General features: G+C 73.2%; 58 protein-coding genes (1 of these 58 running past the window's edge). 31 read left to right on the top strand and 27 right to left on the bottom strand.

The genetic code is table 11. The features are described from left to right. The coding region (locus KME80_RS27170) for a hypothetical protein (protein ID WP_219509119.1) at positions 1-862 on the top strand (862 nt) is incomplete at its 5' end. Here the strand turns inward: KME80_RS27170 and KME80_RS27175 are convergent. The 3 genes from KME80_RS27175 to KME80_RS27185 all read right to left on the bottom strand — a co-directional run bounded on the left by KME80_RS27175 (position 852) and on the right by KME80_RS27185 (position 4,142). Further along, positions 852-1,442, bottom strand: coding sequence for a hypothetical protein (locus KME80_RS27175; protein ID WP_219509120.1), 591 nt, complete (start codon positions 1,440-1,442; stop codon positions 852-854). The two genes, KME80_RS27170 and KME80_RS27175, sit on opposite strands and share 11 nt — an antisense overlap. An 81-nt stretch (positions 1,443-1,523) precedes the next feature. After that, complete coding sequence (locus KME80_RS27180; RefSeq protein ID WP_219509121.1) at positions 1,524-3,716, bottom strand: MMPL family transporter; 2,193 nt, start codon at positions 3,714-3,716, stop codon at positions 1,524-1,526. 30 nt (positions 3,717-3,746) lie between these two features. Beyond that, entirely contained in the window at positions 3,747-4,142 is a 396-nt protein-coding gene (locus KME80_RS27185; protein WP_219509122.1) for a hypothetical protein, read from the bottom strand. Positions 4,143-4,365: 223 nt separating this feature from the next. Between KME80_RS27185 and KME80_RS27190 the strand changes: the two genes are divergently transcribed. Next, the gene (locus KME80_RS27190; RefSeq protein ID WP_219509123.1) at positions 4,366-4,581 is read left to right on the top strand and encodes a hypothetical protein; all 216 of its coding nucleotides are present in this window, start codon (positions 4,366-4,368) and stop codon (positions 4,579-4,581) included. A 23-nt stretch (positions 4,582-4,604) separates the two neighbouring features. Here KME80_RS27190 and KME80_RS27195 read toward each other — a convergent pair whose 3' ends face one another. Beyond that, the gene (locus KME80_RS27195) at positions 4,605-5,615 is read right to left on the bottom strand and encodes a 3-oxoacyl-ACP synthase III family protein (protein WP_219509124.1); all 1,011 of its coding nucleotides are present in this window, start codon (positions 5,613-5,615) and stop codon (positions 4,605-4,607) included. Positions 5,616-5,813: 198 nt separating this feature from the next. On the opposite strand from KME80_RS27195, the gene KME80_RS27200 reads away from it, so the two are divergent. The 3 genes from KME80_RS27200 to KME80_RS27210 are packed head-to-tail and all read left to right on the top strand — an operon-like array spanning position 5,814 to position 8,621. Next, positions 5,814-6,062 carry an acyl carrier protein gene (locus tag KME80_RS27200; protein WP_219509125.1) on the top strand — a complete coding sequence of 83 codons (249 nt, stop codon included), beginning with the start codon at positions 5,814-5,816 and terminating at the stop codon, positions 6,060-6,062. Then, a complete protein-coding gene (locus tag KME80_RS27205) occupies positions 6,062-7,291 on the top strand; it encodes a beta-ketoacyl-[acyl-carrier-protein] synthase family protein (protein ID WP_219509126.1) in 1,230 nt (409 codons plus the stop codon). The genes KME80_RS27200 and KME80_RS27205 overlap by 1 nt, the downstream gene beginning before the upstream one ends. Before the next feature lie 4 nt (positions 7,292-7,295). Further along, the gene (locus KME80_RS27210; RefSeq protein ID WP_219509127.1) at positions 7,296-8,621 is read left to right on the top strand and encodes a cytochrome P450; all 1,326 of its coding nucleotides are present in this window, start codon (positions 7,296-7,298) and stop codon (positions 8,619-8,621) included. Here the strand turns inward: KME80_RS27210 and KME80_RS27215 are convergent. Beyond that, entirely contained in the window at positions 8,618-9,169 is a 552-nt protein-coding gene (locus KME80_RS27215) for a hypothetical protein (RefSeq protein ID WP_219509130.1), read from the bottom strand. The two genes, KME80_RS27210 and KME80_RS27215, sit on opposite strands and share 4 nt — an antisense overlap. Positions 9,170-9,294: 125 nt before the next feature. Further along, positions 9,295-9,582 carry a DUF4287 domain-containing protein gene (locus KME80_RS27220; RefSeq protein WP_219509132.1) on the bottom strand — a complete coding sequence of 96 codons (288 nt, stop codon included), beginning with the start codon at positions 9,580-9,582 and terminating at the stop codon, positions 9,295-9,297. A 105-nt stretch (positions 9,583-9,687) separates the two neighbouring features. Here KME80_RS27220 and KME80_RS27225 point away from each other — a divergent pair, with 105 nt between their 5' ends. Beyond that, on the top strand, positions 9,688-10,335 hold the full coding sequence (locus KME80_RS27225) for a winged helix-turn-helix transcriptional regulator (RefSeq protein WP_246645860.1): 648 nt from the start codon (positions 9,688-9,690) through the stop codon (positions 10,333-10,335). 85 nt (positions 10,336-10,420) lie between these two features. On the opposite strand, the gene KME80_RS27230 is transcribed toward KME80_RS27225, so the two are convergent. Then, entirely contained in the window at positions 10,421-10,792 is a 372-nt protein-coding gene (locus KME80_RS27230) for a hypothetical protein (RefSeq protein WP_219509134.1), read from the bottom strand. A gap of 359 nt (positions 10,793-11,151) precedes the next feature. Here KME80_RS27230 and KME80_RS27235 point away from each other — a divergent pair, with 359 nt between their 5' ends. Both KME80_RS27235 and KME80_RS27240 read left to right on the top strand, forming a co-directional pair. Then, positions 11,152-11,625: a carboxymuconolactone decarboxylase family protein gene (locus KME80_RS27235; RefSeq protein WP_219509135.1), complete on the top strand. Its 474-nt coding sequence runs from the start codon at positions 11,152-11,154 to the stop codon at positions 11,623-11,625. A 37-nt stretch (positions 11,626-11,662) separates the two neighbouring features. After that, on the top strand, positions 11,663-12,172 hold the full coding sequence (locus KME80_RS27240) for a carboxymuconolactone decarboxylase family protein (protein ID WP_219509136.1): 510 nt from the start codon (positions 11,663-11,665) through the stop codon (positions 12,170-12,172). 26 nt (positions 12,173-12,198) lie between these two features. Here KME80_RS27240 and KME80_RS27245 read toward each other — a convergent pair whose 3' ends face one another. After that, positions 12,199-12,525: a dihydrofolate reductase family protein gene (locus KME80_RS27245; protein WP_219509137.1), complete on the bottom strand. Its 327-nt coding sequence runs from the start codon at positions 12,523-12,525 to the stop codon at positions 12,199-12,201. A gap of 127 nt (positions 12,526-12,652) precedes the next feature. Here KME80_RS27245 and KME80_RS52850 point away from each other — a divergent pair, with 127 nt between their 5' ends. Beyond that, positions 12,653-13,492, top strand: coding sequence for a helix-turn-helix domain-containing protein (locus KME80_RS52850; protein WP_219509138.1), 840 nt, complete (start codon positions 12,653-12,655; stop codon positions 13,490-13,492). Positions 13,493-13,558: 66 nt separating this feature from the next. Then, positions 13,559-14,140, top strand: a complete 582-nt coding sequence (locus KME80_RS52855; protein WP_219509139.1) for a dihydrofolate reductase family protein — start codon at positions 13,559-13,561, stop codon at positions 14,138-14,140. A 151-nt stretch (positions 14,141-14,291) separates the two neighbouring features. Here the strand turns inward: KME80_RS52855 and KME80_RS27260 are convergent, their stop codons facing one another. After that, on the bottom strand, positions 14,292-14,711 hold the full coding sequence (locus KME80_RS27260; RefSeq protein ID WP_219509140.1) for a winged helix-turn-helix transcriptional regulator: 420 nt from the start codon (positions 14,709-14,711) through the stop codon (positions 14,292-14,294). A 117-nt stretch (positions 14,712-14,828) separates the two neighbouring features. On the opposite strand from KME80_RS27260, the gene KME80_RS27265 reads away from it, so the two are divergent. From KME80_RS27265 to KME80_RS27275, 3 genes are all read left to right on the top strand, one after another. Continuing rightward, positions 14,829-16,226, top strand: a complete 1,398-nt coding sequence (locus tag KME80_RS27265) for an FAD-dependent monooxygenase (RefSeq protein ID WP_219509141.1) — start codon at positions 14,829-14,831, stop codon at positions 16,224-16,226. 11 nt (positions 16,227-16,237) lie between these two features. Further along, positions 16,238-16,408, top strand: a complete 171-nt coding sequence (locus tag KME80_RS27270) for a hypothetical protein (protein ID WP_219509142.1) — start codon at positions 16,238-16,240, stop codon at positions 16,406-16,408. Between the two features lie 243 nt (positions 16,409-16,651). Then, entirely contained in the window at positions 16,652-17,491 is an 840-nt protein-coding gene (locus tag KME80_RS27275; RefSeq protein ID WP_219509143.1) for an NAD(P)-binding domain-containing protein, read from the top strand. Here KME80_RS27275 and KME80_RS27280 read toward each other — a convergent pair. The 3 genes from KME80_RS27280 to KME80_RS27290 are packed head-to-tail and all read right to left on the bottom strand — an operon-like array spanning position 17,441 to position 19,581. Then, a complete protein-coding gene (locus tag KME80_RS27280; RefSeq protein ID WP_219509144.1) occupies positions 17,441-18,043 on the bottom strand; it encodes a cadmium resistance transporter in 603 nt (200 codons plus the stop codon). The genes KME80_RS27275 and KME80_RS27280 overlap by 51 nt on opposite strands. 49 nt (positions 18,044-18,092) lie before the next feature. Beyond that, positions 18,093-18,641, bottom strand: a complete 549-nt coding sequence (locus KME80_RS27285) for a VOC family protein (RefSeq protein ID WP_219509147.1) — start codon at positions 18,639-18,641, stop codon at positions 18,093-18,095. 25 nt (positions 18,642-18,666) lie between these two features. Continuing rightward, entirely contained in the window at positions 18,667-19,581 is a 915-nt protein-coding gene (locus tag KME80_RS27290; protein ID WP_219509148.1) for an NmrA/HSCARG family protein, read from the bottom strand. A 96-nt stretch (positions 19,582-19,677) separates the two neighbouring features. On the opposite strand from KME80_RS27290, the gene KME80_RS27295 reads away from it, so the two are divergent. Continuing rightward, complete coding sequence (locus KME80_RS27295; protein ID WP_219509153.1) at positions 19,678-20,235, top strand: TetR/AcrR family transcriptional regulator; 558 nt, start codon at positions 19,678-19,680, stop codon at positions 20,233-20,235. An 81-nt stretch (positions 20,236-20,316) separates the two neighbouring features. Here KME80_RS27295 and KME80_RS27300 read toward each other — a convergent pair whose 3' ends face one another. Next, positions 20,317-21,222 carry an oxidoreductase gene (locus KME80_RS27300; protein WP_219509156.1) on the bottom strand — a complete coding sequence of 302 codons (906 nt, stop codon included), beginning with the start codon at positions 21,220-21,222 and terminating at the stop codon, positions 20,317-20,319. A 160-nt stretch (positions 21,223-21,382) separates the two neighbouring features. Here KME80_RS27300 and KME80_RS27305 point away from each other — a divergent pair, with 160 nt between their 5' ends. Together KME80_RS27305 and KME80_RS27310 are read left to right on the top strand one after the other, a co-directional pair. Beyond that, a complete protein-coding gene (locus tag KME80_RS27305) occupies positions 21,383-22,258 on the top strand; it encodes a helix-turn-helix transcriptional regulator (protein ID WP_219509157.1) in 876 nt (291 codons plus the stop codon). Positions 22,259-22,358: 100 nt separating this feature from the next. Then, positions 22,359-23,369, top strand: a complete 1,011-nt coding sequence (locus KME80_RS27310) for an RNA polymerase subunit sigma-70 (RefSeq protein ID WP_219509159.1) — start codon at positions 22,359-22,361, stop codon at positions 23,367-23,369. 49 nt (positions 23,370-23,418) lie between these two features. Here the strand turns inward: KME80_RS27310 and KME80_RS27315 are convergent, their stop codons facing one another. After that, on the bottom strand, positions 23,419-23,985 hold the full coding sequence (locus KME80_RS27315; protein WP_219509161.1) for a dihydrofolate reductase family protein: 567 nt from the start codon (positions 23,983-23,985) through the stop codon (positions 23,419-23,421). Positions 23,986-24,144: 159 nt separating this feature from the next. Continuing rightward, positions 24,145-24,504, bottom strand: coding sequence for a hypothetical protein (locus tag KME80_RS27320; RefSeq protein ID WP_219509163.1), 360 nt, complete (start codon positions 24,502-24,504; stop codon positions 24,145-24,147). Positions 24,505-24,518: 14 nt separating this feature from the next. Between KME80_RS27320 and KME80_RS27325 the strand changes: the two genes are divergently transcribed. Beyond that, a complete protein-coding gene (locus KME80_RS27325) occupies positions 24,519-24,836 on the top strand; it encodes a TetR/AcrR family transcriptional regulator C-terminal domain-containing protein (protein WP_219509168.1) in 318 nt (105 codons plus the stop codon). Positions 24,837-24,905: 69 nt separating this feature from the next. Then, complete coding sequence (locus tag KME80_RS27330; protein WP_219509169.1) at positions 24,906-25,103, top strand: hypothetical protein; 198 nt, start codon at positions 24,906-24,908, stop codon at positions 25,101-25,103. 9 nt (positions 25,104-25,112) lie between these two features. Here KME80_RS27330 and KME80_RS27335 read toward each other — a convergent pair whose 3' ends face one another. Next, positions 25,113-25,889, bottom strand: a complete 777-nt coding sequence (locus tag KME80_RS27335; RefSeq protein WP_219509170.1) for an endonuclease/exonuclease/phosphatase family protein — start codon at positions 25,887-25,889, stop codon at positions 25,113-25,115. Beyond that, positions 25,886-26,782 carry a LysR family transcriptional regulator gene (locus tag KME80_RS27340; protein WP_219509171.1) on the bottom strand — a complete coding sequence of 299 codons (897 nt, stop codon included), beginning with the start codon at positions 26,780-26,782 and terminating at the stop codon, positions 25,886-25,888. Before KME80_RS27340 ends, KME80_RS27335 begins: the two co-directional genes overlap by 4 nt. Positions 26,783-26,898: 116 nt before the next feature. Here KME80_RS27340 and KME80_RS27345 point away from each other — a divergent pair, with 116 nt between their 5' ends. The 3 genes from KME80_RS27345 to KME80_RS27355 are packed head-to-tail and all read left to right on the top strand — an operon-like array spanning position 26,899 to position 29,105. Then, positions 26,899-27,120 (top strand): hypothetical protein, encoded by a 222-nt coding sequence (locus KME80_RS27345; protein WP_219509173.1) that lies wholly within the window; start codon positions 26,899-26,901, stop codon positions 27,118-27,120. Positions 27,121-27,176: 56 nt separating this feature from the next. Next, positions 27,177-28,691: an FAD-dependent monooxygenase gene (locus KME80_RS27350; RefSeq protein ID WP_308125946.1), complete on the top strand. Its 1,515-nt coding sequence runs from the start codon at positions 27,177-27,179 to the stop codon at positions 28,689-28,691. A gap of 15 nt (positions 28,692-28,706) precedes the next feature. Further along, entirely contained in the window at positions 28,707-29,105 is a 399-nt protein-coding gene (locus KME80_RS27355) for a VOC family protein (RefSeq protein WP_219509176.1), read from the top strand. 34 nt (positions 29,106-29,139) lie between these two features. On the opposite strand, the gene KME80_RS27360 is transcribed toward KME80_RS27355, so the two are convergent. Then, complete coding sequence (locus tag KME80_RS27360; RefSeq protein WP_219509179.1) at positions 29,140-29,892, bottom strand: SDR family oxidoreductase; 753 nt, start codon at positions 29,890-29,892, stop codon at positions 29,140-29,142. A 121-nt stretch (positions 29,893-30,013) separates the two neighbouring features. Between KME80_RS27360 and KME80_RS27365 the strand changes: the two genes are divergently transcribed. Continuing rightward, positions 30,014-30,922, top strand: coding sequence for a LysR family transcriptional regulator (locus KME80_RS27365; protein WP_246645861.1), 909 nt, complete (start codon positions 30,014-30,016; stop codon positions 30,920-30,922). Positions 30,923-30,968: 46 nt separating this feature from the next. Here the strand turns inward: KME80_RS27365 and KME80_RS52860 are convergent, their stop codons facing one another. The 3 genes from KME80_RS52860 to KME80_RS27380 form a co-directional block, all read right to left on the bottom strand. Beyond that, complete coding sequence (locus KME80_RS52860; protein WP_219509181.1) at positions 30,969-31,478, bottom strand: GNAT family N-acetyltransferase; 510 nt, start codon at positions 31,476-31,478, stop codon at positions 30,969-30,971. Between the two features lie 117 nt (positions 31,479-31,595). After that, the gene (locus KME80_RS27375; RefSeq protein ID WP_219509186.1) at positions 31,596-32,807 is read right to left on the bottom strand and encodes an MFS transporter; all 1,212 of its coding nucleotides are present in this window, start codon (positions 32,805-32,807) and stop codon (positions 31,596-31,598) included. A 67-nt stretch (positions 32,808-32,874) separates the two neighbouring features. Next, entirely contained in the window at positions 32,875-33,657 is a 783-nt protein-coding gene (locus KME80_RS27380; protein WP_219509188.1) for a DUF899 domain-containing protein, read from the bottom strand. 97 nt (positions 33,658-33,754) lie between these two features. Here KME80_RS27380 and KME80_RS27385 point away from each other — a divergent pair, with 97 nt between their 5' ends. After that, positions 33,755-34,267, top strand: coding sequence for a winged helix-turn-helix transcriptional regulator (locus KME80_RS27385; RefSeq protein WP_308125947.1), 513 nt, complete (start codon positions 33,755-33,757; stop codon positions 34,265-34,267). Positions 34,268-34,361: 94 nt separating this feature from the next. Beyond that, positions 34,362-35,591, top strand: coding sequence for a methyltransferase, FxLD system (gene fxlM / locus KME80_RS27390; protein ID WP_219509192.1), 1,230 nt, complete (start codon positions 34,362-34,364; stop codon positions 35,589-35,591). Between the two features lie 240 nt (positions 35,592-35,831). Here the strand turns inward: fxlM and KME80_RS27395 are convergent, their stop codons facing one another. Next, positions 35,832-36,485, bottom strand: a complete 654-nt coding sequence (locus tag KME80_RS27395) for a TetR/AcrR family transcriptional regulator (RefSeq protein WP_219509194.1) — start codon at positions 36,483-36,485, stop codon at positions 35,832-35,834. An 87-nt stretch (positions 36,486-36,572) separates the two neighbouring features. Here KME80_RS27395 and KME80_RS27400 point away from each other — a divergent pair, with 87 nt between their 5' ends. From KME80_RS27400 to KME80_RS27430, 7 genes are all read left to right on the top strand, one after another. Then, positions 36,573-37,409 carry an NmrA/HSCARG family protein gene (locus KME80_RS27400; RefSeq protein WP_219509196.1) on the top strand — a complete coding sequence of 279 codons (837 nt, stop codon included), beginning with the start codon at positions 36,573-36,575 and terminating at the stop codon, positions 37,407-37,409. A gap of 610 nt (positions 37,410-38,019) precedes the next feature. Then, positions 38,020-38,340, top strand: coding sequence for an ArsR/SmtB family transcription factor (locus KME80_RS27405; RefSeq protein ID WP_219509198.1), 321 nt, complete (start codon positions 38,020-38,022; stop codon positions 38,338-38,340). Next, on the top strand, positions 38,337-39,521 hold the full coding sequence (locus tag KME80_RS27410; RefSeq protein WP_219509200.1) for an MFS transporter: 1,185 nt from the start codon (positions 38,337-38,339) through the stop codon (positions 39,519-39,521). The genes KME80_RS27405 and KME80_RS27410 overlap by 4 nt, the downstream gene beginning before the upstream one ends. Positions 39,522-39,607: 86 nt before the next feature. Beyond that, positions 39,608-40,183, top strand: a complete 576-nt coding sequence (locus KME80_RS27415) for a TetR/AcrR family transcriptional regulator (RefSeq protein WP_219509201.1) — start codon at positions 39,608-39,610, stop codon at positions 40,181-40,183. A 25-nt stretch (positions 40,184-40,208) separates the two neighbouring features. Continuing rightward, positions 40,209-40,997: an SDR family oxidoreductase gene (locus KME80_RS27420; RefSeq protein WP_219509202.1), complete on the top strand. Its 789-nt coding sequence runs from the start codon at positions 40,209-40,211 to the stop codon at positions 40,995-40,997. A gap of 77 nt (positions 40,998-41,074) precedes the next feature. Then, positions 41,075-41,803, top strand: a complete 729-nt coding sequence (locus KME80_RS27425; RefSeq protein WP_219509205.1) for a class I SAM-dependent methyltransferase — start codon at positions 41,075-41,077, stop codon at positions 41,801-41,803. After that, positions 41,803-42,750, top strand: a complete 948-nt coding sequence (locus KME80_RS27430; RefSeq protein WP_219509207.1) for an NAD(P)/FAD-dependent oxidoreductase — start codon at positions 41,803-41,805, stop codon at positions 42,748-42,750. The genes KME80_RS27425 and KME80_RS27430 overlap by 1 nt, the downstream gene beginning before the upstream one ends. Positions 42,751-42,783: 33 nt before the next feature. Here KME80_RS27430 and KME80_RS27435 read toward each other — a convergent pair whose 3' ends face one another. The 5 genes in view from KME80_RS27435 to KME80_RS27455 are tightly spaced (at most 2 nt apart) and all read right to left on the bottom strand, a layout consistent with a single transcriptional unit that may run on beyond the window. Further along, on the bottom strand, positions 42,784-46,731 hold the full coding sequence (locus KME80_RS27435; RefSeq protein ID WP_219509209.1) for an ATP-binding cassette domain-containing protein: 3,948 nt from the start codon (positions 46,729-46,731) through the stop codon (positions 42,784-42,786). After that, the gene (locus KME80_RS27440; protein WP_219509211.1) at positions 46,728-47,519 is read right to left on the bottom strand and encodes an ABC transporter permease subunit; all 792 of its coding nucleotides are present in this window, start codon (positions 47,517-47,519) and stop codon (positions 46,728-46,730) included. Before KME80_RS27440 ends, KME80_RS27435 begins: the two co-directional genes overlap by 4 nt. After that, the gene (locus KME80_RS27445) at positions 47,516-48,451 is read right to left on the bottom strand and encodes an ABC transporter permease (protein WP_308125948.1); all 936 of its coding nucleotides are present in this window, start codon (positions 48,449-48,451) and stop codon (positions 47,516-47,518) included. Before KME80_RS27445 ends, KME80_RS27440 begins: the two co-directional genes overlap by 4 nt. A 1-nt stretch (position 48,452) precedes the next feature. Next, positions 48,453-49,994, bottom strand: a complete 1,542-nt coding sequence (locus tag KME80_RS27450) for an ABC transporter substrate-binding protein (RefSeq protein WP_219509213.1) — start codon at positions 49,992-49,994, stop codon at positions 48,453-48,455. A 2-nt stretch (positions 49,995-49,996) separates the two neighbouring features. Then, on the bottom strand, positions 49,997-55,154 hold the 3' portion of the coding sequence (locus KME80_RS27455; RefSeq protein WP_219509215.1) for a type I polyketide synthase. The gene runs 1,277 nt beyond the window's last position; only the last 5,158 of its 6,435 coding nucleotides appear in the window; its start codon lies beyond the right edge, outside the window; the stop codon is at positions 49,997-49,999.

Consider the following 55,154-nt stretch of genomic DNA (forward strand, 5'->3'; position numbering starts at 1 on the left):
GACGGTCAACGCCGTTCTGCTGGGCAAGCCGTTGTCCACGCCGGTTTCGCGGGCGCCCGCGAAACCGGCGGGGGGCCGATGGCTGCGCCTGATGGCTACCGGGGCGCGGCTGGCGGGGCGGTCGGCCCGGCTGCGCCCGCCGGCCACCACGGCCGACGGCGGCACCCGGCTGCGGGTCCACCACTGCGACGCCGCGCCGCTGACCGCTATCGCGGCCGAGACCGGCGCGAGCCTCACGCAGGTGGCCCTGGCCGTCCTGACAGGCGCGCTGCGCTCGTGGAACCCGCGTCACTGGGAGCGCGGCCGGCCGGCCCGCCGGGGGCTCACGATCTCCTTCCCGCTCAACCTGAGCGGCCGGCTGCACGACGGCGGCCTGGGGAACGGCTGCGTCAGCGTGCCGGTCGTCCTGCCCTGCGGGGAACCCTGCCCCCGGGGACGCCTGCGCCGCGTCATGGCGGAGACCGGCTTCGAGCGGCTGTCGAGGTATCGCCACGACCGCTACCTGCTGCGTTCTCCCCTGCTGGCCTGGGGGGCGGGCGCGGTGATCGGCTCCCGGGCGATGGAGCGCCTGCTGTTGCGGGGCGCCGCCGGAGGGCTGGTGGTGAGCGCCATAGCCGCCGGTGACGGCCTGCCGGTCGACCGGTGTTTCGCGGTGCCGCCGACGCTGGACTTCGGCGGCGGCGTGATGGCGATCGTGCACGGCGGCGGGTCTGTGGTGTTCTCCGGCCTCTGGTCGCGCTCGCTTGGGGGTACGGAGCGCCTGGCCGGGCTCCTTGACGCGGCGGTGACGGAGCTGGCTGCCGCCGTCGGCGTGGGCGGCAGTCCTGGCTCACCGGTGGGCGGGGCCGCCGTCAGGCGATGAAGGAGATCTTGCCGGTGCCGGTCACGGCGGCGATGCCGGTGGTGGTGCACGTGGTGATGTCGGAGGTGGGGATGGCGCTGCCCGCCACGGACGCCCCGGCCAGCCGTCCCTTGGTCACCTTGCCGCCGAGCAGCATGTCGCCGGGGTTGTAGCTCTTGACGCTCCTGGCCGCCTCGATGGCGGAGTGATCGGGCTTGATCACGGAGGTGCCGGCGGGCCGCTTGGCGGCGTCGTACCAGGTGATCCGGCCGGTGGCGCTGATGTCGTCGACGTTGGTGCACGAGCCCAGGCCGGTGCCGTGGGCGGTCAGCCAGCCCGAGCGCAGCCGGGCGTGGGCGCCGTTGGGCGACGTGCAGTGGGTCAGCGCCAGGGTGGCGCGGGCGGTGATGCGGCGCACGGTCATGCTGACGGGCGGGTCGAGGGTGATCGGCCGGCCGGGGGTGGTGCTGACCGTGCAGGTCACCAGCTTCTGGCCGGTGTGCGCGGCCACCTGGGGCGTGGCGGCGAGCAGGGACACGACGGCGGCGGCGGCCGGGAGGGCCGTGCTGCGGATCCGTCCGCTGGCGGGCAGGGTGAACATCTCATCTCCTGGCAGTGAGTAACTGATCAGTTACAGAAATAGCACGACAGGTGCCGATACCTCGCCAGCCGCGCGGGCGCGTCAGCCGGTCGGCGGGCCGTCAACCGGCCTCAGGGGCGGCAGCAGCCGGGCCAGCGGCCGGGGCAGCCACCAGTTGCGGTGGCCGAGCAGGCGCATCAGCGCGGGGACGAGGACCATGCGGATGAGCGTGGCGTCGATGATGATCGCGACGGCCACGGCGAATCCCGCCTGCTGGAAGTCGTGCCGGTGGGTGAACAGCAGACCCGCGAAGGTGACGGCGATGATGGCGGCGGCGAGCGTGATGGGCCGGGCGGTGTGCCGCAGGCCGTGCAGCACGGCGGCGGTGTTGTCACCGGTGCGCCGGTAGTGCTCGGCGATGCGGTGCACCAGGAACACCTCGTAGTCCATGGACAGGCCGAACACGACGGTCAGGGCCAGCAGCGGCACCGCCGCGTTGATGTCACCGGTGGAGCCCGTGCCCTGGAAGCACAGGGTGACCAGGCCGAGGGTGGCTCCCACGGACAGCAGGTTCATGGCGATCGCCTTCAGCGGGATCAGCAGGCTGCGGAAGGTGATCAGCAGCAGGACGAACGACGCCAGCAGCACCAGCGCGATCACCTGCCACGCGCGGCCGCGCATCTCGTCGTAGACCTCGGCCAGCATGGCCGCCGCCCCCGTCATGAGCACCCGCTGGCCGGCGGGCAGCGACTCCTGGGCCGTCCGGCCGATGTCGCGCACCAGGTCGGCGGCGTCGGTGCTGTCGGGGGCGCCGCGGCCGGCGATGGTGACCAGCGTCAGGTCCCGGCCGTTGTCGATGGCGCCGGTCATCGTCACGCGCGGATCGCGTTCGAGGGCGGCGGTGAGCGCGCTGGGATCGACCGGGCCCGTGCCGGGGGCGTGGGGCAGGGCCAGCAGGGTCAGGTTGGCGAGGTGGTCGTCCTCCATCTGGGCGAGCCCGTGGCCCACGCCGGTCCTGGCCAGGGTGTGGCGGTCGAAGTGCAGGCCCAGGCGCAGGTCCAGCGCGGGGACGGCGGCCAGCAGCAGGAGGAGGGCGGCGGCGAGCGCGTACCGGCCGGGGCGGCGCATGAGGTGCCCGGCGATGCGCAGCCAGGCGGGCGGGCGATCGTCCCGCCGGGCACGCCAGAGCCGCCTCGTCGGCTCCAGCCGCCGGTCGAGGAGCACCAGCAGCGCGGGAGCCAGGGTCAGGGCCGCCGTGAGCGTGAGGAACGCGGCCAGCACGGCCGCCAGCGCCATGCTGAGCACCGCCGGCGCGGGGATGATCAGCATGCAGGCGGCGGTGATCATGATGATCGTCGCGCACCAGCAGACGGTGCTGCCGGCCGTGGCGACGGCGTGAGCGGCGGCCTCGCGCGGCCCGCTGCCCTCCCGGCGGCCCTGGCGGTAGCGCAGCAGGATGAGCAGGCAGTAGTCCAGCCCCAGGGCCAGGCAGATCGTCACGGTCGCGGTCAGCAGCGTCGAGTCGATCCCGATGGCGGCGCCGCCCAGCGCCAGCACCCCCAGGCTGAGCAGCCCGGCCCCGCCCGCCACGAGCAGCGGCACGGCCACGGCCCCGGCCGCCCCGAGTCCCACGACGAGCAGGAGCAGGATCAGCGGAACCGTCACCAGCTCCATGCGGCGCAGGTCGTCCAGGTCGGCGCGGATCAGCTCGGCGAACACCGGGCTCACGCCCACCAGCGTGACCGTCACCGTCCCGCCGGAGGCGTCGCGGGCCGCCCGCGCGGCCGTCGCGATCTGGCCGGGCAGGTTCCGCTGGCGGGCGCGTTCGTCGCCGTGCACGCCGGCCATCACGTACGCGTGATGGGGGTTGACCTGGGCGGGCGAGGGTAGCGGCTGCAGGCCGCCGATGTCCGGGCGGGCGTGCAGCGCCTCCACCACCGCCGCCACCGCCCGCTGGTAGCGCGGGTCGCGGGAGCGGAGCGTCGCGGAGTCGAACGCGAGCACCAGTTGCTCGTCGCCCTGGTGCGGGAAGCTGCGGGCGATCAAGGCGGCGGCCTCGGCCGAGACCGAACCCCGCAGCTCCAGCGGGGGCGGGCTCAGCCGTTGCAGCAGGCCGGGCACCAGGGCGGCCGCGGCGGCGTTCAGCACCAGCCAGACCGCCACGACCAGCCGGGCGTGCGCGGCCGAGGCGGCTCCCAGGCGGGCCAGGACGGCGCCGCGGCGGCTGCCGCCCCGGCGGGCCGTGCCCGGTGCGGGGACGTCGCGGCTGCGACGGCGGACGGTGCCGAGCGGCATGAGCACACCTCTCCGTGCCGGCGGGTCGAGCTACGGGAGGCGGGTGGCGGCGTTGTTGCCGGCCGGGCACGGGGCCACCGCCAGGAGCGGGACGTTCTGTACGCCGCCGCCCGTCATGAACGCCATCCCGGCCGTGACCAGAGCCTGCCCCTGCAGCGTCACGCAGAAGCTCATGAGCGGCGGGTCCCCGGCGGCGTCCGCGCCCGGCGGCGGCCCCTCGGGCGCGGCCGGCAGCACCGGAGAGGCCACCGTGTCCGGCGGCGTGCTCTCGGGCGTGGTCTCCGGCGGGCTCGCGGGCGTGGTGAGCTGCGCGGCGGGCGGCGTGGAGGGCCGCGGCGTGCCGGCCTCGGCGGCCTCGGCTGTGGCCGGGAGGATGCCGACGGCCGCGGCGGTCACGGTCAGCAGGAGCAGGGTGCGCTTGTCCACGTCGATCCTCTGATGGTCCGGCCACGTTCGCGTGCTCGCGGGCGCCGCGCATGCGGTCGCAGCACCCTTCAACACTTTCCGTACTATCACGATCACTCACTGCACATCGGTCGGCGCGGCCGAAGCAGCACGAAGGAGTGGCGTTCCGGACCTCGTTTCAAACGCCGCTCGATGCGGTAGCTAGCACACACATCGGTCGTCACTCTACGTAACGGAGCACGTCATGGCGCGGATCACGATGGCACTCGGCATCCTCGCGGTGGCCGTGGCGCTGCCCTTCGCCGGCGCCACCGCCGCGTCCGCGACCCCGATCCAGGCGGTCTCGATGGCCGACTGCCTGCTCGGCTCGGGCGTGGTGGTGCCGAGCGCCACCAGCCCGACCCGTCTCAGCTGCTACGGCGGCCGCTTCCACGGGCAGCCCGTGGGCGGCCTGGCCTGACGTACGGCGGCGCGGCCGGCCGCTCACCAGCGCAGGAGCACCGTTCCCGCGCTGAGGCCGCTGGCCACCCCGACGAGGGCGACCAGATCGCCGCGCCGCACCCGCCCGCTCCGCGCCGCCTCGTGCAGTTGCGCGGGAAGGGTGGCGGCGACGAGGTTGCCGTGCTCGGCGATGGTCACGACGACCTTGTCCAGGGGAATGCCCGCGCCTTCGCAGAACGAGCGCAGCGACGGCAACGACGCCTGGTGGACGCAGATCGCGGCCAGGTCGTCCCAGCCGACGCCGTGCTCCCGCAGCGGTTGCGTCAGCACGTCCAGGTCGAGCTTGTGCACGGCCACGGCCAGCCCCACGGCGTCGACGCTGAACGGGCCGGTCACGTGCCCGCCTGATTCCAGCCGCCGGAACGGCATGACCGCCGCGGGCCAGAACTCCGGCACGGCGCAGAAGCGGTGCCCCATGATCCCGGGGACGGCCGCGGCCTCGAGCAGCAGCGCGGCCCCGGAGTCCGACACCGTGTAGGACGGGATGGCGGCCCGGAACTCCTGCTCGCAGCCCACGCGCCAGCGGATGGCGCTGGTCGCCACCTCACCGCAGACGACCAGGACCGTACGGTAGCGGCGCGCGGTGATCAGCGTGTCAGCCAGCTCGATCGCGTTCAGCACGCTGTTGCAGGCGTTGCGCACGTCGAAGGCGGCGCAGCCCGCCCCCAGCTCGGCCGCCACCATGTGCGCGGTGGCCGGCTCCACCGCGTCCAGGGACACGCCGGCGAAGATGATCAGATCCAGCGCCGCCGGCGGGTGTCCGGTGCGCGCCAGCAGGTCGCGGGCCGCCGTCACCGCGAGGTCGCGGGCCCGCTGGTCCGCGTCCGCCACATGACGGCTGCTCACGCCGGTGACGCACTCGATCAGCTTGCGCGGGATCGGCACGCCGGGATTGAGGCCGGCGAGCCGGTCCTCGAGCTCGGCCGTGGTGAGGCTGGTGCCGGGCAGATGCAGCGCCACGTCCGTGACCTGCGCGTACAACGGCGCCCCCATGGCGGCCTCCTCTAGATCAACTACGGTCAGGATAGGAACGACCCCGTTGATCACGGCGTGTGACGCGCCGCCTCGTCCCGCACCGCCAAAATTCGATCAACTCCGCCCCGCACCCGCCGTGTCCTGCCTGGCAGGCCGCCCCCGTCGCCGAGACTGGCCCGGATGTGGCCGCCCTGGCCGAGCGACGGGAGTGGGACCGTGAGCGACGACGAGATCGAGACCGTGGTGCGGAACACCTGCGCGCAGGTCCTGAAGACGGACCCGCGGCTGATCACGGCGCAGGCCCGGCTGCGCGAGGATCTGGACGCCGACAGCCTGGACCTCGCCGAGATCCACGTCGCCCTGGAGGAGGTGTGGGGGCCGATCCCCCGCGAGACGCTCGCGGACGTGCGAACCGTGGCCGACGTGCTGGACCAGGCCCGCCACCTCGCCGGAGAGCGGGCCTGATGCCGCCACGGACGCGCATCGCGGTGACGGGCCTGGGCGTGCGCACCCCGGCCGGCGCGAACCCGAAGGAGCTGTGGAACACGCTGCTCGGCGGGCGCTCCACCGCGCGGACGATCACCTCCTTCGACACCGAAGGGCTGGCGGTGGACTTCGCCTGCCAGATCGGCGGCCTGGACCCGGCCGGTTACCTGACCCCGAAGCAGGCGAGCCAGCTCGACCGGGTGGCGCTGCTGGCGATGTGCGCGGCCGGTGACGCACTGGCCGACGCCGGTGCGATCACCGCGCCTCCTGAGCGTCGCGCCGTGGTGACGGGCACGGGCTTCGTCGGCACCGAGACGTACGAGCGGAACATGCTGGACAGCCGTTACGCGGGGCGCGGCAATCCGCCGCCCCGGTTCGTCCCCATGATCATGGCCAACGCGCCGGCCGCCGCCATCAGCATGCATCACGGTCTCCTGGGGCCGAGCTTCACGGTGGCGACGGCGTGCGCCTCCGGCGCCCACGCCATCGGCGAGGGGGCCCGCCTGCTGCGTGACGGCTCGGCCGACCTGGTGGTGGCGGGCGGGACCGAGGCGTGCATCACGGCGACCATGCTGCTGGCCTTCGACCGCTGCCGGGCCCTGTCGCGGCGCACCGCCGAGCCCGAGCGGGCCAGCAGGCCGTTCGACACCGCCCGGGACGGGTTCGTCCTGGCCGAGGGGGCGGCGTTCCTGGTCCTGGAGCCGCTGGAGGACGCGCTGCGCCGCGGCGCCCGCGTCCATGCCGAACTGGCCGGATACAGCCGCACCTCCGACGGTCACCACCTGACCGCTCCCCACCCGCAGGGGCAGGGGGCGTACCGCAGCATGCGCGCGGCGCTCGCCGACGCGGGCCTGACCCCGGACGCGGTCGCGCACGTGAACGCCCACGGCAGCGGCACCCAGCTCAACGACCTGGCCGAGGCCCAGGCGATCGCCCGCCTGTTCGGGCCGGACAGCCCGCCGGTGACCTCCACCAAGGGCGTGACCGGTCACGCCATCGGCGCCGCCGGAGCCATCGAGGCGGTGGCGAGCGTGCTGACGCTCACCGAGCTGACCATCCCGCCCACGGCCAACCTCGACGAACCGGACGAGCGCTGTGACATCGACGTGGTGCGCCGGCCGCGCCCGCTCCCGTCCGGGGCGGTGGTGTCGAGCTCGTTCGGGTTCGGCGGCCACAACGCCACGCTGATCTTCACCCCGGCCTCCTGAGCCCATGACCTCGCAGATGCGCCCCGCGCGGCTCGGGATCCGGGCGCTGCTGGAGTATCAGCGCCAGGGCGAGACCTGGATCGAGCGGACCTTCGACCGGTACGGCCCGATCTTCACCATGTGGAACCCCGGCGTCGGGCGCGTGGCGATGCTGCGCGATGCCGACCACGTCAGGCAGGCGTCCTCGGCCAGGGAGCGGCTGCTGGCCCCGTTCGAGGGCGGCCCGCTCGACCTGGCGGCGGGTCCGCGCTCGATCCTGGCGCTGGAAGGCTCGGAGCACCTCCAGGTCCGCAAGCTTCTCCTTCCTCCGCTGCGCGGCAGCGCTCTCGAACGGCACCGCGCCCTCATGTCGGCCGCCGTGAGCCGGGCGATGACCTCATGGCCGGTGGGCGTCCCCTTCGAGCTGCTGCCTCACCTGAGCGACACCGTCTTCGACATCTTCCTGGGCGTCCTGCTCGGCGTCGAAGGCGACCGGCTGGCGGCCTGGCGCGCGCCGTTCGCCGCGCTGCGGGCGCGGCTGCACGCGCCGTCGACGCAGGTCCGCTACATGATGCGGCGTACGGGCGCGGTCGCGGCATGGCGATCGTTCCACCGGCTACGTGAGCAGTGCGTCCGCCTGATCGGCGCGGAGATCGAACGCCGCCGCCGCGACCCCGCCGGGCAGGGGGACGACGTGCTCGGCTCGCTGATGGCGGCGCGGACTCCGTCCGGGTCAGGGCTGACCGACGCGGCGCTGTGCGACCAGATGATGGCGCTGCTGCTGGCCGGGCACGAGACCACCGCCGTGGGCCTGGCCTGGGCCGTGGAACGGCTGCTGCGGCACCCGGAGGCGATGGCGCGGCTGACGGCGGAGGCGCTGGCCGGCGACGGCGAGGCGTTCGCCACCGCCGTGGCCTGCGAGGCGCTGCGGCAGCGCCCGCCCGTCGCCTTCAAGCCCCTCGGCGTCACCCGGCACGCCTGCCGGCTCGGTCCCTACGTCATCGAGCCACGCACGACGCTGCTGGTCCACCTGCGCTCGCTGCATCACGACGCCCGCCACTTCCCCGCGCCCTCGGCCTTCAGGCCCGAACGCTTCCTCGACACGCGCCCGGCGCCGGGAAGCTGGCTGCCGTTCGGGCTCGGCGCCCACCTGTGCCCCGGCAAGCCGTACACGATGGCGCAGAGCGGCGCGCTGCTCCACACGATCCTGCGTGGTGGTGAGCTCTCACTCCCGCCGGGCGCTCGGGACGAACCCATCGAGCGGGCACACATGGTGATCAACCATCCGGGCCGCAACTGCCTGGTCACCTACCGCCCCCGGGCCGACCTCGCAGGGCCGTTGAGCCGCTAGCAGGCCAGTTCGATCGCCATGCGGGCGATGCGGCTCTGGTCCCCGGCCTTGGTGCCGCACTCTGCCGTTCCGCCGGCGTCGCCGTGCTGCCAGGAGGTGGCGTGTCCTGAGCCGAGGCGCTTCCCGTCGCACTCCACGACGAAGTCGGCGTCCACCAGGTGAGGCGCCACCTGGTGGACCACGTACCGTCCCGGGGCGCCGAAGGAGTTCTCACCGTGACGGCCTCGGGACGGGTACGCCTGGCCGATGGGGGCCAACGACCGGCCGACCCGCTTGCCCAACGACGTGATCGCCTGCTGCGGGTTGTCGAGCTTCACCCCGGTCACCTGCGCGACGCCCGACCGCAGCACCTTCATGGTCGGGACCCACTTCTCGCCTTTCGCCAGCGTTCTCGCTTCGGAAACCGCTGTGAGGACGTCGCGGCCCTCGATGCCGGACCAGGTGAACGCGCACGACTCCGGGGAAGCGGACTCGGGCGGCGTGGTGCAGGCGGACGAAAGGACGAGGATGCCGGAACCGGTGAGTGCCGCGGTCGCGATCTTGCGCATGATCCGTAAGACAGGAAGATCGTCCCGCAGCTTCCCAGGCTGCTCACGTGTACCCCTGACAGCCACGAGTTCCGTCATGTGTGGCGGTTCCGGACACCGCCGGGTGCCGATGTTCATCCGGCTCGTCAAGGCCGGTTGTCCTTGCCGTCCAGCCAAAGCGTGTCGGACGCGTCGCGGTGGGAGCCCGAGCTGCCGACGTGTTTGGCGTCGATCTTCGGCCCCTTCTTGATGACGTGCACCAGCGCCATCGCGTGCCCGCGCCCGAGGTCGTAGTCCTGCTTCAGCCAGTCGACGATCACTCCGGCCTTCACGGACGGGGCGTCGAAGCCGCGTTCCTTCGCCAGAGCGATGAACTCACGAGGGGTCAGTCCGGTCTTGTCCTCGATGTTGTCGAGGTAGGCCTGGAACGACATGCGCTTCTCCATTCTTCAGCGGGGATGCTTCGCGACCCCGTGGGCTGTAAGCTTGTCTTTTGCAAGTACGCTTTGTCAACTGAAGTATGGGCTAGGATTGCCACCATGGCGCCGAGGGAGTACGGACAGTTCTGCGGCCTGGCCCGCGCGATGGAGATGGTCGGCGAACGGTGGACCATGCTGGTCATCCGCAACCTGCTCACCGGGTCCCAGCGCTACACAGACCTGCGCAATGGCCTGCCGGCCATCCCGACCAACATCCTGTCGGCCCGCCTCAAGCAGCTGGAAGAGGCGGCGCTGGTCACCCGTCGCGCGCTCCCGTACCCCGATCGCGCCGTCGTCTACGAGCTTACCGACTACGGACGCGACCTCGAACCCGCGTTGATCGCACTGGGCCGCTGGGGCGCGCGGACGCTCACCGAGCCCCGCCCCGGCGAGCTCGTCACCGCCGAATCGGTCGCCATGTCGTTCCGTACAGCATTCCGGGCACAGGCGGCCCGGGGGGTCACGGCGGGTTACGAGATCCGCCTGGGTGACTTCACGTTCCGCTTGCAGGTCAGCGATGGCGAACTCGAGGTCGGCATCGGCCCGCACCCGGCCCCCGACCTCGTCATCGAGCGGTTGAGCGGCCACCCCGTCCGCGAACTGATGGGTGGCGGCAAGACCGCGGATGAGCTGCTCCGCGACGGCAGCCTGCGTGCCGAGGGCGATCCCGTGCTGCTCGGCCGATTCGCCGAGATGTTCCGCTTTTAATCAACGAGGCAGCGAAACACCGCCGGAGACGTGAATGCGGGGCCACGCCTGATGCGCGCCCCGCAAGGTCCTCACGAGCCCGGGATCAGCAGGTGATCCTCCTGCTCCTGTTGGTGAAGCCGCCGGCCTTCTCCGCGTAGACCCAGACGCGCCAGTCGTAGGTGCCGTCACCGCATCTCGCCGGCAATCCGACCTTCTTGTCGGAGTCCTTGGTCCAGGTGTCCGAGTTCATGGTCTGCCAGCCGTACCACCGCTTGCGCTGCACCTTCAGCGTCATCTGCCCGCAGTCGCCGACCCACGTGACCGTGCCCTCGACGTGCGCGCCGTCCTTGTACGGGATGCCCGGGCTGACGCTGCACGCCGCTGCTGCCTGCGTCGTGGCGGCGCTCGCCGGCTGGGCTCCCGCGAGCAGTCCGGCGGAGACTGTCAGAGCGATGATTCCGACCGATAGCCGCATGATTCTCATGTCCCTTTCGTTCCTGGGTCGATGTGGAGGGGACGATACGGACGAGCGGTATGTCTGCGGTATGCCGGGGACGCACGCCCGGCATCCTCAGCCGCCCATTGAGGTCCGTAGGTGGCCGGCCGTCCAGAAGATCACCCGGGAGCTTCCCGGGTTACGGAGATCGACCGTACAGGCGTGAACTCCGGGGAGGACCCGGACTTCCGGGCGGCGGTCGAAGCCACCGGCAGAAGACGGACATGCTCCGCGAAAGCTTCTCCCCGATGTGACGTGCGTCATGCCGGCCGGTCGTCCCGGGCGTCCCGGCTCCTTCGTCTCTGAGGTGTGACAACCGAAGCAGCGAGGAGATCGTCATGGAGAGCCGTTTCAACTACGCCGAGAACCCGGTCGGGGCCAAGGCCGCGAAGTACGTCATCTCGGCGGGCAAGGTCGTCACGGACTCGTCCCTGCCGCCGCTCACGAAGGAGCTGGTGGCACTCCGCATCAGCCAGATCAACGGCTGCGCGCCCTGCGTCGAGATCCACACCAAGGACGCCGAGCACGCGGGAGAGACCTCGCTGCGGATCAACCTGGTCCCGGTCTGGCGGGAGGCGCCGGTCTACACGGACGCCGAGCGGGCCGCCCTGGCACTCGCGGAAGAGGGCACCCGCGTCGCCGACGCCGCCGGAGGCGTCAGCGACGAGACGTGGGCGGCGGCGTCCAGGCACTACGACGAGGACCAGCTCGCCGCCCTGGTGGCGCACATCGCCGTGATGAACGCCTTCAACCGCATGAACATCATCACCGCGCAGCCCGCCCCCGGCACCTACCGGCCCGGCCAGTGGTAGATCCGGAAACCCCCATAGCCGAGAGGACGACCTCGTCATGACCGAACACGCCACGACCGCGCCGAGCGGTCCCGAATCGCGTCTCTCCGATCCGAGCACGTTCGTGCCCGAGCTGGGGGCGATCGCCGGAGGAATGACCAAAGCCGCCGAGAACGGCTCGGTCCCGCGGACCACGATCCTGCTGGCCCAGCTCCGGATCGGCCAGCTCATCGGCAGCACGTACCACACGGTCGTGCAGTCGGGCCATCTGCGCGAGGACGGGGAGCCGGAGGAGCGCATCACCGCCGTGGCGAGCTGGCGGGACGCGCCCCACTACTTCACCGGCGCGGAGCTGGTCGCGCTGGAGCTGGTGGACGCCATTCTCACCCCGAACCCGTCCGGCGAGCGCGTCCCGGACGAACTGTTCGCCAGGGCGTCCGCCCACTACGACGAGAAGGCGCTCGTGACGCTGTGCATGGCGATCGGCAGGAGCTGCTTCTTCGCCCCCATCACCCTCGTCGGCAAGCCCTCCCCGGGCCGGGCGCCGGGCGAGAACTGGAGGAAGTGACCGGAGCGAGGCCCGGCGCGCCGAGCTCAGCGACGGGCCAGGCTGACGCACACCTCGTCCACCAGGCCGAGGGCGAGGGCCTGCTGCGTCACGTTCGCTCTGGCGATCGTGACGTTCCGGTCGCCGGCGATGTCGAACAGGCGGCGGCCGGCGATGGGCGCGCCGGTGTTCTCGGTCAGGTCCCGCCATGCCTTCGCACCCGCCTCGTCGACCTTGACCGAGATGTCCTCGTTCGGGTTCGGCACGACCACGTCCCCAGCCTCGTACCAGTCGAACAGCTCGCCGACCTGGTCATCCGGCTGCGCGATGTATCCGTCCAGCGACATCGTCATGTGGCTGAAGACCTTGCCCATGAGGGTCCTCCTCTGGTTACCGCTCGGCCCGGTGGTTCCGGCCCGTCCTCCAAGGGTCATGGGGTGGACCGTTCTCGGCGGCGGAACTCATCGCGCCCGGTCGGACGGCGTCGGCGATACTGTGGGCGTGGAGTACGTGTCCAGAGTGCCGCGTCCGCCGCTGGACAGGCTGATCGACGACCTCTACTACCTGGAGGGCGCGTCGCCGTACGCCCGGCTGACGCTGCCGCCGATGCCGGCGGCGCTGCTCATCGTCAACCTCGGGGCGCCGTTCCGCATCCGCGCCGGCGCCGACCTCAAGACGGCCGAGTACGCCGACGGCTGCGTGGTCACCATGCCCACCCGCGCGCTGGAGTTCGGCTACCCGCCGCGGACCCGGTCCGTCGGCGTGCACTTCAAGCCGTGGGGGCTGGCGCCGTTCCTGCCGATGCCCGCGGCCGAGCTGTGCGACCGGCCGGTGACGGTGGAGCAGATCTGGGGCCGGCCCGCCGTCGCCGAGCTGCGGGACCGGCTGGCCACGGCGGACGGCCCGGACGAGATGCTGACGCTGCTCGAACAGGAGCTGACGCGACGGCTGCGCGAGACCACCGGCCTGGGGCTGGTCCGCCATGCGAGCGGCGTCATCGCGGCGGCCGGCGGGGCGGTGGCGATCGGCGACCTGAGCGCGGCGGCCGGTGTCAGCAGCACGCATCTGGCGCAGCGGTTCAAGGAGGTCATCGGCGTCACGCCGAAGCGGCTGGCCCGCACCCACCGCTTCACCGCCACCGTGTTCGCGATCGACCCCGCCGGACCGATCGACTGGGGCGAGCTCGCCGGTGGCGCAGGCTACTTCGACCAGGCCCACTTCGGCCACGAGTTCCGGGCGTTCACCGGGCTCACGCCGACCCGGTACGTCGAGGTCCGGCGGCGGTTCCTGCGCGAGCATCCCGGCCATGCGCTGGACGGCTGGCCGCTGCCGGCCGATTGATTTCTTACAAGAGCGGCAGCTCACGGCACGCTAACTTGAGGGCACCCAAAATGGAGGAGGGGCCCCGTGGGCAAGGTGGTCATGTACAGCTCGGTGTCGGCGGACGGCTTCATCGCGGACGAGAACGACCTGCCCGGACCGCTGTTCGACTGGTTGACCGGCGGTGACGTCCCGTTGGACGAGAGCGGCGAGCTGAAGGTGTCGCAGACGTCCTATGACTACACCAAGGCGTACTGGGACCGGATCGGGGTCACGATCGTCGGCCGCCACGTCTTCGACCTGACGGACGGCTGGGACGGAAAGCCGCCCAGCGGCATCGACCACGTGGTCGTCGTGACGCACCGGCCGCAGCCCGAGGGCTGGGACCCGGCGGCGCCGTTTCACTTCGTCGACGGCGTCGAGGCGGCCATGGCCAAGGCGCAGGAGCTCGCGGGCGACCGCGTGATCGAGGTCGCCGCCGGCGACGTCGGTGGCCAGGTGCTCGCCGCGGGGCTGGCCGACGAGGTGCGCATGGACGTCGTGCCGGTGGTGTTCGGGTCCGGCAAGCGCTACTTCGGGTCGGTCCACGCGCAGCACCTGCTGGAGGATCCCGACGTGGTGATCCAGGGCAACCGGGTGCTTCACCTGCGCTACCGGGTGCGCCGCTGATCCATCTGATTCACCTGTAGACGGGAGTGCGTGGCGCCTGGGGGGCGGTGCCACGCACCTGAATGTGCCTTTTGTAGACCCTCTCTTACTCACTCATGATGGTGTTACGCACTACGAGTGAGGTGAGGGAAATGGCCCCCTTGATGCCACATCAGGCGTCGCGGACCCGGCCGGATCTGCCCCGGCCGACTCCGATGAGCTCGCTGGCGGCCCGGTTGCGGGCGATCTCGCCGTGATGGGTGGCGGCCCAGCCGGCCATCGCCGTCACCGCGTCGATCAGCGACCGGCCCAGCTTCGTCAGCTCGTACTCCACTCGCGGCGGGACCTCGGCGTATGCGGTCCGGGTGATCAGGCCGTCGCGCTCGAGATGCTTGAGCGTCTGGGTCAGCATCCGCTGGGAGATTCCCGGGATGCTCGCCTGCAGGTCGGAATAGCGCAGCGGGCCGGCGTTCAGGGTGCTGATGGTCAGCACCGTCCACTTGTCGCCGATGCGGTCGAGCACCTCACGGATGAAGGCGCTGTCCTCCGGCCACGCCTGGCACGGACCAGCGATCTGTCGCGCTGACGCCATCTCGATTTCCTCTCATCCGGCTGTAACCGCACTACCAGTTTGTAACACGTGCGGGGCGGTCACCTCGATCCACGACCACGCCCGCGCCACACCTCAACGCAACGGAGAGTGATCACTGTGAACGCACACGACACCGTCGTGGTCGGCGCGGGCCCGGTCGGGCTGTGGACGGCTGCGGAGCTGGCCCTGGGCGGCGGGCGACCGCTGGTCCTGGAACGGGCCGAGCAGCGCAGCCCGCACTCCAAGGCGCTGGCCATCCACCCGCGCACGATCGAGGTGCTGGCGATGCGCGGGCAGGAACAGGCCTTCCTCGACGGCGGGCTGCCCGTGCCGGACGGGCACTTCGGCATGCTGCCCGCCCGCCTGGACTTCCGGGAGCTGGCCACGCCGTTCCCGTTCATGCTCGCGCACCCGCAGCTGCGCACCGAGGAACTGCTCGAACAGCACGCCCTGGCCCTCGGGGTGGTGATCCGGCGCGGGCACCGGGTGACCGGGCTGAGCCAGGACGAACAGAGCGTGACGCTGCGGGTCAGCGGGCCCGACGGCGCGTACGAGATCACCGCGGACCACGTGGTCGGGGCGGACGGCGCGGGCAGCACCGTACGCCAGGCGGCGGGCATCGGCTTCCCCGGCACCGACTCGACCATCTTCGGCTTCCTCGGCGACGTCGAGCTGGCCGACCCGCCGGAACGGCCGGGCACCTGGCACAACGCGCACGGCGCGCTGATCGTGGCCCCGATCCCCGGCGGGCGCTACCGCGTCACCGGGTACGCCCCCTCAACCCTCACCCCGACCCTGGAGTCCCTGCGGGAGACGACGCAACGGATCGCGGGCACGGACTTCGGCATGCACTCCCCCGTGTGGCTGTCCCGCTTCGGCAACGCCACCCGGCTCGCGGCACAGTACCGGAAGGGCCGGGTGTTCCTGGCGGGCGACGCCGCGCACATGCACTTCCCGGCGGGCGGTGTCGGGCTGAACGTGGGCCTGCAGGACGCAATGAACCTGGGGTGGAAGCTGGCCGCGGTCCAGCGGGGCCGGGCGGAGGCGTCCCTGCTGGACACCTACCACCAGGAACGCCACCCCGTCGGCGAGTCCCTGGTCGAACACACCAAGGCCCAGACCGCCCTGATCACCGCCACCACCGAGGAGGGCCTGTCCCTGCGCCGGTTCATGGCGGACCTGCTGCGCGCCCATCCCGACGTGGCGGCCGAGCTGGCCGACACGCTGACGGCGCTGGCCGTACGCTATCCGGGAGCCCATCCCCTGGCAGGCCGGCGCCTCCCGGCCACCCGCGAGCAGCTGCGCCTGCTGCGCGAGGGCCGCCCGGTGCTGCTGGCCCAGGAGGCCACCCCGGCGCTGAAGGACCTCGCCGTGAGCGCGGACCTCCAGCTGTACGAGACCGAGCTGCCCTGGCCCACGGACGCCATGCTCATGCGCCCCGACGGGCACGTGTGGGCCGCCGGAGACACTGCCGGGCAGCTGGCGGACGCCATGGCAGAACTCCCTCTGACCTGACGGGGAGCGGCATGGACGTACGCGGGCGTCACGTCACACACCCCGAAGCCGGGATGCCGGGCAGCTCCCGCGGCCAGGCGTCCTGGATGTCGTCGGCGCCGTCGCGCGGCGGCTCGGCGGCCACGCTCGGCTCCGCCGTTCACCTGGACGACCTGGGCCGTGACGTGGCCCGCGCCGGGTGAGGCGAGCCGGTGCACGGTCTCGGCGACGTCCCGCGGCGTGCCGGCCCGGCCGGTGCCGGTCTGCGCGCCTCGCCCGGCCTAGGTTCAGCGCGCAAGATTCTTGCGCGTGGGGACGATAATTCTCCATCGGTTCGATCGGGGGTTCGACTAGCGTCGGCCGGGTCCGGATGCCTCCGACGAACAGGAGCAGCGTCATGCCGGTATCAGCGTCCGCCGCTGACCCGTACGGAAGAAGGAGGCACGATGAAGCGCGTCGGCGTCATCGGGGTGGGTGAGATCGGCCGGGCGATCGTGACGGGCCTGTGCGAGGGGGCCGGCGACGCTCCCGAGGTGTTCCTCTCCCCTCGGGGAGCTCGCACGGCCGCCGAACTGTCCAGGCGCTACGAGAGCGTACGGGTGTGCGCGGGCAACCAGGAGGTGCTGAACCGCTCCGACATCGTGATCATCGCCGTGCGCCGCGACGATCGGCACGAAGCGCTGGCCGGCCTGACCGTGGGCGACGACAGGGTCGTGGTCAACGTGATGGCCGGGGTCGGCAACGACGACCTGGGCCGGACGCTGGCCACCGGCGCCCCGCTGGTACGGGCCATCCCCCTGCCCGCCGTCCGCGAGCGCCGTTCCGTCACCGTGACGCACCCCGCGCACCCGGTCGTCGACGACCTCTTCGCGCGGCTGGGCGGGGTGCTCCCGGTCGAGGACGAGGCGGCCTTCAACGTCTTCTCCGCACTGACGGGAACGCTGACCGCCCACTACTCCTACCTCGCCACGATCGCGTCGTGGGCCACCGGCCACGGCATCGCCCCGGAGGCCGCCGACAGCTACGTCCGCGGTCTCTTCCAGGGCGTCGGCCGCTCCCTGAGCGACCGGACCCGCTCCCTGCACCAGCTCGCGGCCGACCACGAGACCCCGAACGGCAGCAACGAACGCGTCCGCACCACCTGGTTCACCCCGGCCAACGCCCAAGCCCTCGGCCAGACCCTCGACGACCTCCTCACCCGGCTCGACGGACCGCGGGACGGCGGCGCGCGGGACCTACAGGCCGAAGGCGCCGCCCTCGACGAGGATCGCCACGCCGATGCCTGACAGCACGAGCGGCAGCAGTACGTGACCCCACCGGCTCAGCGTCCGGGCGACGACCGGCCGGGTGGCGAAGAACCGGCCGGCGGCACACCATACGGCGACCAGGGCCAGGAACACGACGATGTGGACGGTCGTCGAGCCGGCCCCGGCGGTGGTGAACACCGGCACGTACACGCCGATGTTGTCGCCGCCGTTGGCGAAGGTGACCGCGGCCACCTCCCATGCCCTCGGCCCCCCGGCCGGCGCCTCCCCGGGCCCCTCGTCCTCGCCGTCACGGTGGCTGCGCCACGCCTGCCAGGCCGCCTTCAGGCCCAGGAGCAGCGGCAGCAGACCCAGATACGGCAGCACCGGCTCGGGCAGAAGGGCGGCGCCGGAGGCCGCGACCACGGCCACGACCAGGATGCCCAGGAACCCGAGGTACTGGCCGGCCACCACCCGCGCCGCCACACCCGGGCTCCCGGCGCCCCGGGCGAAGAACAACGCCAGGATCACGAGGTCGTCGACGTTGGTGATGGCGAACAGCCCGGCCGCCTGACCGACGACACCCACGTTCACGCCGGTTCTTCCCCTTCACCCGTGATGCGCCCCCGGCGACCCTACAAGGTCACTCCCCCGCCGACGAACGCCGGCTCGATCGCGCTGGTGCGGCCAGGGTGGCCATCGCCTCGAGCAGCGTCGCGTACACGGGGCCGGGTTCGGCGGGCTCCTCCCAGCTCGGCTCCTCCCCGTCCGCCGGGCCGGTCTCCGCCGCCGGGAAGAACAGCCACCACAGGTTGTGCCAGGGGTCGAGGAACCGGGCGATGCCGTATCCGCCGTAGAAGGGGGAAGCCGGCGTGACGACGGTCGCGCCGCGTGCGACCGCTCTGCGCAGCGTCTCCTCGGGGTCGGCGACGTACACCTGGGTCAGGGCCGGGGTGAACGGCCAGTCGGCCTTGCGGTCGGCGACCATGATCAACGAGTTGCCGATCTTGACTTCGGCGTGGATCAGCGTTCCGTCCGCGGCGTGGAAGTCAGGGGTGCGGGCCTCCTCCCGCTCCGTCGCGTCGAAGACCGCGACGAGGAAGTCGATGAAGGATTCGGCTCCGTCGACGACGACGAATCCGTTGACAGTGTTCTCGCCCCGGGGTTCGGGACCTTGCTCGGTCATCTCCATGCCGGGAGGCTAGGGACGATTGCGGTCAGGCTCCTGCCGCGATGACGGCCCGCGCCCACTGGTGGAAGGCGGTCAGCGGAATCCCCAGGTCCGCGGCGAACTCGGGGCGCGCCGGTGCGGGATGTGCGCTCATGTACTGCTGCGCCTGGAAGAGCCCGGTCATCAGGCCGTCCGCGAGGGCTTGCTCCGGGCCGGCCGGAAGCTCGATCGTGGTGTCGAGGGCCTCCGACAGCACCCGGGCGGCGGTGCGGAAGCTCAGGACGTCACCGGCGAGTTCGAGCTCGACGCCGTGAAAACGCCCGGGTTCCGCGAACGCCGCGGCGGCGGCCGCCCCGATGTCGCCGACCGCGACGAAGGGAAGCGGGACGTCGGGATCGACCCCGACGAGGAGCCGGTCCGAGGTCAGGTCCGCGAAGTAGGACGACGGCCGGACGAAGTTCTCCATGAACGTGGCCGGGCGCAGGATCGTCCACCGGGGGAAGCCCGCGCCGCGTACGAGGTCCTCGACCGCGGCCTTGCCGCGCCAGTAGTGCCGCATGTGCGCGCCCCAGCGCCGCTCGTCGAAGCGTTCGACGTCGACGGCGCCCGCGCCCGACACCGAGGTGTGCACCACGTGCCCGACGCCCGCCGCCCGGGCGGCCTCGACGAGGTTGCGCCCGTGCCGGACCTCGGAGTCGCCCATCGGGTCGGCGGGATCATAGGTCTGCACCGAGAACACGGCGCGGGCGCCGTCGAGCGCCGCTTCCAGCGACGCGACGTCGTCGAGGTCGCCTCGCACGAGGACGGCGCCCAGAGCGCCGAGGGCGGTGGCACGCTCGGAGCCGGGGTCCCGCACCAGGGCGTGAACGGGGACGCCGGCGTGAAGCAGCGCGCGGGCCACGGCGCCTCCTTGCTTGCCGGTCGCTCCGGTGACCAGCACGAACGATGACGATTCAGGCACGGCACTCCTCCAGGGATCGATATGGGGTGGCACCCCACTTCGTGCCACCCAACATATGGGGTGGCCCTCCGGTTGTCCAGATGAAAGGGTGTCCTCATGGCGAACCCCAAGGCCACGCCGCAGCGATCGGACTGGCAGCGCAACCACGAGCGGCTCGTCGCGACGGCCGCGGCTCTCGTCGCCCGCGAGGGGGCCCAGGTCTCCCTGGAGGAGATCGCCCGTGAGGCGGGCGTGGGCTCCGCGACCCTGCACCGGCACTTCGCCTCCCGCCAGGCGCTGCTCGAGGAGGTCTTCCGCGACGAGGTCGAACGGCTTCGCCTGCGCGCCCGCGAGCTGGCCGCCGGCGACCCCCGGACGGGACTCGTGACCTGGCTGGAAGAGCTGACGATCTCCGCCGTGAACACCCGCGGCCTGCCCGCTTCGCTGGCCGCCGGGGCGGGCGCCGGCCCGTCGGCCGGCGACACCTGCCACGCCGTCATGCGGGAGGCGACCGTGACGCTGACGGATCGCGCCCTCGCGGCAGCCGCCGTCCGCCCCGGAGTCTCCCCGGACGACCTGCTCGCTCTGGTGGAGGCGGTCGCCCAGGCCACCGAGGGCGATCCGCCGACGGCACTCCGCCTGCTCGGCCTCGCCCTCGACGGCATCCGGCCCTGAGCGTCCCCCACGACGCCCCGGCCTCGCGGGGCGCGCTGATCGGATGGCCGCCGCCCGGCATTCGCCCGCGTCTCGGCTGGTTCAGAGGTACGTGACGCCCGTCAACCGCCCGGCCGCCTCCCAGAGCCACCTGCCGACGGCCGGATCGGCCGCCTCGCGGCTGAGCCGGGCCTCGGCGACCGGGCCGCGGGTCTCCCAGGGCCCGGACGGCCCGAAGAACTGGCCGCCCCGCACCCGGGGGTCGGTCGCGGCGCGCAGTTGCGGCAGCGCGCCGCGTTCCACCGGCTGGGTGACCACCAGGCCGAGCCGCGCGATCACCTGCCCGAGCCGGCCGCGGTGCTCCCAGGCGCGCGGAGTGAGGTTGGTGCGGGTCAGGCCGGGGTGGGCCAGCGTGCTGATGATCGGCGATCCGGCGGCGCGCAGGCGGCGGTCCAGCTCGACGGCGAAGATCGTGGTGGCGAGCTTGGACCGGCCGTAGGCGGGAGCGGCTCGATAGTCACGTTCGAACATCAGGTCGTCGAGGTCGAGGTGGGCGTTCCTGTGGGTGATCGAGCTGAGGCTGACCACCCGCGGGCGGGCGGCCGCGGCCAGGTTGCCGAGCAGCAGGCCGGTCAGCGCGAAGTGGCCCAGCATGTTGGTGCCGAGGTGCAGCTCGAAGCCGTCGGCGGTGGTACGGCGCGGGCCGAGCAGCACCACGCCGGCGTTGTTGACCAGCAGGTCGATCGCCGGGTGGTCGGCGGCCAGCTTCGCGGCGAACGCGCGTACCGAGTCGAGGCGGGCCAGGTCCAGCTCGCGCACCTCGACGTCGCCGCCGATGCGACGGGCGGCCTCCTGACCGGCGGCGGTGTTACGGACGGCGAGCACGACACGGGCGCCGCGGCGGGCCAGCTCGGTGGCGGTGACCAGGCCGAGGCCCGAGTTGGCGCCGGTCACGACGGCGATCCGGCCGTGCTGGTCGGGGATGCGATCAGCGGTCCATCCGGTCATCTGCTGCTCCTGGAGGTCTCGGGTGCGGTGGACCGCCGACGTCAGGCTCGGTGCGGTCGACCGCCGACGTTAGGGGCGACGCGGGCCGCCTCCGTCGTTCCCGGTTGCCTAGGTCCGCGGGACCTACCTTGGGGGGCCGGTCAGGCGGCAGACTTGCGGCATGACCAACCTGTACGCCCGTGAGCTCGGGGACTTCCTGCGGGCCCGCCGCAACCGGCTGAGTCCGTACGACGTGGGCCTGGAGCCGGGCGGACGCCGCAAGGTCACCGGGCTGCGGCGCGAGGAGCTGGCCCTGCTGGCCGGGTTGAGCACCGACTACTACCAGCGGATGGAGCAGGGCCGCGAGGTGCGCCCGTCCGACGACGTCCTGGACGCGCTGGCCGGGGCGCTCGGCCTCGCCGACGAGGAGCGCCGGCACCTGTTCACCCTGGCCCGCGCCGCCCGCCGGCCCGCGCCCGCGCGGGTGGACCGGGGGCCGGAAAGGGTGCCGGACAGCACCCGGCGGCTGCTGCGGGTGATGGACACCCCGGCGGTCGTGCTCGGCCGGCACCTCGACCTGCTCGACTGGAACCCGATGGCCCAGGCGCTGCTCGGCGACCCGGGCGACTGCCCGCGCGACCGGCTCAACATGCTCCTGCTGATGTTCGACGACACGCTGACCGGCGAGCGGAGCTGCCCCGACTGGGAGCGGCAGGCCCTGGACTACATCGGCATGATGCGCGCCGCCGTCGCCACCGACCCCACCCATCCGCGCGCCACCGCGATCGTCGGTGAGCTGAGCATCCGCAGCGCCGAGTTCCGGCGGCTGTGGGCCCGGCACGACGTGCGCGAGTCGGTCAGCGGCGCCAAGACCTTCCGGGTCCCGGAGGTCGGCGACATCGTCCTGGACTGGGACACCTACCCGCTGCCCGGCAGCCCCGGCCCGGTCATGCTGGTCTACACCGCCGAGCCGGGCAGCGCCGACGCCGACCGGCTGCGGCTCCTGGCCTCGTTGCACGCGACCCGCTCGGCGCGCACCGGCGAGCGGTCCGGCTAGGTGAGGGCCCGGCGGACGGCCCGGTGCGACCGATCAGGAATCCTCCGCCACGTCGTCAGTCCTGGTAGCCCCTATCGCACCGGTGGAAGGATTGACGACCATGACCGACGCCAGACCGCTGGGCGCCGACGAGGCCGCGTTCATCGCGGCGGCCCGCTCGGGCGACACGACACGGTTCGCCCAGGTCACGGAGCGCCACCGGCGCGAGCTGCAGGTGCACTGCTACCGGATGCTCGCGAACTACGAGGACGCCCAGGACCTGACGCAGGAGACGTTCCTGCGGGCGTGGCGCAAGCGGGAGTCGTTCAAGGGCGACGCCGCGCTGCGGACCTGGCTGTACCGGATCGCGACGAACGCCTGCCTCGACTTCCTCGACAGCCGCAACGCCCGCGTGCCCGTGCCGTCCGAGCTGCCGGACCCCGACTCCGAGGTGCTGTGCCTGCAGCCGTACCCGGACCGGATGCTCCCGGAGGACCCGCAGGAAGCGGTGGTGGCGCGGGAGACGATCGAGCTGGCGTTCATCGTCGCCGTCCAGCACCTGCCGCCGCGGCAGCGGGCGGTGTTCATCCTGCGCGACGTCCTCGGCCGGCCGGCGTCGGAGGCCGCCGGCGCCCTCGGGGTGACCGTCGCGTCGGTGACCAGCGCGCTGCAGCGGGCCCGTGTGACGATGCGCGAGCGGCTGCCCGGCCGCCGCCTCGATTGGCGGAGCCCCGCCACCCACGAGCTGTCGGACGACGAGCGCGGCGTGGTGAAGTCGTACCTGGCCGCCCATGAGCGCAACGACCTGGACGGGCTGACGTCGCTGCTCCGCGACGACCTGCGCTTCGCGATGCTGCCCGACCCGGGCACCGTGGTCAGGTCGGCCAAGGAGGCGGTGGACGGCTGGGTCTCCAGCGGGCTCTTCCGGCGCGGCCACGACGACTGGCGCGGCATCGCCACGACGGTCAACCGCATGCCTGCCGCCGCGCTGTACCTGCGCGCCCCCGGCGACCCCGAGCACCGCTTGTTCGCCATCGCGGTCCTGCACGTCGTCGACGGGAAGATCGCCGAGCTCACCGGATTCGACGCCACCGGCAAGCCGTGGCTGGGCCTGCCCCCGGCACTGTCATAGGACGCGGGCCCAGCACACACCGTTCACGGGCCGAGGATCCGGCCCGTGCTCATCGCCTCGTCTCGTACCGGGTCAGCGTCACGCCGCCGGGGAACGTCCGGGTCTCCACCAGATTGAGGTTCACCCAGCTGTCCAGCGCCGTGAAGAACGGCGTGCCGCCGCCCACCAGGACCGGGTAGGTGGCCAGGACGTACTCGTCGATCAGCCCGGCCCGCATGGCCGCCCCGGCGAGCGTCGCGCCGCCGATGCCCATCTGGCCGCCGTCCTCGGCCCTGAGCCGGGCGATCTCGGCGACCGCGTCGCCGCTGACCAGGCGGGTGTTCCAGTCGACCTTGTCGATCGTCGAGGAGAACACCACCTTCGGCGTGTCCCGCCAGTTCCGCGCGTACTCGATCCGCGCCGGGGTGGCGTCGGGGTGCTGGTCGCCGGTCGGCCAGGCGGCGCTCATCGTCTCCCACAGCTTGCGCCCGTACAGCACCAGGTCGTTGGCCCGCTCGTGGTCGAGCCAGAACTGGAACAGCTCGTCGTTCGGCGGCCCGCTCCAGCCGATGTCGTCGCCGGTCGCGGCGATGTAGCCGTCCAGGCTCAGGTTCATGCCGAAGATCAGTTTCCGCATCGTGTCAGCCTCCTGTGAGTCGGTCTCACACGTACAGACGGGCACGGCGCGGAAGCCTAATCGGCATGGGTCTCGGCCTCCGGCGGGCCCGTCAGAGCGCGCTCGGCTTCGTCGCGCCGGGTGTGCGGGTCCCAGGAGAGCGGGGCGACCTCCTCGGGGTCAGGTCTCCAGGGAGGACAGCAGGCGACGGGTCAGGTCGTGCAGCCGGGCCGCGGCGTGAGGGTCGAAGGCGGGACCGTCCAGGCTGATGGGGTCGAAGCGCGCGAACGCGGTCACCGGCGCCGCCGGCGGGGCGTCGACGCGGGCGATGATCGGCCGGATGCCGTCACCGACCGGCCGGCCGTGCCTTTTGAGCGCGGCGACCTGGGCGGCGATGGGCGGGTCGTACTCACCGGCGAAGCTGGAGGCCACCGGGCCGGGGTCGATCAGCACGTACCGGGTGCCGCCGGTCGCGTGGTGGGCGGCGTAGGCGACCGCGAGCAGGTCGTTGGCCCGTCCCGCCTGCATCTGGGCGGCCATCCCGTCGTAGCCGCGTGCACGCCGACGACCGCTCCTGCGCACTGCGGCGGCTGCTGTACGCGGAGCTCACCCACTTCCCCGACATCCTCGACCTCGCCGTCGAAAGCGGCCCGCACCGCCTCAGCCAGGCCCTCGCCGACCGGCCGGCGCGGCTCATCCTCGCCGGCCGACTCCGCGCCACCGACCCCGACCAGGCCGCCGAGCACTTCCTGGCCCTGCTCATCGGGCCGCTGGAGGCGCGCTCCCACATGGGCACCCGGCAGATCGCCGACACCGACCTGCGGGAGCTCGCCCGCGCCGCCACCGACACCTTCCTCCGCGCCTTCGGCTGACAGATGTCATACGGTGCCGATGATCTACGTCTCTACTCCGGCCGCGGCCCCCGCGGAAGGATGTGAGCCATGACGAACACGAAGAACTCCCCCAACTGGATCCTCGGTCTCTCCTGCGGCCTGGCCATCGGCATGGGGTTCGCCGCGGCCCTGACCGACCTCCTCCTGGGCATCTCGCTGTCCCTCTGCTTCGGCGTGGCCCTGTCGTACGCGCTCGGCTCCCCACGGGTTCGCCGTCATGCTGAGCGCCTCCCCGATCACCCCTAGGACCGGTGACTACCGCGCCACCCACGCGTGCAGCGGCACGTGGTCCGACCAGCCTTTCCTGGCGTAGTCGACGAAGCACCCGCGCATGCGGCCGTCGCCGGCGAACACGTAGTCGATCTTCCGCTTGCGGGTGACGTAGGTCCACCGCTTGCGCGGGTCGCACTCGTCGCGGCCCCTGTAGGCGGTGGCGGCATCGCGCGGCACCAGGTTGAGGTCGCCGCCGACGACGCCCCGGCCGAGCTCGAACAGCTCACGGAGCTGCTTGTGCCGGTAGGGCGCGCCCTTCTGCTTGTCGTCGTAGTGCGCGCCGGACGAGAAGTGCGCGGTGCACCACGCCCGGTCCGCCGTACAGACCGCGTACCTCCGGGCACTCCACGGCGGCGAGCTCAGCGCGTGCACGCCGAAGCGGGCGTTCCGCTCGGCCACGGCCAGGGTGACGCTCTGCGTCCCGCGCGGCCTGCCGTTCCGGTCCGGGTGGCACTGGTACGGGGAGCCGTCGGGACGGGCCAGCCCGGCCGACTTGACGCTCCACGCCCTGCCGGAACGCGCCTCCAGCTCGCGCTTCAGGTCGCCGTCCGCGCCGGTGCAGAACTCCTGGAGGAAGATCACGTCCGCCTTGGTCGCCAGCACGGCGACGTGCCAGGCCAGCTCGGCGGTGGTGCGGCGGAAGAGGGGGCAGTTGCTGTTCGTGCCCGCGCAGAGGTTCCAGGTCATCACGTGGAGCGACGGGGCTTGGGCGGGCACGTTGAGGGGTAACAGCCCGGCGATCAGCAGGTGCCGGATCATGCCGGGACCTGCGGGAGGGGGCCCAGGTCGCGAATGATCCCGGCCAGGGCCTGGACGTGTTCGCTCTCGGCCTCGCTGCGCCACACCAGCGCGTACGGCAGCGGCTCCAGATCGGTGACCGGCAGGTACGTGATGTCCGGTCGCGCCCAGTAGCGGGTGACGTGGGCGGGGAAGAGCACGACGAGCCCGTCCATGCTGGCGAGGGTCATGGCCTCCTCCGCGTCCCGCACCACGGGGCCGCGCTCGATCCGGCGGCCCCGCCGGGTCAGGCGCGGGGCGTAGGCGTCGTACCAGTAGCCGGGGCCGTTGTCGGCGTTCGGGTGCTGGAAGTCGGAGACCATCTCCAGGGAGACCGACGCGCGCGGGGCGAGCTGGTGGTCGACGGCGACGGCCAGCACGCGTTGCTCGGCGAACAGGACCGGCCCCACGGTGAGGTCGGGTTCGTCGACGGGGAGCCAGGTCACCAGGACGTCGATGTCCCCGCGTCGCAGCGCGGGAAAGGCTTCGCCCAGCTGGGCCTTGTGGATGCGGAGCTGCCATCGCGGGTGGCGGAGGCGGAAGACGTCCCAGTACGGGCGCAGGTCGTAGGCGTTGAGGGGAAGCATGCCGACGCGCAGCGTGCCGGTGATGCCCTGGCCGGCGAGCTGGGCGCGTTCCACGCTCTCCTTCAGCCCGGCGTGGAGCGGCCGGAGGTCGTCGCGGAGCTGCCGCCCGACCTGCGTCAGCCGGACCGTGCGGTTGGTGCGCTCGAACAGCGGGACGCCGACCTGCCGTTCCTGCTTCTGGATCGCCTGGGTCACGCGAGCGGGCGACAGACACAGCCGGGCGGCGGTGCGGCCGAAATGCAGCTCTTCGGCCAGGGTCAGGAAGATCTCGATGTCACGCAGCTCCACGCCTGACCTGCTCCGTTCACTCCCACTGAAGGTGATCTTCCGATGTTCGACGTTGTTCCGGGTGTTCACCGTACTTGATCCTCGATTCGTACGAAATCGCCTGGTCGAGGGGGCACGTGGGTGGACCTCCTGCGCTGGACCTGCGCCTGGGCGGCACGGCGGTGCCGCACGAGGCCGTGGCGATCCGCGCGACCGGGCTGGAGAGCCTCCGGGACGACCTGGCCGGCCTGCCGTACGCGCCTTCGCCGGAAGGGCTCGACCGCACGACGGTGGCCCGCCCGGGCCACGGGCGGCTCAGGGACTACGTGTCACGCGACGAATCGAAAGGTCAGGGATGACAGAGCAACACCATGCCGCCCGGCTCGCGGAAGAAGATCCGTCAGGGGGCGCTGAGGTGGTCATCGTGGGAGCCGGGCCGACCGGCCTCATGCTGGCCGCCGAGCTGCGCCTGGCCGGGGTGCGGCCGCTGGTGCTGGAGCGGCAGCCGCGGCGCCGCGACACCCCCAAGGCCGGTGGCCTCGGCGGGCAGATCCTCGAGCTGCTGCGCTACCGAGGCCTGCTGGGACGCTTCGAAGCCGCCTGCACCGGCCCCGTCCCGGCTCCCCGGTTCCCGTTCGGCGGCGTGCACCTGGACTTCACCGAGCTCGCCGATCCCCCGATGCGCGCGCTGCCGCTCCCGCAACAGCACCTCGAGCGCCTGCTCGGCGAGGTGGCCGGCGAACTCCGCGTCGACCTGCGCCGCGGGCACGAGGTGGCCGGGATGAGCCAGGACGAGGCCGCCGTCACCGTGGACGTCCGCGGCCCGGACGGGCCGTACCAGGTGAGGGCCCGGTACGTGGTGGGCTGCGACGGCGCGCGCAGCCGGGTCCGCGCCTGGGCCGGGATCGGCTTCCCCGGCACCACGTACCCGGAGGTCAACCGGCTGGCCCAGGTCACCCTGCCCGGCACGGTCACCGTGCGCGGCGACGGCGGCCTCGACGTCCCCGGCTTCGGCGTCATCCACCCGGGGTTCACCCGGACGGACCACGGGCTCTTCGGCATCGGGGCCTCGCCTGGCTCCCAGGCCGTCTCGCTCTACACCGTCGAGGACGAGAGCGTCGAGTACGACGACGACACCCCGATGACCGTCACCGAGCTCCAGGACAGTCTCCGCCGCGTGCTCGGCGTGGACCTGCCCGTGGCCGAGGCGGTCCGGCTGTCGCGGTTCACGTTCAAGGCGCGGCAGGCCGACCGCTACCGCGAGGGGCGGATCCTGCTGGCCGGGGACGCGGCGCACCTGTTCCCGGCCACCGGCGTGGCGCTCAACGCCGGCATGCTGGACGCGGTCAACCTCGCCTGGAAGCTGGCCGCCGGCCTGCACGGCTGGGCCCCGGCCGGCCTGCTGGACACGTACCACGGCGAACGTCACCTCGCCGGCGCCCGCACCATGCTGCACACCCGGGCCCAGGTGGCGTTGCGGCGCGGGCACGACCCGGCCGCCGAAGCGCTGCGGGAGGTCGTGCGGGAACTGCTCACCGACGAGCAGCCGCTGCGCCGGATGGGCGCCCTCGTCGCCGGCTCCGACATCCGCTACCCGATGCCCGGCGCCGGCCGCCACCCGCTGACCGGCGCCTTCGCCCCCGACCTCACCCTGCACACCGAGCGGGGCATGACGAGCGTGGCGGAGCTCATGCGCCCCGCCCGGCCCGTCCTCCTCGACCTCGCCGACCGCCGGGACCTGCGCGAAACCGCCGGGGACCGGCAGCCGCGCGTCGGCGTCCACACCGCCAAGACCGGTGACCGGCCGGCCGACGCCCTGCTCATCCGCCCGGACGGCCACATCGCCTGGGCCGCCACCGTCGACGAACCCGCGGACAGCGCGACGCCCTCGCTGCGTGAGGCGTTGTCCGCCTGGTTCGGCACGTCTTGAGACCTGAGGAGAGACATGACCAGCAGATTCACCGAGCTGACCATCGACTGCCACGATCCGGAGACACTCGCGGCCTTCTGGTGCGAGGTGCTGGACTTCACGGTGATCGACCGGAGGGAGGGCAAGGTCGAGATCGGCTCCTGGGACCCGACCGTCGAGGAGGTGCTGGCCCGCCAGATGCCGCCCACGCTGCAGTTCATCCAGGTGCCCGAGGGCAGGACCGTGAAGAACCGGCTTCACCTCGACGTGAGTCCGATCGACCGCAGCACCGGCGACGAGGTGGCCAGGCTGCTCGGCCTCGGCGCCGTCAAGAGGGACGTGGGCCGAGGCTGGGTGGTCATGGCCGACCCCGAGGGCAACGAGTTCTGCGTCCTGCGGACTCTGGCGGCGCCCGGCCCCGGGTCTTCGGCGTAGAGGCGACCGCTCCCCCGGTCACGTCGATATCGCGTCAGGCCTGCCGGGTGGGGTAGACGACGACCTGCGAGAGATTGACGTGCGCGGGACGCGAGGCGGTGAAGGCGACGACCTCGGCGACGTCGTGCGGGTCGAGCCAGGCGAACGCCTCGCGCGCCTGGGCGACCCAGGCGTTGACGCCCTCGTCGGTGACGTGTCCCTGGAGTTCGGTGGCGGTCATGGCGGGCTCCACCACGCTGACCCGTACGCCCTGGGGGCCGAGTTCGGTGCGCATGGTCCTCGACAGGTGGCTGACGGCGGCCTTGGTGGCGTTGTACACGGCCATGTAGGGGAAGACGACGTGCGAGGTCATCGAGGACATGGTGATCAGGTCGGCCGGGCGTCCGGCTCCCGCGGCGTCGAGGAGGCCGGGGAGGAAGGCGTCGACGACGTTGAGGACGCCGCTGACGTTGACGTCAACCTCGCGCCGCCAGTCGGCGGTGTTGCGGGCCTGGATGGCCGAGGGCAGCATCACGCCGGCGTTGCTCACGACGAGGTCGGCGGTGCCGTACGTGGCGCCGATCCGTCCGGCGGCGGCGGCGAGCGTGGCGGGATCGGTGATGTCGGCGGCGACGGCCAGCGCCTCTCCCCCGGCGGACTTGATCTCCTGGGCGAGCGCGTCGAGCCGGTCGAGGCGGCGGGCCAGGAGCGCCACCTTGGCCCCTCGGGCGGCCAGGAGGCGGGCGGTGGCGGCGCCGATGCCGCTGGAGGCTCCGGTGACGACGGCGATGCGGTGGTCGAGAGACATAGGTTGTGCTCCATGGTCGGTTGTTCGGTGGTTCCGACTCTGACGCACGGCTAATTCCGGAAAAACGCCCAATGCCGCAATAATCGGTCAGTCAGTGTGAACAGTCGCGGTGGAGGCGTGGATGGCCCTGGAGCGCAGCGAGATCGAGACGTTCCTGACCCTCGCCCAGGAACTCCACTTCGGCCGCACCGCCGACCGCCTGCTCGTCTCGCGCGCCCACGTCACCCAGACCATCCAGAAACTGGAGCGCCGCATCGGCGTCCCGCTCTTCGAGCGGTCCACCCGGCAGGTACGGCTGACGCCCATCGGCGTGCAACTCCTTGACGGGCTCGGGCCCGCGTACGCCCAGATCCAGTCCACGGTCGCGACGGTCATCGAGGCGGCACGCGGCATCACCGGCTCGCTGACGGTCGGGTTCCTCACCGCGGCCACGGGGCAGATCGCGCTCGCGGCGGCCGAACGGTTCCGCGAGCGCCACCCCGACTGCGCGGTCCACGTCAGGGAGGTCCAGATCGGCACCGCCCTCGACCCGCTGCTCGACGGGCAGGTCGACGTGATGCTGATCTGCTTCCCCATCGAAGAGGAGGGGCTGACGCAGGGGCCGGTGCTGTTCACCGAGCCGATGGTGCTCGCCGTGCCGGCACGCCATGCGTTCGCCCGCCGTACGGCCGTCTCGGTCGAGGACCTGGCACGGGACAAGGTCATCCAGGTCCCGTCGTCGATCCCCGCCTACCTGCGCGCCGCCCGCCACCTGCACACCACGCCCTCGGGCAAGGCCATACCGGAAGGCCCGACGGCCGGCACCTTCCAGGAGGTCCTGACCCTGGTCAGCGCGGGCAAGGGCGTCTTTCCCTGCGGCGCGGCGGGGGTCCGCTACTACGCGCGGCCCGACGTGGCGTACGTCCCGATCCACGACGGCCCGGCCCTGGAATGGGGGCTCGCCTGGCGCACGAACGCGGCCACCTCCCGGGTCAAGGCCTTCGTGACGACCGCCCTCGACCTCGCCGACCCCGTAACCAGCCCCCGCTGACCAGGGACAGGCGCCGTGTCGGCCGGGGATCGGCGCTTCCCGGAAATCAGAGATCCTTGCGCATGAGAACGCACGTGGTCTCATGGCGATGGACCGAGCCGTCCGGCGCTTCCTCGTCCCAGGCCTCCGGCTTGCGGCCATAGGCGACATAGCCCAGGCGTTCGTACAGAGCGCGAGCTCGAGGATTGCCCTCCTCGACGGCGAGTTCCGCCCTGCGCAGCCCCCGTTCACCGATGCGCTGTTCGGCGGCCTGGATCAGCAACGTTCCCAGGCCACGGGACTGCAGCGCCGGGAGCACGGCGAGCTGCCACAGGGTGCCGGCCCCCTCGCGGAGCCGGTAGTCGACACCGCCGATGGCCACCGGCAGGTCCACGGGGGTGCATACCGCCAGGTAGTCCACCTCTCCCTTCGCGGCGCGCGTCAGCTCCCGCTCCACGAGGCGCAGGTGGCCGGCCGACCCCGACCATGCGCACGCCGGCAGATCGCGGGGAAGCAGGTCGCGCACGGTGACGGGGATGGCCACGGTGGCTTTGACGGGGCGATGGGTTTCGATCACCGGGATGAGGATGTCAAGCGACGCAGCGGCATGGCAACGCGTTTGCGGGTGGACACCCGCGGACGATTACGCGGCGCGTACGGTTCGCGCTCTGGCCTGACTGGCTGGTCCCGTGCGCTAGCGGCGTGTGGACTGAACGGTCGGAGCGGTCGTCGTGGCCGGGGGTGGCTTGAGGTAGCCGGTGGCCACGGAGGCCGCGATGCCGACCAGCGCGATGGCCAGGCCGGTGATCACCGGGGCGGAGGCGCTGCTGCTGAGCGCGATGCCGCCGGCGATCGGGCCCAGGGCGACGCCGATGTTGATCGCGGAGGCGGGCAGCGACTGCGCCAACTCGCCGCCCGGGCCGGCCAGGCTCACCACGCGGAGCTGGAGCGAGGGCACCATGACGAAGGCGAACAGGCCCCAGAGCAGCATCGTCAGCGCCACCAGGACCGGGTTGCCCCCGACGAGGTGGAGCATCAGCAGGGCGGCCGCCATGCCGGTGGTGCCGACGACCAGGGTGCGGGCGGCGTTCCTGTCGGCGAACCAGCCGCCGGAGAAGGACCCCACGGCGGTGGCCAGGCCGTAGACGAACAGGTACACGCTGACCATCGCGGCGGGGACGCCCGTGACGTCCCGCAGGAACGGCACGATGTAGGTCAGCGCCGCGTACAGCGAGGTGAACACCACCAGGTTCAGGCCCAGCACGGCGAGCACCCGGGGGGCGAGGGCGTACCTGGCCTGGCCGGAGGAGCCGCTGCCGCTGCCGGGCACGGCGGGAACCAGCGCCAGGGTGGCGATCAGCACGATCACGCTGAGCACGATGATCGCGGTGAACGAGCCGCGCCAGCCGAGCGTCTGGCCGATCGCCGTGCCCAGCGGCAGGCCCAGGGCGGCCGAGACGGCGACGCCCGAGATGATCACGGAGATCGCCCGGCCCGCGCGCTCCGGTGGGGCGATCGAGGTGCCGACCCCGAACGCGACGGCGACGAACAGCCCCTGCGCCGCGCCGTCGACACCGCGCGCCACGACGAAGAGGGCATAGTCGGCGATCAGCACCGGGGCCAGGTTGGCCACGGCGAACAGGACGAGCGCGCCGGCGAGCACGGCACGCCTGTCCAGCCGGATCGTCAGCGCGGTCAGGATCGGGCCGCCGATCGCCAGGCCCAGCGCGTAGGAGGTCACCAGGGCGCCGGCCGCGGGAATGGAGACGCCGAGGTCGGCGGCGATCGGTTCGAGCAGGCCGACCACGAGCAGTTCGGTACAGCCCAGGGCGAACACGCCGAAGAACAGCGTGGCCAGTACGAGGTTCGTTCCGCCCCGGCCCGGCGTCGCTTGCGGGGTACTCATGTGCGCCTTTCTCGGTGGGGGATCCGCGCAGGACGGCACCCGCGCGGCGGTCGTGAGGTCGCCGTGGTCACCGTGGGCCGTGCGCCCCGCCGATGGCGGCCGGATCGTACTCGTCGTGGCGGTGCAGCCAGCTCATGGCCGGGCCGTCGGCCCGGCCGGGCGGCTGCTCCCAGTCCTCCTGACGGCCGAGCGCGGTGAGGTCGAGCCAGTTGTACGTGCCGTTGAGCAGGTCGATGCCGCGCCCGAAGCACGAATAGGTGTGGAAGATGTCCCCGTCGCGGCGCAGGAAGGCGCTCACGCCCATCTCCTCGCCCGTGTACCCCTCCCAGCCCGGGTTCGCCCGCACGAGCTGGTCGTAGTCCTGGTAGTTCCATTCGACGGGCGTGATCGAGGCGTCGAAGCTGACGTGGAAGTCGTAGTTGAAGTCGCTGCCGAACGACGAGTACCACGGGAGCGTCCAGCCCATTCGGCGCTTGTAGCGCTGGAGCTTGTCCAGCGGCGCTCGCGAGACGGCCGCCAGCGTCGTGCCGCGGGCGTGCAGGTGGGTGAGGCGGCCCACGTTGTCGATCCAGAACGAGCAGGCCGGGCAGGCCTCGTCGGCGTCGGGAGCGAACATGAGGTGGTAGATCAGCAGCTGGCTCCGGCCTTCGAACAGGTCGAGCAGGCTCACCTTCCCGTCCGGTCCGTCGAACGTGTACGGCTTGTCCACCCGGACCATCGGCAACCGGCGCCGCTCGGCGTTGACCCGGTCACGGGCCCGGGTGAGCTCCTTCTCCTTGGCCAGGAGTTCCTTGCGGGCGGCGAGCCACTCCTCGCGCGAAACCACCTCGGGCAGATTGTCCAGCGACATCTGAGCCTCCTCAGACTGCTCTCGTTTTGCAACTTGCTACGCGGCCCAACCTAGGCCACACTGATACGAACATGCAACCAGTTCGAAGGTGGGTGTGGTGCGGAAAGACACGCGGTCGAGGTGTCCGATCAACCTGTCGCTGGAGATCTTCGGCGACCGGTGGACCTTGCTGGTCCTGCGCGACGTGATCTACACCGGCGCCCGGCACTTCCGTGAACTGCTCAACGGCCCGGAGCGGATCTCCTCCAACATCCTCGCCGACCGGCTCGCCGTGCTCGTCGAGCACGGGCTGCTCACCAAGGCCGAGGACCCGTCGCACAAGCAGAAGGTCGTCTACAGCCTGACCGAGCCGGCGATCCAGCTGGTGCCCGTCTTCGCCCAGCTCGGCGCCTGGGGAACCCGGCACCTCCCGGTCGCCGAGGAGTACGCGGCCCGCGGGCAGGTCCTCGCCGCCGGCGGCGAGTCGGCCCTGGAGGCGTTCATGGACGAACTCCGCGAAACCCACCTCGGACCCGAGGCGCGCCTGAAGCCCGCACCGGACGGCCCCACCATCACAGCGCGCATGCAGGACGCCTACGCAGCCGCACTCGACCACGCACCCGGCACCTGACCGAACCGCCCCCGGCGCCAAGACGACCGCCGACCCCGGCGCCGATCCCGCGAATCCCCGGCACGGACCGTTGCCCCTGGCTATTCTCGCTGCGGTGGCCACCGACCCTCCGCCGTCGCAGTCCGCCGATCGCCTGCGAGCCGACATGGTCGCCGAGCTCAAGCAAGGCGCCTGGATCCGCTCCCCCGAGGTCGAAGCGGCCTTCGCCACTGTGCCGCGTGAGCGGTTCGCTCCGGAGGCGCCGCTCGGCGTGATCTACTCGGCCCACGACGTTGTCGTCACCAAGCGCGATCACAACGGCAGAGCCACGAGCTCGATCAGCGCGCCCTGGTTGCAGGCCGACATGCTCGAAGCGGCACAGCTCCGCCCGGGCGCGCGTGTCCTGGAGATCGGCTCCGGCGGCTACAACGCGGCCCTGATCGCCGAGATCGTCGGACCCGACGGGCTGGTCGTCACCATCGACATCGACCCCTTCGTCACCGAGCGCGCCGGCCGCTTCCTGGCCCGCACCGGCCATGACCGGGTGCGGGTCGTCCTGGGCGACGCCGAACATGCCGCCGAGCGGCACGCTCCCAGTGGCGGCTTCGACGCGATCATCGTCACTGTCGGCGTCTGGGATGTCCCGTGGACGCATCTGCTCGCCCCGGGCGGCCGGATGATCGTCCCGCTGCGCTTCTCCACCATCAGCCGCTCGTTCACCTTCGTCCGTGACGGAGATCACTTCCTCGGGCTCAACCCGAAGGTCTGCGGTTTCGTCCCCTGCCAGGGCGCCGGCAAGCTGCCCGACCAGGAACCCGTCCTGGCCGGCGGCGCCGTCAGGCTGACCCTGGAAAGCGGCCCCGCACTCGACGCCGCCGAGCTGGACCAGGCGCTGGACGGCGACCGCACCGAGCTGTGGACCGGCGTCAGTGTCGCCGCTGGGCAGCCCTTCGATTCGATGCACCTGTGGATCGCCACCAGCGACGAGCGGTTCGGCATGTTCTGGCAGGACCCCGACCGCGACTGCGGCCTCATCCAACCGGCCATGCGCTGGTACTGCCCCGCGCTGATCACCCACGACAGCTTCGCCTACCTCACGCTCCGCGAGCCGTCCAGCGACAGGACCGGCACGTCACGCTGGGAGTTCGGCGCCTGCGGATACGGCCGCGACGGCGCCGGGCTCGCCCGGCAACTGCACGATCACGTACGGACGTGGGACCGCTGCCGGCGAGACCACCCGGGTCCTGTCTTCACCCTCCACCCTGCGAGCGCCGTCCTGCCCGCCCCCGCTGTCGGCCGCATCTTCCGCAAGCGCCACACGCAGCTGGTCATGGCCTGGACCTGACCCCGGGCCGCCGAATCCTCCGGCTGTGCCTGTGATCCGTAGTTGGCGGTTGTGAACGACAGGTGGCGGACGTTGATGTCGGCGCACAGGCAGACGTACATAGGCAGTACGGGCAAACGCGCAGGGTGATGCGCGTGGTCGGCGATACCCGGAAGATCAATTGGTCGGGCCTGTCGGACCGGTCGGCGGCCGTGGGGGTGGTGTGATCGGGGAACGCTCGCCGTGGCGGGCATGCCGTCATCAGGGCTGTGTTCGTCTGGCGTCCCAGAGGGTCTGGTAGTGCTGCACGCTGGATGGTTTGCCGGGCAGCGGGCCGGTGTTGTGGGCCTTCAAGCCGTCCAGGGCGATGGCCAGCAGCCGGGAGCGGATCTCTTCCTCGGCTCGTCCGGGCGGAGCTGGGGTGGTGCGGCTGAACTGGCCGATGAGCAGGAAGATGTCCATGGTGTTTACGTCGGTTCGGAGTACTCCGGCGCGGTGGGCACGGGCGGTGAGTTCGTCGGCCAAGTGCTGGGCTCGCTGGTTGGCCTGCTGCATCTCGGGCGTGACGTCGATGGCGCCGGCCAGCGGGGCCAGGATGCCGAAGCCGAAGGCCACGCATTGCTGGATGTAGTGGGCCAGTCCCTGCCAGGGGTCCTCGTGAGCCAGGCCGCCCTGGGCAGCGGCCGCGACGCGTTCCATCGAGTCGACGCACAACCGTTGGAGGAGTTCTTCCTTGGTGCGGTAGCGGCGGTAGAGGCTGCCCATGCCCACGCCCGCATGCTCGGCGACGGCTGATACCGGCGCGTCGAAGCCCTGAGTGGTGAACACGTGGCGGGCGGCCTCGATCAGCGCCTGGTCGTTGCGGGCCGCCAAGGCCTGCGGGCCTCGTTTGCGGCGAGTCACGGGGTCGGACATGGATCCAGGATACCGATTGCGGAGCGTTCCGCTCCGGGCTACATTACTCGGAGCAAAACGCTCCGAGTAAGAGGCGGTTACCTGACCATGTCTGCTTCCCGAGTTGTTCTCGTCACCGGTGCCACCGGCAACCAGGGCGGAGCCACCGCCCGCCAACTGCTGGCCCGCGGCTGGACCGTCCGCGCGCTCGTCCGTGATCCGCGCAAGCCCGCAGCGCAAGCGCTGCGCGAGCAGGGCGCGGAGCTGGTTCAGGGCGAGTTCGACAACCCCGACTCCTTGCGCGAGGCGATGAGCGGCGTACACGGCGTGTTCAGCGTCCAGGCGCTGGCCTACGAGCCCGAGACCTTGGCTGCCGAGGTACGCCAAGGCAAGACCGTGGCCGACATCGCCCACAACAGCGGCGTCGCCCACCTGGTCTACAGTTCCGTGGGCGGCGCCGAACGCGAGACCGGCATCGATCACTTCGAAAGCAAGGCCGAGATCGAGCGGCACATCCTGACCCTCGGCGTGCCCGCCACCATCCTGCGGCCGGTGTTCTTCATGAACAATCTCCTGCACTACGCCAACGCCGACGGCGAGCGACTCCTGGCACTGCCGGTCAAGCCGGACAAGCCGATGCAGCTCATCGCCACCGACGACATCGGGATCTTCGCCGCCGATGCCTTCGACAACCCCGGACAGTTCATCGGCCGGCAGGTCGAACTAGCCGGCGACGAGCTCACCTTCCCCGAAGTCGCGGAGACCTATGAGCGTGTCACCGGAACTCCGACCAGATTCGAGGCGCTGCCGATAGATGAGCGCATGTTCGAATGGTTCGCCGAAGAGGGCTACCAGGCCGACATCTCGGACCTGCGCCGACGGCATCCGGAACTGCTGACGTTTGAGCAGTTCCTCACCCGGCGGCTGGGTCCGGCCCGATCCTGACCGTTCGCATGCCGCCGCCCCGGTCCACGCCCTCAGGGCGTGCTTGCCTCTGCACAATCACCTATACGCCGCCAGTTGATCTCGGCTCGGAATCATCGACAGCGTAGGGGCCGCCGATTTCTGCACGACATGCTGTGCTTTGTCAGTGACTCTGCGCGACTCGGGGTTGGTGCGGTCGGATCGCTGTGGGCTGGATGAGTTGTTTCTGGCCTTCGGGGTCGGCGAGGCGGAGCGTGGCCGTCTGGCGTTGCGGCCCGACCGGGCCCGGCGGTGGACGGGTGCTCGGCGGACTTCGGGCGTCGAGGTGGTGTGCGCGATCCGGGATCTGGGAGCGGTTCCGGTGGCGCAGTGTGAGCCCGCAGGATCGGCCAGCGCTACCAGAGTCGATCAAGGTGACGTTGCAACAACCAACGTCCGCCACCTGTCGTTTCACAGCCGCCAACTACGGATCACAGGCACACCGGCCAGGAGAGGTCATGAGCTTCGGCCGCCGCCTCGACGAGAAGCGAATCCTCCGCAAGGTAGGGGCGGTTTGCTGGGCGTTGGTCGATCGTGCGAGAATTCCCGCACAATCATTGTGCGACTATTTTCAAACGATAGGAGACGCCCCATGCCTCCACGGACCTACGAGCACCCGGCGATCGACGAGATCGCGATCCCGCGCGTGCTCTTCGCCCTGAGCGAGCCGCTGCGGCTGAACATGGTGCGGATGCTCGCGGAGCGGGGCGAGGTCGACAGCATCGACCTCGGCCCGGACCTGCCGCGCTCGACGCTGACCCATCACACGAGCCTGCTGCGCGAGTCCGGGGTCGTGTTCGTACGCGCCGAGGGCCGTAAGTGCATGATCCGACTCCGGGACGAGGACCTCGAAGCCCGGTTCCCCGGCCTGCTCGGCACCGTGCTCGCCGGCTACGAGGACGATGACGCATGATCCGCCGTGTCTGGCCGCTCGTCGCCGCCGCCGTCGCGCTCGGGATCGACGCCTACGTCCTGGCCGGGGTGCTTCCGTCCATCGCCGGCTCGCTGGGGGCCACGGTGGCGATGATCGGCCTGGGCGTCACCGCGTTCACCGCCGCCTACGCCGTCGCCGGGCCGCTGCTGTCGGGGCGCCTGACCCGTGGCAGCACGGCGCGGGCCATGCTGATCGCGCTCGGGGTGTTCAACCTGGGGAACCTCGCCACGACGGTCGCCCCCGGGATCGAGGTGTTCCTGGCCTCGCGCGCCGTCGCGGGTGCGGGCGCCGGCATCCTCACCGCGGTGGCGACGGCGACGGCCGCCGCGATGGTCGCCGGCCATGAGCGGGGCCGCGCCATGGCCATGGTGACCTTCGGGCTGTCCACGGGCACCGTGGCGGGCGTGCCGGTCGGGATGCTCATCGGCCAGGGCGCCGGCTGGCGCTGGACCATGACCCTGGTGGTGCTCATCGGCGTGGTCAGCATGGCGGCCCTCGCCCTGCGCGCCAGGACGCTCCCGCGGCTCGACGCGGCGTCCGGCGAGCCCGTGTTCAAGGTCCTGCGCGCGGGACGAACCAGCGCCGGCGTCGTGGCCGCCTTCCTGCTCGGCGTCGCGAGCCTGGGGCTCTACACGTACCTGCTGCCGATGGCGGAGGACCGCGGCCTGGGCGCGTGGGGCTTCGCCCTGGTGTGGGCGTGGGGCATCGGCGGCGTCACCGGGTCCGCGCTGATCGGCAGGCCGCTCGACCGCTACGGCCCCAGGCCGCTGCTGGTCGCGATGCCGGCCCTGCTGGCACTGAGCTTCGCCGTGGCCTGGCTCTCGGCCTCGCCCGGGGCGTGGCTGGCCGCCGCGACGGTCTGGGGCGCGGCCGGCTGGGCCAGTGTGCCGACGCTCCAGCAGGCGCTCACGGCGGACCGGCCCGCGCAGGCGATGCCGATCATCGCGTTCCAGATGGCGGCGATGTACCTGGGTTCCGCGGCCGGCGCGGCGCTCGGCGGCGCGCTTCTCACCGCCGGCACCGGCCCGGCTGACCTCGCGGCCTGGGCGCTCGTCCCCGCCGTGCTCGCGCTGGCGCTCACCGGTTGGATCGCGGTCAGGACGGCCGGGCGCAGGAGCCCGCGACCGGTGACGGCGCCGGCGTGCGAGACCGTCCGGTGACGCGGCTCGGCCGGCTTCGGAAGACAGTTGCCAGGTGTTATCCGCTCGGATAATGTTATCCGTGTGGATAACAAAGACGGTCAACCATGACCACCCATCACGAGGCGACCGCGGCTCGCAGGAAGCAGATCACCCGTGCCGCGATCACGCTCCTGGCCGAGGGCGGCTACCAGGCCGCCACGTTCGAGGCCATCTGCAAGGAGGCCGGGCTCAGCAGCAAGCGGCTGATCACGTACCACTTCTCCAGCAAGGACGAGCTGTTCGCGGCCGTCGCCGATCACGTCGTCGCCGACTCCGAGGCCTGCATGCGGGCCGCCCTTGACGGCGTGACCGGCGCCCGCGAACAGCTCGCCACCGTCATCCGGGCGAACGTGGCGTACATCGCGAGCCACTCGCCGCAGATGCGGGCGCTCCAGCAGATCCTCCTCAACGGCGGCGCAGGCGCCTGGGAGCATCACCACGTCGCATCGCAGAACCGGCTGGCCGGCCTGTTCGCCGAAGGGCAGCGCAGCGGCGCCTTCCGCCCGTTCGATCCGCAGGTCATGGCGGCGGCGCTGCGAGCCTCGATCGACAGCACGGCTCCGCTCCTCGCCGCCGGGCTCGCCCCCGATCCGTGCGCCGATGAACTCGTCGAACTCTTCGACCGCGGCACGACCGCATGACGCCTACGAAACACGAGGAGTGGCAATGACCTGTGCAGGGATTGCGGGACGGCGGTACGTGGTGACCGGCTCGGCATCGGGCATCGGCGCGGTGACCGCGGCGATGCTCCGCGAGCGTGGCGCCGAGGTCATCGGCTGCGACCTCGCCGACGCCGATATCGAGGCCGACCTGTCCACGCCCGACGGCCGCCGGTCGCTGGTCGGCCAGGTGACCGAGCGCGGGCCCGTCGACGCGGTGCTCGCCGTCGCCGGGGGCGGCAGGACGGGGCTCCTGGAGACGAACTACTTCGGCGCGGTGGCGACGCTCGAAGGGCTCCGGCCGCTGCTGGCGCGGAGCGAGGCGCCCCGAGCCGTGGCCGTGTCGTCGACCTCCTCGCTGGCGCCCGCGGACGAGCGCGTGGTGCGGGCGTGTCTCGACGGCGACGAAGCAGCGGCCGTCGCCTACGCCGCCGCGGCCCCGTCCGGCGGCGGCGCTGCCGGCGCCTACGGCATCGCCAAGCGCGCGCTGAACCGCTGGGTGCGCAGGGTCGCCCCGACGCCCGCATGGGCGGGAGCCGGCATCGCCCTGAACGCCGTCGCGCCCGGCGTCGTCGACACGCCCGCGGCCTCCTGGATCCTCGCGAGCGAGGACGTGCGCACCGCCGTGGAAGCCGCGGCGCCGCAACCGTTCGGCGGCTTCCCCGGGCGGCCGGAGTGGGTCGGCGAGCTCATCTGCTGGCTCGCCGGCGCGGACAACCGCTTCGTCACCGGCCAGGTCATCTTCGCCGACGGCGGCGCGGAGTCGGCGCTGATCGGAGATCTCCACTGGCGCTGACGCCCGGCTCTTGACGATCACTTCCACCTCTTCATAGTCTCATGAAATGATTATGATTATCACTACAAAATGAAGAGGTGCGCGTGCCCGACGAGTACGAGCGATCAGCGGAGTTCATCGACGTGATGATGGCTCCGCACTGGGCGGTCCTGGGGCCGCCGCTGGAGGAGGCGCTGCGCGGGGTCACCGATCCGGTCGTGGACGTGGGCGCCGGCGGCGGGCACGGGACCCGGGTGATCGCCAAGGCGTGCGACGGTGAGATCGTGGCCGTCGAGCCGTCGCCGGGGCTGCGGTCCGTCCTGCTGGCCCGGGTGAACGAGGCCGCCGAGCTGCGTGACCGGGTGACCGTGCTGCCGGAGGGGCTGCTCGACGCCGACCTGCCGCACCGGCTCGGCGCCGTCGTCGCCATGAACGTCCTCGGCCACTTCGACCCGGCCGGCCGGCAGCGGATCTGGGCGCTGCTCGCCGAGCGTCTCGTCCCCGGCGGCCTGGCGGTGCTCAACCTCCAGCCGCCTGCCACACCGGAGGTGGTGCCGGAGACCCGGTCCGCCGACGTACGCCTGGGACGACGCCGCTACGAGGGCTGGGCCCGCGCCGAGCCCGCCGGCCCGGACCGCGTCACCTGGCACATGACCTACCGCACCCACCACGACGGCCGCCTGGCCGACGAGGTGACCGCGACTTACGCCTGGTGGGTCCTCGACGAGCGGCGGCTCACGACGGAGCTCGCCCGGCACGGCCTCAGGCCCGCCCGCACCGGCCCGGCCGAACTCGGCATGTACCTCATCAGCAGAGGAGACGCGTGATGTACGAAGTGATCGTGGTCGGCGGCGGCCCGGCGGGGCTCAGCGCGGCGCTGGTGCTGGGCCGCCAGCGCCGCCGTGTCCTCGTGGTGGACGCCGGACGGCCCCGCAACGCCCCCGCCGCGGAGATGCACATGTACCTCGGCAGGGACGGCGGCTCCCCGGCGCGCCTGCTGGCCGACGGGCGGGCCGAGCTCGCGGCGTACCCGACGGTCGAGTTCCGGCAGGGACGCGTCACCTCGGCGGAGGGCGAGCCGGGCCGCTTCACGGTGACCCTGACGGACGGTGAAACGGGCGGCGAAGCGGACGGGGAACGCGTCGAGACGTCCCGCCTGATGCTGACGAGCGGGCTGACCGACCAGCCCGCCGACGTTCCGGGGCTGGCCGAGCGGTGGGGCAGGAGCGTCTTCCACTGCCCCTTCTGCCACGGCTACGAGACGAACGGCAAGGTGCTCGCCGTCATCGGCAACGGCCCCGACGCGATGCTCGCGGCCTACGTCGCCGACCGCTACAGCGACGACGTGGTCCTGTGCACGAACGGTCCCGCCGCCATGCCGGAGCCCGTCGCCGCGGTCCTCAAGGCCCGGGGCGTCCCGGTGAAGGAGACGCCGCTCACGGGCGTCGACGGCGATCTGGACGCGCTGATCCTGCGTTTCGCCGACGGGACGACGCTGGCGCGCGAGGCCGTCTACCACCGCGCCCCCACCCGCCCGAACACCGGGCTGGCCGTGCAGCTCGGCTGCGAGCTGCTGCCGGACGGCTGTGTCGAGGTGGACGAGTACGGCCGGACCAGCGTCGCCGGTGTCTACGCGGCCGGGGACGCGGCTCATCTGAAGGCGGTGCCGGATCCGGTGACGCTGGTGGGGCCGAGCGCCGCCGACGGCGTGCGGGCGGCCGTGTGGCTGGAGCAGGAGCTGTTCCGTGCCGGGCTGCCGGTGGCGCTGGGCTGAGCGGCGGGGGCGGATTCCCGCCCCCGCCCCGGTTCAGAGCTTTGCGGCGACGAACAGGTGCTGTGCCGGGGCGGCCAGCGGCGAGGCGGCCCCGGGCAGTTCCAGGATCGGGCGCAGCCCCGCCTCGGCCAGTTCGGCGGGCAGCTCGCCGCCGGTGAGGAAGACGCGGCCCGTACCGCCTCGCCGGTCTCCCACGCCGAGGTCCGGCTCCCCTTCGCGCGGTGACATGAGGAACTGCATCGTGGCGAGCACCAGGTAGTGCTCGCGGATCGCCTCGGTCACCACCAGCAGGCCGCCGGGCGCCAGCAGCTCCCCCATCCAGCGCAGCGACCGTCCCGCGTTCCGCGCGCAGTGCAGGACGTTGGCGGCGATCACCACGTCGGCGCCGGCGCGCCGCGCCCCCTGGGCGACGAGGTCGGCGTTGACGTCCAGCAGCGCGTAGCGGAGCCGGTCGCCGAACCGGTCCTCGGCCGCCGTGGTGAAGAACCTCGACACGTCGGAGAACAGGTAGTCCGCCTCCGCGTCCGCGAGCCCGTCCAGCGCGGCGGCGGTGCTTCCGCCCGCTCCGCCTCCGAGCTCCACGACTCGCAGCGGCCTCGCGCGGGTGGCCGCGGCGCGGGCGAGGACGTGTCCCAGGGCGGCGTTCAGATAGGTGTTGCTGACGTTGTGCTGGTCCTTGCTGAGCGAGGTGAGCAGGTCGCCGTCGGGGAAGAGCAGCGCCTGGGCCGGGATCTCGTCCCGCAGCAGCTCGGGCAGGTGAGCCAGGGCGGTGCGGAAGAAGACCGCCATCTCGTCCGGGTACCCGAGCGCGGCGCAGGCGCGTTCGAGGTCGCCGCCGTCGTCCCGGGTCGGGTCCGGCCCGGCCGTGGCCGCGTACCGGCCGCCGGGGTCGCGGCGCAGGAGCCCTTCCGCGGTGAGGACCTCCAGCCAGCGTCCGACGATCCACGCATGCCGTGGCGCCGTGCCGAGCGCTGCGACGACTTCCCCGGCCGTCCGTGCCGTCCCCGGGGGCAGGACGTCGCTCATCAGCGTGAGCAGTGCCCGCAGGGCGATCTCGTCGAAGGTCCGGACCGCGGCCGGGAGGTGGGCGAGCGCGGCGTCGGGCACCGGCTGCGCGGCCCGATCGGCGGGCAGGCGCGCTCCCGTTCTGCCGGTCCGCGCGAGCGCGAGGCGTCCGGCGCGGTCTGCCTCCGCGGCGTCCTCGGCCAGGCTGACGGCGTCCCGGCCGGCGCCGTCGGGGACCCGCGCGGCGAGTTCGGCGGGGACCGGCAGCCCGGCGCGGCGGAGCTCTCGCTTGGCCACCTCGACGAGCCTCGCGCGGGCGAACGCGCCCAGCGGCTCGTGCGGCATGCCTGCCCCGGCCAGCGCGTCGACAGGCAGGGCGGCAGCCTCCGAAGGCACCGCGACCTGCAAGAACGCCGGGTCGGCGGGATCGAGGAGCACGGCGCTGTCCGTGCCCTCCAGCACCGCGCGCAGGCTCGCGCCCGACTCCGCTCCCGGAACGGGCCGGAGCAGGCGGTTGGGGATGCCCGTCACCCGGACGGGACCGTCCCCGGCCGCCAGCGCGGCCAGCGCGGCCGCGTGATCAGGCCCCAGCTCGTCCCAGGCGCGCACGGGGGCGGCCGGGCCGGCCGGCGCGTCCACGTGCAGCACGGCGTCAAACCGGTACCGGGTCAGCTCGGTGTCGGCCGTCAGGGTCTTGGCGTGGAGGCTGACGGTGACGCTCCGGTTCGAACGGGCGGCGGCAGCGGCCAGCGTCACCGGGTCGAACAGCAGCTCGGTGTCGGCCGCGGCGCGCTGCTCCGCCGCGTCCGCCGTCGGTTCCAGGCGTCGGCAGTGCTCTCCCAGCAGCCCGGAGTGGCGTACGTCGCCGACGATCACGGTCCCTCCGGGGGTCACGGCGTCGATCGCGTCGCGCAGCACGGCGGCCAGGTACTGCACGCTCGGGAAGCACTGGGTGACGGAGTTGAGCAGCACGCAGTCGGGCCGGTCGCCGAGGCCGGCCAGGGAGACGCGGACCGCCTCGCCGTTGATCTCGTGCGCGGCGGCCCGTACGACCTTGACGCCGGGCAGCCCGAGCCCGCCGAGGCGGGCCACGACCGGCTCGGCGAGGTCGGTCCCCACGTACCCCTTGAGGTGGGGGTGGAGGCGGTGCAGCAGCATCCCGGTGCCGCAGCCGAGCTCCAGCACCCGGGACGGCCGGTGCCGGAGCACGAGCTCGGCGGTGTGGTCGGCCCATTCCGCCATGTGGCCGGCGGGCAGCGGCTCGCCGGTGTCCGTGGCGCGCCAGCCGGACAGGTCGAGGTCCGGCCGGCCGGTGTCCCGGCCGGAGCGGTAGGTCCAGTCGTAGACCTCGCCCCAGTGTTCGAGGTGCTCGGCCACCAGGTCGCCCAGGACGGGCGGGTGTCCGGGCTCGTGCCGTACGGTCAGCGCCGCGGGGTCGGCGGTGACCACGAGGCCGCCGTCGCGGGTGTGGTCGACGCGGGCGATCCACGGGTGGGCGAGCAGGAGTTCATCGGGCGTCAACGGGTGGCCTCCGGTCGTCGTGGTGGGACAGGCAGGGGGGCAGGACAGTGGCGGGAAGGGCGGTGGCGGGGAAGGGCAGTCGTGCAGCCGGCCCGCTTCGATCCGCAGCACGCGGTCGGCGCGGGCGGCCACGAGAGGGTCGTGGGTGGCGGTCAGGACCGCCAGGCCGGTGTCGCGGCGCAGCGTGTCGATCAGGTCGAGGACGAGGTCGGCGGTCCGGTCGTCGAGGGCGGCGGTGATCTCGTCGGCCAGCAGGACGGCCGGGCCCCCGGCCAGCGCCCTGGCGAGCGCGGCTCGCTGGCGTTGCCCGCCGGACAGCGCGGCGGGACGGCGGCGCGCCAGTTCCCCAGGCAGGCCGACGGCGGCCAGCAGCCGGAGTGCTTCCGTACGGGACTCCTGCCGGGAGAGTCCGCGCAGGGTCCGCAGGGGACGCAGCAGTGCCGCTCCGGCCGTGCGCGCCGGGTTGAGCGCGGCCACGGGGTTCTGGCCGACGAGGGCGAGCGCGCGCAGGGCGGCCGGGTCCCGGTCCGCCACCGCCCAGGGAAGCGGTGCGCCGAGCACGGTGGCGTGGCCGTGCTCGACGGGGTGCAGCCCGGCCAGGGCGCGCAGCAGCGTGCTCTTGCCGCTGCCGGACGCGCCGAGCACCGCCACGGACTCCCCCGCCGCCACGGTGAGGCCGGCGTCCGAGAGCAGCGGCGGGCCGCCGGGCGGCTGCGCGAGGGTCATCCCGCGCACCCGCAGCGTCACCGGTGACTGCCCGGCCACGCGCACGCGGCCGCGCCCAGCGGGACGAGCCCGGGCCCTTTCCGCGCCGAGCCGGACGACGTGGTCGGCCAGCCCGGTCACCACGCCCGCGTCGTGCGAGACGACGAGCGTCACGGACCGGCCGTCGCCGCGGCGTCGGCGTACCAGGTCCAGTGCGAGGCCGAGCGCCGTGGGGTCCAGCGCGCTGGTGGGCTCGTCGAGGACGAGCAGCTCGGGGTCGGCGGCCAGAGCGCGGGCGAGCGCCACGCGTTGTGCCTGGCCGCCCGAGAGCTGGTGGGGGCGGCGGTGGCCGATGGCGGCCGGGTCCAGGCCGACCCCGGCGAGCGCCCGTTCCGCTCCGCTCACCCGCGCGGCTCCGGGCAGGGCCTCGCCCACCGAGGCTCGCGCGTCCCTCAGGGGGTGCAGCGCCGAGGCCGGGTCCTGGCCGAGGAAGCCGGCGGTCCGCCGCCGCCAGCGTCGCGGCGCCCGTACGGGAGTCCCGTGCCACTCGATCACCCCGGCCGTACGCGTCAGCCCGTCGGGGAGCGTACCCAGCACGGCGCGCAGCACGGTCGTCTTGCCGGATCCGGAGGGGCCGGTCAAGGCCAGCACCTCCCCGGGGAGGACGCGCAGGTCCAGCCCGGACACGACGGGCGTTCCGGGCCCGCCGACGACGGTCAGGCCGCGGACGGTCAGCCCCCGGCCGCTCACGGGGCGCCGTCCCGGCTGGTCAGGGCGTGGGAGAGGGCCGCGAAGCTGCCCGTCAGGACCGCCAGGGCCAGCGCGGGCACGATCGTCGCCGCGGGGTTGAGTCCGAGGCCCGGCAGGTTCTCGCGGAGCATGGCGGCCCAGTCCGGCGCGGGCGGCGCCGGCCCGAAGCCGAGCACGTTGAGCGCGACGGCGAGCTGCACGGACAGCACGAACCGCTGGGCCAGGTCGGCGCCGATGATCCCGGCGTGCGCCGGGAGGACTTCGCGCATCAGCACGGACGCCCCCCGTTCGCCGCGTGCCAGCGCCGCCTCGACGTATCCCGCGTGCCTGGCCCCCGCGGTGGCGTCGGCGACCACCCGCAGGGTCAGCGGCGTGCCGCCGAGGACGGTGCCGGCGATCACCGCCGCCGGTCCCGGCAGGGCGACCACCGCGAGCAGCGCCAGCAGCAGGAGAGGCAGCGCCAGCAGCAGGTCCGCTGTCGCGGCGGCGGCTCGTGAGAGCCGGCCGCGGTTCCATCCCGCCCACAGGCCGCCCGCGACCCCCAGGGCGGAGGCGGTCAGGGCGGCGGCCAGCGCGGTCAGGGTCAGGTCCTGCCCACCGGCCAGGACCCGGGACAGCACGTCGCGGCCCAGCCCGTCGGCGCCCAGCGGCAGCCCGGGTTCGGGGCCCGCCCACGGTGTCGCCCCGACGGCCGCCGGGTCGTGTCCGGTCAGGGCCCGGCCGCCGAGCGCCACCAGGACGGCGGCGCCCGCCCACGCGGCGAGGGCGCCGGCGGTGCGGCGCCTCACGAACGGACCGCCTCAGGCGCGGCCGCGTCGGCGACGAGCAGCCCGGCGACCACGACGGCCGCGGCGAGCAGGGCGACGTTCTGGACGACGGGCACGTCCCGCGTCGAGATGGCGGTCACCAGCAGCTCGCCCAGCCCGGCCAGGCCGAACAGGATCTCCACCACCGCCGTCCCCGCCACGAGCCCGCCGAGGAGCACCGCGAACAGTCGGGTGGCAGGCGCGGCGACCATCGGCAGCACGTACCGGAACAGGACCGTGACGGGTGACAGGCCGCGGAGCTCCGCGTCGCGCACGTACGGCTGGGCGACCACGTCGGCGATCGCCCCGCGCAGGAGGGCGGCGCCGTACGCGGCGGTCGGCAGCGCCAGCGTGAGGACGGGGAGCACGAGCAGGTCAGGCCGGTGCCACGGCGGCTCGCCGGCCGGCAGCATCGACACCGGGGGGAACGCCCCCCAGGCCGTCGACAGCCAGGCGACGAGCGCGGCCGCCACCACGGCCTGGGGCAGCGCCGCACCGGTGACGATCAGCGTGTTCACGGCAGGCCGCGCCCATCGGGGCCCTCGGACGGCGGCCCAGGCCAGTGCCGTCGTGAGCGGGAGGCCGAGCGCCAGCGCCGCCACGGCCAGGGCCAGGGTCACCGCGGCCCGCTCGGCGACGAGCTCGGCGACCGGCCGGCCGGTGATGAGCGAGACCCCGGGCTCGCCGGTCAGCACTCCCGACAGCCAGTCCAGGTAGCGGACGGGCAAGGGACGATCGAGCCCCTGTTCGGCGCGCAACCGGGCGAGCTCCTCGGCGGTGGCGCGGCCGCCGCCGAGGACGTCGGCCGCGTCGCCGGGCAGCGCCGCCGTGCACAGGAAGATCACCACGGAGGCGGCGGCCAGCAGCAGCGCCGCTCTGACCGGCACGCCGGCCGGCCGTGGGAGCTGGAACACCTCAGCCGTCCAGGCTCACCTGGTCGATGAACGCCGAGGCGAAGCCGATCCCCTCGGGCACGCCGCTCAGCCCGGCCCTGGCGAGGTCGAGCCGGTCGCTCAGCGCCCAGACCGCGTAGCCGCCCTGGTCACGCAGCTCGGTCTGCAGGTCCGCCAGGAGGGAGCTCCGCCTGGCGTCGTCCGCCTCGGCCAGGGCCTCGTCCAGGCCGGCGAACCAGGCGGGGTCCTTCCAGGCCGTCTCGTTGGTGGGCGAGCCGGGCGTGAGCGCCACCCTGACCACGTCGAGGAACGGGATGCCGCCCAGGTAGCTGAGGTAGAACGGCTTGCGCCCGTAGATCTCGGAGAAGTACGTGTCGGCCGGCTCCAGGCTGACCTCGGCCCGGATCCCGATGCCGGCGAGCTGCTGGGAGATCAGGGTCGCGGCGCTGTCCATGCCCGGGTAGGCGGTGGTGGTGTGCAGGGTGAGGTCGACGCCGCCGGCCAGTCCCGCGTCGGCCATGAGCTTCCTGGCCCGGCCGAGGTCGCGGGTGCGCTGGGGCAGGTCCCGCGGGCTGGAGGCGTCCTTGGGGGTGATGAGGTCGTTGCCGATCTCGCCGTACCCGAGGAAGACGGTGTCGAGGAGCTGCCGGCGGTCCAGCGCGAGCCGGACGGCCTCGCGGACCCGGTGGTCGTCGAACGGCTCGGTGTCCATCCGCATGACCAGGGGGTAGAGCGTGGCGCCCGGCCTGCGGAGCAGGCGTACCGCGCTGTTGCCCTCCTGCTGCTTCGCCAGCGTGGCGGGCACGCCGCCGGCCAGGTCGACCTGACCGGACAGCAGGGCCTGGGCGCGCGACTGCGGATCGGGGACGGCGCGCACCTCGATGAACCTGGAGGGCGGGGCGGGGCCCCACCAGTCGTCGTTCCGCTCGTACACGACGGCCTGTGCCCCGCCCCTGGCGGTCGGGCGGAACGGGCCGGAGCCGGGCACGGGCTCGCCGAAGTCGTCGCTGCCTTCCGGCACCACGAAGGTGGCGCCCTCCAGCGCCCTGCCCACCTCGGCGTAGGGCTTCCTGGTCACCAGCTCGAAGGCGGTGTCGTCGATCACCTTGGAGGCGCCGAGGTCGAACATGGCCATGCGGCCGAAGTTCTCCGCCGCCTTCTCCCCCATGCGGCGCAGCGAGAACAGCGCGTCGGCGGCCCTGACCGGACGGCCGTCGGAGAACGTCGCGTCGTCGCGGACGGTGATCCGCCACCTGGTCAGGGTCTTGTCGGGCCGCCACTCGGTCGCAAGGCGCGGCCGCGTGGAGCCGTCGGCGCCGGGGACGGTGAGGACGTCGTAGGTCAGGGCCATCCTGACCATGTCGCTCTCCCCCGGCAGCAGGCCGTGCGGGTCGGTGACGGCGTTGGACGGGGAGCCGGGCGCCGCGTAGCGCACGGTGTCGTTCGCCGCCGCCGGAGGTCCGGCGGGGGCGGGGGCGGCTGCGGGCGCGTTGCCGGCGCAGCCCGCCAGGACGGCGACAGCGGTGACGACCGCCGCCGTCCGGCGGCGGAACTGGGAGCGCATGGTTACCTTTCGCGAAGTCGCGCCAGCGTCTTGTCGAGCGCGGCGTTGATCAGATCGGCGACGACGGGCAGCACCGGGGGGTGCAGCAGGCCGTAGTGGTGGGCGTCGACCCCGGCGGACTGGACCACTCCGGCCAGGTGGCGTCCCCAGCCGAGGTCGGGCCGGCCGGGCGGGGTGTCGTCGACGCCCATCCCGATGCCGGAGTTGCGGGGAGAAGGGCGGTCCGCCCTGATCAGCAGGGTCGTGGTGTCCGGGTCGGCCAGGTAGCGCGGGGTGTGGGCCGCCAGCGCGCGCAGGTGCCTGGCGAACACCCCCAGCCGCACGGTCAGGTCCTCGCCCCGGCCCAGCAGCCGGTGCCCGCGCAGGCGGTCGGCGACCGCGGCCATGCGCCGTTCCGGGGGAACGGCGGCCAGCGCGTCGCCGGCGTCCAGGTCGATGCCGAGGTACGCCTCCAGCGCGTGCAGGTGCCGGACCGCCACCTGCCAGGCGACCTCGTCCGCGTCATGGCCGGGGACGTCGCGGATCAGCGCCGGGTCGTTGGAGTCGAGCATCACCAGCAGCGCGGTGTGCCGGCCGCCCGCGTGCAGGTGCCGGGCCATCTCCTGGGCCACCGTGCCGCCCATGGACCAGCCGCCGATCAGCCAGGGGCCGGGACCGCCCGCCGCGTCGATCGCCGCGAGGTACTGCCGGGCGATTCCCTCGACGGTCCCGGGTTGCGGCCCGGCCGCTCCCGCCAGCTCGGGGTCGGCCAGCGCGACCACGTCCACGCGGGGATCCAGCAGCCGGGACAGCTCGGCGTAGCAGAGCACGTCGCCGCCCGAGGGATGGGCCAGGTACAGGGTGGGCCTGGGGGCTCCGCCGGGCTCGGCCCGCAACGGCAGCACGATGTCCCGCGCGCCGGCCCGTACCGTGTCCGGCACGGTGGGGACGGCGGCCCGCGGGGGCCGGTCGCCCGTCCACGCGGCCGGGTTCTCCGCCAGGTCCCGGACCTGCGCGGCGTGCTCGGCGATCACCACGTCCAGCTCGTCGGCGGGCAGGACGCCGTCGAGCGCGTCCCACTGCAGCCGCAGCTCGCCGTCGTGCTCAAGCACCTGGTGGTCGAGCCAGGTCTGCGGCGTCTGGGAGACCGCGTACACCTGCTCACCGGCCCATTCCAGGCTCTCCTCCCCCTCCACCATGTCGGCGACGCCGAGCGCGCTGGTGAACACCACCGGCACCGGCCGCACCTCACCCGTTCCGGCCGCCTGCTCGGTGAGCACGTCCAGCGCGGAGAAGCCCCGGTGGTCCAGGTCGTCGAACATGCGGGCCTGAGTGGTGGCCGCCCGTTCGGCGAAGGTGGCGGCGGGAGCGACCGGCACCTCGTGCAGCAGCAGCGAGGTGAAGTCGCCGACGACGCGGTTGACGTGCGGGTGGATGGGCGGCCGGTCGAACAGGGTCAGCGTCACGCAGAAGCCGGCGGATCCCGCCCAGCGGGCCAGCGCGTCGGTGTACACGGTCAGCAGCACCGCCGCCGGCGTGACCCGGTGACGGGCTGCGGCGGCCCGCAGCGCCGCCCAGGCGTCGCGGTCCAGCCGTACGGCACGCCGCACGAAGCGGGGCGGCGTGCCGGCCGGATCGCCGACCGGCAGGCGGGGCGGGCCGGGAAGCGTGCCGAGCCGTTCCCGCCAGTAGGCGGCGGCGCGCTCGTCCTGCCGTTCCAGGGCGGCCGCGCAGGCCGCCGGGTGGAGGTCGAGGCGTGGCAGGGCGGCGTCCGGGTCCCGGTAGAGGGTGCGCAGCTCCGACTCGATGATCCACCAGCTGGCCGCGTCGCAGACGAGCACGTCGACCCCGATGAACAGCCTCACGACGCCGCCGGGCAGCCGGGCGGCCTGGATCTGCGCCAGCGGCCACCGATCGGGCGGTCCCGGCCTGGTCGACAGGCGTTCCCGCAGGGCGGCCAGCCGCTCCGCCCTGCGCTCTTCCGGCGTCGAGGCCAGGTCGTGCACCCGGATCCGGTAACGCGGCAGGCTCTCCAGCACGCGGAACTCCCCCTCGGGGGTGGCCACGGCGCGCAGCATGGGATGCCGGGCCACGACCTGGTTCCACGCCTGTTCGTAGCGGTCGAGGTCGAGGGCGGGGCAGTCGTGTTCGAGGTAGAAGTGGCAGGGCAGGTCTCCCCAGCGGTAGCCGCCGTCCCGGCCGACCCAGTAGGCGTGCTGGACGCGGGTCATCGGGAACGTGCCGCCGGGCTCGACGGCGGGCTCGGGCGGCAGGTCCTCCTCTGCCGTCCTCTCGCGTGGGCGCGGGGAGGCGACGAGTCCGGCGATCCCGGCCACGGTGGGTGAGGCCAGCAGTTCCCGCATCCCGGGCCGGACGCCGAAGCGTTCGCCCAGCGCGGCCAGCATGCGCGCGGCCAGCAGGGAGTGCCCGCCGAGCGAGAAGAAGTCGGCGTCAGGATCGGTCACGGGGGTGCCGAACAGCTCGGACCAGATGCCGGCCACGGCCCGCTCGCCCGGGCTGAGCCGCGTGACGTCCCCGGCGGCGGCGATCCGCCTGGGGCGGCCGGCCTCGGCGATCCGCGGCCGGAGGTCGGTCGCCGCGATCACCACGGCGGCGGGCAGGTGGCCGGAGTCCCGGGCTGCCAGCAGCCGGTCCAGCGCTCCGGTGCCGGTGGCCTCGTCCAGCGCGCCGGCGAGCACCACGGCCGTCTCCGCGCCGTCGAGGCCCGCCCGCCAGCCGTCCCAGACCGCGCTGACCCACCGGGTGGGGCCGGTGGCGGCGCTGGCGAAGGCGTCCATCGCGGCGTTGGCGGCCGCGTAGGGGCCCATGCCGACGCCGCCCACCAGCGTGGTCACCGAGGACATGAGCAGGACGGTCCTGGGACGCCTCGCTTCGGGCAGCGCGGCGATCGCGTCCCGCAGCGCCACCGCGCCGCCGAGCTTGGCCCCCACCTGCCTGGTGACCTGCCCGGCCTCCAGGGATCGGAGCGGGTCCAGCCGTGCCCCGGCGATCACGCCGGCCGCGTGCACGACGAGTTCGAGCGGCCCGTCGGCGGACAGCTCTTCGACCAGGGCCGCCGTGGCGGCGGGGTCGGTGGCGTCGCAGACGCGCACCTCCACGCCGGCCTCGCCGAGCTTGCCGCCCCGCCCCGCCGTGCGCGAGGTGACCACCACCCGATGGCCGCGACCGGCCAGATGCCTGGCGAGCACCTGGCCCACAGCGCCCAGCCCGCCCGTGATCAGGACGGTGCCGGGTGACGGCGCCCGTTCGCCGCCGCCGGGCCGCCAGGAGGTCGTGCCGCGCCGCCACCGGGTCGCGCCCCGCAGGGCCGTCTCGGCGCCCGCCTGCGTCCCGGCCGCCAGCGTGGCGAGCTCGCGGAGCACCGCGCCCGCCTCGGCTCCGGGATCGGCGGGGCTGCCGAGGTCGAGCGTGGCCCAGCGCAGGCCGGGCTGTTCCTGGCCGAGCACCCGCGGCAGCACCTTCAGCGCCGCCCTGGCCGGATCGGGCGGCGGATCGCCTGCCACCTGCTCGGCGTGCCGGGTGACCAGGAACAGGACCGGCTGCTCGGCCTGTGCGGCCCACCTGCCCGCGACCGCGCCGAAGTCCAGGACGGCGGCGGAGACCCCGTCCGGGGAGTCGTCGCCGTCCTCCGTGACCACGACGACCAGCCCGGTCGGCGGTTCGCCGGCGGCCGGAAGATCACCGGCCGCCAGTTCAGCGCGCAGCGCGTCCGCCAGGGCGCCGGTTCCGGTCACGGCCCATCGGCCGCCGGGCGCAGCGGCGGGCTCGGCCGGGGGCACCTGGCTCCAGACGGGCAGTTGCAGCGGCTCGTCCCCGGTGATGTCAGGATGCTCGCCGGGCGTGCCCGAAGCCGGCGGGTCGATCCACAGGCGGCGGCGCTGGAAGGCGTACCCGGGTGCGTGCACCCGCCGCCTGCCCGGGGCCGGCAGCGCGGCCAGGTCCACCGGCACGCCGTGCGCCCACAGGGTTCCCGCCGCCTGCCGCACTGCTGCGCTCCCGGGCTCGTCGGGCGTCATCGTGGTGACGACCGAGCGCACGCCGGGCAGCGCGTTCCTGCGGGTCAGCGCCGCCAGGGCGGTACCCGGGCCGACCTCGACGACCAGGGCCTGCCCTTCGCCGCCGACGGCCGCCCGCAGGGCCCGCCCGAACAGCACCGGCTCGCGCAACTGCCGCGTCCAGTGCCCGGCCCGGCCCAGCTCGGCGCCGATCGAGGCGCCGGTGACCGTGCTGAACACGGGGACGGCCGGGACGCCGCCGGTCAGCCCGGCGAGCGCCTCGCCCAGGCCGGGAAGCTCCGGCTCCATCAGCCGGGAGTGCATCGCCGCGGTCACCCGCAGCCTCGTACCGGTCCGCAGTTCGGAGGCCAGCCGGTCGACGGCCGGGGCGGGGCCGGACACGACGCAGGCGCCCGGGGCGTTGACGGCGGCGAGATCGAGCCCGGGATGGCGCGACAGCAGCTCGCGCACGTCGTGCTCGCCGAGCGGCACAGCCAGCATCGCGCCGCCCCCGGCCGCGCGGGCGGCGGCCGCGCACCGGGCCGCCACCAGCCTGGCGGCCTCGGCGAGGGGCAGCGCGCCACTCACCGCCGCGGCCGTGCACTCGCCGAGGCTGTGGCCGACGAGGGCGTCGGGCCGCACGCCCCAGGACTCCAGCAGCCGGGCCGCGCCGTACGACACGGCGAAGAGGGCGGGCAGCCCGAAGGCGACGTCGCGGACGCGCTCCTCGGCGATCCCCGGGTCCAGGACGTCACGGACGTCGGCGCCGAGCAGCGGGAGCAGCAGGCGGGCGCACGCGTCGACGGCCTCGGCGAAGACCGGCTCGTCCTGGTAGAGCCCGCCGCCCATGCCGGGGCCGGCGCTGCCCGCGCCGGGGAAGGCGAACACGACGCGCGGGGCCGGGCCGGCCGCCTCGACCGGCGCCGCCGCGGCGAGCCCGGCCCGGCCCACCCCCGCCACGCGGTAGGCCAGCGGGGAGCGGCCGACCGCCAGCGTGTAGGCCAGGTCGGCCTCGTCGAGCTCGGTCCGGGCCGCGAGGGCCCGTCCGGTGGCGCGCGCCGCCTCGGGGGTGGCCGCTGACACGGCCAGCAGCTGCGGCCGCCGGTCGGCCGGGACCGGCGGGCGGTGCGGGGCCGGTCCCAGCACGGCGTGGCAGTTGGTGCCG

The sequence above is a fragment of the Nonomuraea ceibae genome, from assembly GCF_019396325.1.
GTDB classification, from domain to species: Bacteria; Actinomycetota; Actinomycetes; order Streptosporangiales; family Streptosporangiaceae; genus Nonomuraea; species Nonomuraea ceibae.

Bases quoted from the DNA above. Each gene is read 5' to 3' on its own strand.
- KME80_RS27395 (WP_219509194.1), bottom strand. From the start codon at position 36,485: ATGTCCGACCCCGTGACTCGCCGCAAACGAGGCCCGCAGGCCTTGGCG.
- KME80_RS27380 (WP_219509188.1), bottom strand. From the start codon at position 33,657: ATGTCGCTGGACAATCTGCCCGAGGTGGTTTCGCGCGAGGAGTGGCTC.
- KME80_RS27285 (WP_219509147.1), bottom strand. From the start codon at position 18,641: ATGGAGATGACCGAGCAAGGTCCCGAACCCCGGGGCGAGAACACTGTC.
- KME80_RS27215 (WP_219509130.1), bottom strand. From the start codon at position 9,169: ATGCGCAAGATCGCGACCGCGGCACTCACCGGTTCCGGCATCCTCGTC.
- KME80_RS27295 (WP_219509153.1), top strand. From the start codon at position 19,678: ATGGCGAACCCCAAGGCCACGCCGCAGCGATCGGACTGGCAGCGCAAC.
- KME80_RS27220 (WP_219509132.1), bottom strand. From the start codon at position 9,582: ATGTCGTTCCAGGCCTACCTCGACAACATCGAGGACAAGACCGGACTG.
- KME80_RS27210 (WP_219509127.1), top strand. From the start codon at position 7,296: ATGACCTCGCAGATGCGCCCCGCGCGGCTCGGGATCCGGGCGCTGCTG.
- KME80_RS27310 (WP_219509159.1), top strand. From the start codon at position 22,359: ATGACCGACGCCAGACCGCTGGGCGCCGACGAGGCCGCGTTCATCGCG.
- KME80_RS27245 (WP_219509137.1), bottom strand. From the start codon at position 12,525: ATGGGCAAGGTCTTCAGCCACATGACGATGTCGCTGGACGGATACATC.
- KME80_RS27430 (WP_219509207.1), top strand. From the start codon at position 41,803: ATGTACGAAGTGATCGTGGTCGGCGGCGGCCCGGCGGGGCTCAGCGCG.
- KME80_RS27195 (WP_219509124.1), bottom strand. From the start codon at position 5,615: ATGGGGGCGCCGTTGTACGCGCAGGTCACGGACGTGGCGCTGCATCTG.
- KME80_RS27300 (WP_219509156.1), bottom strand. From the start codon at position 21,222: ATGACCGGATGGACCGCTGATCGCATCCCCGACCAGCACGGCCGGATC.
- KME80_RS27260 (WP_219509140.1), bottom strand. From the start codon at position 14,711: ATGGCGTCAGCGCGACAGATCGCTGGTCCGTGCCAGGCGTGGCCGGAG.
- KME80_RS27315 (WP_219509161.1), bottom strand. From the start codon at position 23,985: ATGCGGAAACTGATCTTCGGCATGAACCTGAGCCTGGACGGCTACATC.
- KME80_RS27230 (WP_219509134.1), bottom strand. From the start codon at position 10,792: ATGCGGCTATCGGTCGGAATCATCGCTCTGACAGTCTCCGCCGGACTG.
- KME80_RS27190 (WP_219509123.1), top strand. From the start codon at position 4,366: ATGGCGCGGATCACGATGGCACTCGGCATCCTCGCGGTGGCCGTGGCG.
- KME80_RS27275 (WP_219509143.1), top strand. From the start codon at position 16,652: ATGAAGCGCGTCGGCGTCATCGGGGTGGGTGAGATCGGCCGGGCGATC.
- KME80_RS27335 (WP_219509170.1), bottom strand. From the start codon at position 25,889: ATGATCCGGCACCTGCTGATCGCCGGGCTGTTACCCCTCAACGTGCCC.
- KME80_RS27405 (WP_219509198.1), top strand. From the start codon at position 38,020: ATGCCTCCACGGACCTACGAGCACCCGGCGATCGACGAGATCGCGATC.
- KME80_RS27240 (WP_219509136.1), top strand. From the start codon at position 11,663: ATGACCGAACACGCCACGACCGCGCCGAGCGGTCCCGAATCGCGTCTC.
- KME80_RS27270 (WP_219509142.1), top strand. From the start codon at position 16,238: ATGGACGTACGCGGGCGTCACGTCACACACCCCGAAGCCGGGATGCCG.
- KME80_RS27415 (WP_219509201.1), top strand. From the start codon at position 39,608: ATGACCACCCATCACGAGGCGACCGCGGCTCGCAGGAAGCAGATCACC.
- KME80_RS27235 (WP_219509135.1), top strand. From the start codon at position 11,152: ATGGAGAGCCGTTTCAACTACGCCGAGAACCCGGTCGGGGCCAAGGCC.
- KME80_RS27355 (WP_219509176.1), top strand. From the start codon at position 28,707: ATGACCAGCAGATTCACCGAGCTGACCATCGACTGCCACGATCCGGAG.
- KME80_RS27305 (WP_219509157.1), top strand. From the start codon at position 21,383: ATGACCAACCTGTACGCCCGTGAGCTCGGGGACTTCCTGCGGGCCCGC.
- KME80_RS27410 (WP_219509200.1), top strand. From the start codon at position 38,337: ATGATCCGCCGTGTCTGGCCGCTCGTCGCCGCCGCCGTCGCGCTCGGG.
- KME80_RS27400 (WP_219509196.1), top strand. From the start codon at position 36,573: ATGTCTGCTTCCCGAGTTGTTCTCGTCACCGGTGCCACCGGCAACCAG.
- KME80_RS27450 (WP_219509213.1), bottom strand. From the start codon at position 49,994: ATGCGCTCCCAGTTCCGCCGCCGGACGGCGGCGGTCGTCACCGCTGTC.
- KME80_RS27420 (WP_219509202.1), top strand. From the start codon at position 40,209: ATGACCTGTGCAGGGATTGCGGGACGGCGGTACGTGGTGACCGGCTCG.
- KME80_RS27365 (WP_246645861.1), top strand. From the start codon at position 30,014: ATGGCCCTGGAGCGCAGCGAGATCGAGACGTTCCTGACCCTCGCCCAG.
- KME80_RS27360 (WP_219509179.1), bottom strand. From the start codon at position 29,892: ATGTCTCTCGACCACCGCATCGCCGTCGTCACCGGAGCCTCCAGCGGC.
- KME80_RS27225 (WP_246645860.1), top strand. From the start codon at position 9,688: ATGGCGCCGAGGGAGTACGGACAGTTCTGCGGCCTGGCCCGCGCGATG.
- KME80_RS27320 (WP_219509163.1), bottom strand. From the start codon at position 24,504: ATGGCCGCCCAGATGCAGGCGGGACGGGCCAACGACCTGCTCGCGGTC.
- KME80_RS27330 (WP_219509169.1), top strand. From the start codon at position 24,906: ATGACGAACACGAAGAACTCCCCCAACTGGATCCTCGGTCTCTCCTGC.
- KME80_RS27205 (WP_219509126.1), top strand. From the start codon at position 6,062: ATGCCGCCACGGACGCGCATCGCGGTGACGGGCCTGGGCGTGCGCACC.
- KME80_RS27375 (WP_219509186.1), bottom strand. From the start codon at position 32,807: ATGAGTACCCCGCAAGCGACGCCGGGCCGGGGCGGAACGAACCTCGTA.
- KME80_RS27175 (WP_219509120.1), bottom strand. From the start codon at position 1,442: ATGTTCACCCTGCCCGCCAGCGGACGGATCCGCAGCACGGCCCTCCCG.
- KME80_RS27180 (WP_219509121.1), bottom strand. From the start codon at position 3,716: ATGCCGCTCGGCACCGTCCGCCGTCGCAGCCGCGACGTCCCCGCACCG.